This window comes from Methylocystis sp. Se48 (assembly GCF_056269425.1).
The window spans coordinates 2,665,474-2,723,144 of sequence record NZ_CM149850.1; the positions used below are offsets into that span (position 1 = coordinate 2,665,474).

Annotated in this window: 43 protein-coding genes, 2 pseudogenes and 1 riboswitch (1 of these 46 running past the window's edge); of the genes and pseudogenes, 29 read left to right on the forward strand and 16 right to left on the reverse strand. The window is 63.0% G+C overall.

All coding sequences use genetic code 11. From position 1 onward, the window contains the following. The first annotated feature begins 237 nt into the window (after positions 1–237). A complete protein-coding gene (locus ACV959_RS13075) occupies positions 238–1,587 on the forward strand; it encodes a tyrosine-type recombinase/integrase (protein ID WP_475737022.1) in 1,350 nt (449 codons plus the stop codon). Between the two features lie 91 nt (positions 1,588–1,678). On the opposite strand, the gene ACV959_RS13080 is transcribed toward ACV959_RS13075, so the two are convergent. Next, positions 1,679–2,074 (reverse strand): hypothetical protein, encoded by a 396-nt coding sequence (locus ACV959_RS13080; protein ID WP_475737023.1) that lies wholly within the window; start codon positions 2,072–2,074, stop codon positions 1,679–1,681. Then, positions 2,058–2,918, reverse strand: coding sequence for a BrxR family helix-turn-helix transcriptional regulator (locus ACV959_RS13085; RefSeq protein WP_475737024.1), 861 nt, complete (start codon positions 2,916–2,918; stop codon positions 2,058–2,060). The genes ACV959_RS13080 and ACV959_RS13085 overlap by 17 nt, the downstream gene beginning before the upstream one ends. Before the next feature lie 285 nt (positions 2,919–3,203). On the opposite strand from ACV959_RS13085, the gene ACV959_RS13090 reads away from it, so the two are divergent. The 5 genes from ACV959_RS13090 to ACV959_RS13110 are packed head-to-tail and all read left to right on the forward strand — an operon-like array spanning position 3,204 to position 15,330. Beyond that, positions 3,204–5,858, forward strand: a complete 2,655-nt coding sequence (locus ACV959_RS13090; protein ID WP_475737025.1) for a PD-(D/E)XK nuclease family protein — start codon at positions 3,204–3,206, stop codon at positions 5,856–5,858. Continuing rightward, positions 5,858–9,247: a UvrD-helicase domain-containing protein gene (locus ACV959_RS13095; protein WP_475737026.1), complete on the forward strand. Its 3,390-nt coding sequence runs from the start codon at positions 5,858–5,860 to the stop codon at positions 9,245–9,247. The genes ACV959_RS13090 and ACV959_RS13095 overlap by 1 nt, the downstream gene beginning before the upstream one ends. Positions 9,248–9,259: 12 nt before the next feature. Continuing rightward, positions 9,260–10,438: a DUF6361 family protein gene (locus ACV959_RS13100; RefSeq protein WP_475737027.1), complete on the forward strand. Its 1,179-nt coding sequence runs from the start codon at positions 9,260–9,262 to the stop codon at positions 10,436–10,438. Next, positions 10,428–12,284 carry a phospholipase D family protein gene (locus tag ACV959_RS13105; RefSeq protein WP_475737028.1) on the forward strand — a complete coding sequence of 619 codons (1,857 nt, stop codon included), beginning with the start codon at positions 10,428–10,430 and terminating at the stop codon, positions 12,282–12,284. The genes ACV959_RS13100 and ACV959_RS13105 overlap by 11 nt, the downstream gene beginning before the upstream one ends. Beyond that, positions 12,274–15,330 carry a helicase-related protein gene (locus tag ACV959_RS13110; protein ID WP_475737029.1) on the forward strand — a complete coding sequence of 1,019 codons (3,057 nt, stop codon included), beginning with the start codon at positions 12,274–12,276 and terminating at the stop codon, positions 15,328–15,330. Before ACV959_RS13105 ends, ACV959_RS13110 begins: the two co-directional genes overlap by 11 nt. A 22-nt stretch (positions 15,331–15,352) precedes the next feature. On the opposite strand, the gene ACV959_RS13115 is transcribed toward ACV959_RS13110, so the two are convergent. Further along, positions 15,353–16,435, reverse strand: coding sequence for an IS630 family transposase (locus ACV959_RS13115; protein ID WP_475737030.1), 1,083 nt, complete (start codon positions 16,433–16,435; stop codon positions 15,353–15,355). Positions 16,436–16,910: 475 nt separating this feature from the next. Here ACV959_RS13115 and ACV959_RS13120 point away from each other — a divergent pair, with 475 nt between their 5' ends. Continuing rightward, positions 16,911–18,095: a DUF932 domain-containing protein gene (locus ACV959_RS13120; RefSeq protein WP_475737031.1), complete on the forward strand. Its 1,185-nt coding sequence runs from the start codon at positions 16,911–16,913 to the stop codon at positions 18,093–18,095. A gap of 66 nt (positions 18,096–18,161) precedes the next feature. On the opposite strand, the gene ACV959_RS13125 is transcribed toward ACV959_RS13120, so the two are convergent. From ACV959_RS13125 to ACV959_RS13135, 3 genes are all read right to left on the reverse strand, one after another. Beyond that, on the reverse strand, positions 18,162–19,163 hold the full coding sequence (locus tag ACV959_RS13125) for a tyrosine-type recombinase/integrase (protein ID WP_475737032.1): 1,002 nt from the start codon (positions 19,161–19,163) through the stop codon (positions 18,162–18,164). 150 nt (positions 19,164–19,313) lie between these two features. Continuing rightward, complete coding sequence (locus tag ACV959_RS13130; protein ID WP_475737033.1) at positions 19,314–19,673, reverse strand: tyrosine-type recombinase/integrase; 360 nt, start codon at positions 19,671–19,673, stop codon at positions 19,314–19,316. A gap of 394 nt (positions 19,674–20,067) precedes the next feature. After that, positions 20,068–21,612, reverse strand: a complete 1,545-nt coding sequence (locus tag ACV959_RS13135) for a tyrosine-type recombinase/integrase (RefSeq protein ID WP_475737034.1) — start codon at positions 21,610–21,612, stop codon at positions 20,068–20,070. A 411-nt stretch (positions 21,613–22,023) separates the two neighbouring features. Between ACV959_RS13135 and ACV959_RS13140 the strand changes: the two are divergent. The 5 genes and pseudogenes from ACV959_RS13140 to ACV959_RS13160 all read left to right on the forward strand — a co-directional run bounded on the left by ACV959_RS13140 (position 22,024) and on the right by ACV959_RS13160 (position 28,013). Further along, positions 22,024–24,176, forward strand: a pseudogene (locus ACV959_RS13140) (ParB/RepB/Spo0J family partition protein). Between the two features lie 70 nt (positions 24,177–24,246). Further along, a complete protein-coding gene (locus ACV959_RS13145) occupies positions 24,247–25,290 on the forward strand; it encodes a DUF7146 domain-containing protein (RefSeq protein WP_475737035.1) in 1,044 nt (347 codons plus the stop codon). Positions 25,291–25,619: 329 nt separating this feature from the next. Next, complete coding sequence (locus ACV959_RS13150) at positions 25,620–26,558, forward strand: DUF2493 domain-containing protein (protein ID WP_475737036.1); 939 nt, start codon at positions 25,620–25,622, stop codon at positions 26,556–26,558. A gap of 123 nt (positions 26,559–26,681) precedes the next feature. Further along, positions 26,682–27,098, forward strand: a complete 417-nt coding sequence (locus ACV959_RS13155) for a hypothetical protein (protein ID WP_475737037.1) — start codon at positions 26,682–26,684, stop codon at positions 27,096–27,098. Positions 27,099–27,689: 591 nt separating this feature from the next. Continuing rightward, complete coding sequence (locus tag ACV959_RS13160; RefSeq protein ID WP_475737038.1) at positions 27,690–28,013, forward strand: DUF736 domain-containing protein; 324 nt, start codon at positions 27,690–27,692, stop codon at positions 28,011–28,013. Positions 28,014–28,065: 52 nt separating this feature from the next. On the opposite strand, the gene ACV959_RS13165 is transcribed toward ACV959_RS13160, so the two are convergent. Then, on the reverse strand, positions 28,066–28,482 hold the full coding sequence (locus ACV959_RS13165; RefSeq protein WP_475737039.1) for a helix-turn-helix domain-containing protein: 417 nt from the start codon (positions 28,480–28,482) through the stop codon (positions 28,066–28,068). 151 nt (positions 28,483–28,633) lie between these two features. On the opposite strand from ACV959_RS13165, the gene ACV959_RS13170 reads away from it, so the two are divergent. The 13 genes from ACV959_RS13170 to mgtA all read left to right on the forward strand — a co-directional run bounded on the left by ACV959_RS13170 (position 28,634) and on the right by mgtA (position 42,076). After that, a complete protein-coding gene (locus ACV959_RS13170; RefSeq protein WP_475737040.1) occupies positions 28,634–28,900 on the forward strand; it encodes a hypothetical protein in 267 nt (88 codons plus the stop codon). A 133-nt stretch (positions 28,901–29,033) separates the two neighbouring features. After that, positions 29,034–29,273 (forward strand): transcriptional regulator domain-containing protein, encoded by a 240-nt coding sequence (locus tag ACV959_RS13175; RefSeq protein WP_475737041.1) that lies wholly within the window; start codon positions 29,034–29,036, stop codon positions 29,271–29,273. After that, positions 29,224–29,817: a DUF2285 domain-containing protein gene (locus ACV959_RS13180; protein ID WP_475737042.1), complete on the forward strand. Its 594-nt coding sequence runs from the start codon at positions 29,224–29,226 to the stop codon at positions 29,815–29,817. Before ACV959_RS13175 ends, ACV959_RS13180 begins: the two co-directional genes overlap by 50 nt. Positions 29,818–29,971: 154 nt before the next feature. Further along, complete coding sequence (locus ACV959_RS13185; RefSeq protein ID WP_040579178.1) at positions 29,972–30,256, forward strand: helix-turn-helix transcriptional regulator; 285 nt, start codon at positions 29,972–29,974, stop codon at positions 30,254–30,256. A gap of 19 nt (positions 30,257–30,275) precedes the next feature. Next, positions 30,276–31,175, forward strand: a complete 900-nt coding sequence (locus ACV959_RS13190) for a replication initiator protein A (RefSeq protein WP_475737043.1) — start codon at positions 30,276–30,278, stop codon at positions 31,173–31,175. A gap of 373 nt (positions 31,176–31,548) precedes the next feature. Further along, a complete protein-coding gene (locus ACV959_RS13195; RefSeq protein WP_475737044.1) occupies positions 31,549–32,019 on the forward strand; it encodes a DUF2840 domain-containing protein in 471 nt (156 codons plus the stop codon). Beyond that, a complete protein-coding gene (locus ACV959_RS13200) occupies positions 32,016–32,516 on the forward strand; it encodes a S26 family signal peptidase (RefSeq protein WP_475737045.1) in 501 nt (166 codons plus the stop codon). Before ACV959_RS13195 ends, ACV959_RS13200 begins: the two co-directional genes overlap by 4 nt. Then, positions 32,516–33,364: a lytic transglycosylase domain-containing protein gene (locus ACV959_RS13205; RefSeq protein ID WP_475737046.1), complete on the forward strand. Its 849-nt coding sequence runs from the start codon at positions 32,516–32,518 to the stop codon at positions 33,362–33,364. The genes ACV959_RS13200 and ACV959_RS13205 overlap by 1 nt, the downstream gene beginning before the upstream one ends. A gap of 243 nt (positions 33,365–33,607) precedes the next feature. Further along, positions 33,608–35,344, forward strand: coding sequence for a relaxase/mobilization nuclease domain-containing protein (locus tag ACV959_RS13210; protein ID WP_475737047.1), 1,737 nt, complete (start codon positions 33,608–33,610; stop codon positions 35,342–35,344). A gap of 149 nt (positions 35,345–35,493) precedes the next feature. After that, a complete protein-coding gene (locus tag ACV959_RS13215) occupies positions 35,494–37,488 on the forward strand; it encodes a conjugal transfer protein TraG (RefSeq protein ID WP_475737048.1) in 1,995 nt (664 codons plus the stop codon). A gap of 9 nt (positions 37,489–37,497) precedes the next feature. Next, positions 37,498–37,935, forward strand: coding sequence for a ribbon-helix-helix protein, CopG family (locus tag ACV959_RS13220; protein WP_475737049.1), 438 nt, complete (start codon positions 37,498–37,500; stop codon positions 37,933–37,935). 140 nt (positions 37,936–38,075) lie between these two features. Then, a complete protein-coding gene (locus ACV959_RS13225) occupies positions 38,076–38,906 on the forward strand; it encodes a sulfite exporter TauE/SafE family protein (RefSeq protein WP_475739665.1) in 831 nt (276 codons plus the stop codon). 452 nt (positions 38,907–39,358) lie between these two features. Next, positions 39,359–42,076 carry a magnesium-translocating P-type ATPase gene (gene mgtA, locus ACV959_RS13230; RefSeq protein WP_475737050.1) on the forward strand — a complete coding sequence of 906 codons (2,718 nt, stop codon included), beginning with the start codon at positions 39,359–39,361 and terminating at the stop codon, positions 42,074–42,076. Positions 42,077–42,094: 18 nt separating this feature from the next. Here mgtA and ACV959_RS13235 read toward each other — a convergent pair whose 3' ends face one another. From ACV959_RS13235 to ACV959_RS13275, 9 genes and pseudogenes are all read right to left on the reverse strand, one after another. Next, complete coding sequence (locus ACV959_RS13235) at positions 42,095–43,720, reverse strand: formylmethanofuran dehydrogenase subunit A (RefSeq protein WP_475737051.1); 1,626 nt, start codon at positions 43,718–43,720, stop codon at positions 42,095–42,097. Between the two features lie 38 nt (positions 43,721–43,758). Beyond that, a pseudogene (eno, locus tag ACV959_RS13240) lies at positions 43,759–45,029 on the reverse strand (phosphopyruvate hydratase). A gap of 19 nt (positions 45,030–45,048) precedes the next feature. After that, positions 45,049–46,275 (reverse strand): cation:proton antiporter, encoded by a 1,227-nt coding sequence (locus tag ACV959_RS13245; protein ID WP_475737052.1) that lies wholly within the window; start codon positions 46,273–46,275, stop codon positions 45,049–45,051. A gap of 38 nt (positions 46,276–46,313) precedes the next feature. Continuing rightward, complete coding sequence (locus ACV959_RS13250) at positions 46,314–47,078, reverse strand: sulfite exporter TauE/SafE family protein (RefSeq protein ID WP_475737053.1); 765 nt, start codon at positions 47,076–47,078, stop codon at positions 46,314–46,316. Positions 47,079–47,084: 6 nt separating this feature from the next. Next, positions 47,085–47,522 carry an EamA family transporter gene (locus ACV959_RS13255; protein WP_475737054.1) on the reverse strand — a complete coding sequence of 146 codons (438 nt, stop codon included), beginning with the start codon at positions 47,520–47,522 and terminating at the stop codon, positions 47,085–47,087. A 36-nt stretch (positions 47,523–47,558) separates the two neighbouring features. Beyond that, entirely contained in the window at positions 47,559–48,638 is a 1,080-nt protein-coding gene (locus tag ACV959_RS13260; protein ID WP_475737055.1) for a bile acid:sodium symporter family protein, read from the reverse strand. A gap of 58 nt (positions 48,639–48,696) precedes the next feature. Next, entirely contained in the window at positions 48,697–49,920 is a 1,224-nt protein-coding gene (locus ACV959_RS13265; RefSeq protein WP_475739666.1) for an HlyD family secretion protein, read from the reverse strand. Positions 49,921–49,928: 8 nt separating this feature from the next. Continuing rightward, on the reverse strand, positions 49,929–51,512 hold the full coding sequence (locus tag ACV959_RS13270; RefSeq protein WP_475737056.1) for an efflux transporter outer membrane subunit: 1,584 nt from the start codon (positions 51,510–51,512) through the stop codon (positions 49,929–49,931). Beyond that, complete coding sequence (locus tag ACV959_RS13275; RefSeq protein ID WP_475737057.1) at positions 51,512–53,095, reverse strand: MFS transporter; 1,584 nt, start codon at positions 53,093–53,095, stop codon at positions 51,512–51,514. Before ACV959_RS13275 ends, ACV959_RS13270 begins: the two co-directional genes overlap by 1 nt. A 91-nt stretch (positions 53,096–53,186) precedes the next feature. Beyond that, a riboswitch (Fluoride riboswitch) is annotated at positions 53,187–53,249 on the reverse strand. A gap of 1,125 nt (positions 53,250–54,374) precedes the next feature. Between ACV959_RS13275 and trbB the strand changes: the two genes are divergently transcribed. The 4 genes in view from trbB to trbE are tightly spaced (at most 12 nt apart) and all read left to right on the forward strand, a layout consistent with a single transcriptional unit that may run on beyond the window. Then, positions 54,375–55,313 carry a P-type conjugative transfer ATPase TrbB gene (trbB, locus tag ACV959_RS13280; RefSeq protein WP_475739667.1) on the forward strand — a complete coding sequence of 313 codons (939 nt, stop codon included), beginning with the start codon at positions 54,375–54,377 and terminating at the stop codon, positions 55,311–55,313. Beyond that, on the forward strand, positions 55,306–55,644 hold the full coding sequence (locus ACV959_RS13285; RefSeq protein ID WP_475737058.1) for a TrbC/VirB2 family type IV secretion system protein: 339 nt from the start codon (positions 55,306–55,308) through the stop codon (positions 55,642–55,644). The genes trbB and ACV959_RS13285 overlap by 8 nt, the downstream gene beginning before the upstream one ends. Next, a complete protein-coding gene (locus tag ACV959_RS13290) occupies positions 55,644–55,928 on the forward strand; it encodes a VirB3 family type IV secretion system protein (RefSeq protein WP_475737059.1) in 285 nt (94 codons plus the stop codon). Before ACV959_RS13285 ends, ACV959_RS13290 begins: the two co-directional genes overlap by 1 nt. Before the next feature lie 12 nt (positions 55,929–55,940). Continuing rightward, a protein-coding gene (trbE, locus tag ACV959_RS13295; protein WP_475737060.1) for a conjugal transfer protein TrbE crosses the window boundary here: on the forward strand, positions 55,941–57,671 show its 5' portion. 705 nt of this gene lie beyond the right edge of the window; only the first 1,731 of its 2,436 coding nucleotides appear in the window; it begins with the start codon at positions 55,941–55,943; its stop codon lies off the right edge, out of view.

Consider the following 57,671-nt stretch of genomic DNA (forward strand, 5'->3'; position numbering starts at 1 on the left):
AGACGCTTGGCGCGCCCGGCACGATTCGAACGTGCGACCTTTGCCTTCGGAGTTATTTAACCTGGCCCTCGCTGCGGTATCCGGCGATACGAAAAACTCCTCTAACATACTACGAATGTTAGTTTTTCTTGAATTATACGATCGCCGAGAGCACGCTGCACCAACCGAGATTTTCCTTCCGCCCGCTTCCGTGGTGCTTCCGCGAAAACAGGGCATGAACCATTCCGGAAGCGCTTTATGGCCAAGCTAACCAAGAGAATCGTCGACGCCGCGGTTAGCCGCGACAGGGATTATTTCCTCTGGGACGACGAGCTTCCAGGTTTCGGCCTGCGCGTGTTCACTTCGGGCAAGCGTAGTTACCTTCTCCAGTATCGTGCCGGTGGCCGAACGCGTCGCTACACTATCGGCCTGCACGGGGTATGGACACCGGAAACGGCCCGCCAGGAAGCCAAGATTCAACTCGGCCACATCGCCAAAGGCGGCAACCCTGCGGAAGAGCGGCAGCTCGATCACAAGGCGATCACGGTCAAGGAGCTTTGCGCGTTGTATCTGCGCGATCTGGAAGCCGGATTGATCCTCGGCAAAGGCGGCCGCCCGAAGAAGCCGACTACGATCAGCACCGACACTGGCCGTATTCACCGACACATCATCCCGCTCATCGGCGCCCGGCGCGTCAAGGACCTCACAAAGGCCGACATCAACAAGGTTCTAAAGGACATCATGGCGGGACTGACGCGCGCTTCCGTCAAGACGAAGAAATTACGGGGCAAGGCGATCGTGCGGGGCGGCCCCGGCACTGCGACACGCACCGTCGGGCTGCTGGGCGGCATTCTCACCTATGCTGTCGAAGCCGGGATCATCGAGCGCAATCCAGCCCATGGCGTTCGAAAGCCGAAGGACAATGCGCGAACTCGCCGCCTCACGGAAGCCGAATATCGCATCCTTGGAGAAATGCTTCGGAACGCGTCCCGGAACGACAAATATGTAATCGCGGTCGAGATCATTCGTCTGATCGCCCTGACCGGCTGCCGCCGAAGCGAGATCATCGGTCTCAAGTGGAGTGAAGCCCATATCGATGGAAGCTGTTTGCGGCTTACTGACAGCAAGGAGGGGGACTCGATACGTCCCATCGGGCTCCCTGTGATTGAGGCCCTCGAAGCGCACAGGAAAAACCACGCAGAAACCTATGTTTTTCCCGGCTCCGGCGACGACAACGCCTTCGGCAGCTTCCCGAACCATTGGAAGCAGATTTTTCGGAAATCGCCGCTCGCGGATGTGACTCCGCACGCCCTGCGACACAGCTTCGCCAGCATCGCCAACGATCTCGGCTTCACCGAGGTGACGATCGCGGCGCTGGTTGGCCATTCGAAAGGCACGGTTACAAGCAAATACATCCATCCGCTCGACACAGCCCTGATCATGGCCGCGGACGCGATTGCCGGCTACATCCAGGGCCTTCTGGACGGCAAGGAGTTCAAGCAGACTGCCTACTCGCTCGATCGGGCTTCCAGGAAGGTTGCTCTGCACCGGTTCCTAGAAAAAGCCGCTGACGAGCGACCGCGCACGGAAGACGATATGGCTGCATAGACTAAGCACCGGGGACAAAGCGCTTCCAAGTCACGTCCTCTGCAGATCATACCTGACGACCATCAACATTATGCACTGATGGGCTGGCGGGCTAAGTGCGGGCACCACACGGCGCCTTAGTCTTATTCGACTTGAAGCGAGCCTTCTTTCGAATCCACTCCGCGCACTCGCGCGCGACGGCTCGCTGTGTCAGCTTGTTGCGGAGCTGAATCTCGAACTCGGTGCCGTAAAGCCCCCGCTCACGGGTCGTCTTCGGGATGAAGAACTCTCGGCGCTCCTTGCGTAGGCGGTCCGTCACATCCGTCGGGACGAAGGTCGGGGCTGTGAAAATGAACTGGAAGATTTCGACCTTCGACAACTCCGCCTTCAGGGCCTCGAACGCGTAGATCGAGAAGCAGGACGCTGCGATCTTGAGGCGAGCGCCACGTCCTAATGTCGCTTTCAGGTCGTCGCCCAAAAGCATTGAGGTGTTATCGATGATTTTCATCGACAGATCCCTCATGAAGAAGCACAATTTGCTGATCCTGCGGGCGCCTAGCCTCCCGCGGCGTATCAAGGCCCAATCTTCTCAGCGCGTAGTACCGTAGCGCCTTTCTAACCTGAATTTGGGCGCGCCCACCGCGCATGCCGTAGTCAAGGGCTATGATTCGTTTCTGGCTTTCGGAAAGGTCCGGGTGCGGCCCGATTTCCAGTGTGATGATTTCATTCCAATCGGCGTCATCTTCGAGTGAAGAGTCGCTAGGGCGAACCGATCTGGTCTCCATGATGCGTGACAGCAAAAAGTCCTTGAACGACCTGTCGACCGCACAAAAGGCGCGGATGTGCCACCGGAAGCCATCGAAACCGATCGCGTGCGGCGCGATCCATCGCCAGCGAGGATCGTCGCGGGATAGCGACTGATACATCACCTCGATCGCCTGGTTCTGGCGGATCACCGCGAGCACCTTACGCAACGTCTCGTTGTCGACGCCCCGGGCCGGTATAGGGGGCCCAGCATAGGGAGGGAAGTGAGCAATCCAAGATTCTCTTGAAGGAAGAATGCCTTCAGAAACAGACCTAACCTGGTTGAGGTACTGGGCGGCATCCGGCTTCATAAAGCAGGGCTGAAATTGGTTACTTGCAACATAGCGCTTTCCGCTCTTGTCATAGACAGCGTTGTGTGGCGCCCGCTCCTGATAGAGCGTCAAATCCTTCGAGGCTTGGGGCACGGACACGCCAAAGGCCTCGACAATATCCGATCGATTTACGCCGCCCTCCCAGTAAAGACGGAACTCGATGAACTCGAGCCGGCGCTCTACACCCCATTTTAGCATCGCCTCCCCTTCAGGCATTGCTTTCAGCCTCCGCGCGACGATAGGGATAAAAACTATATGGACATACCTACGATATCCATGTAGTTTCTATTCTCATCTTGGGCGCCCGTCAACGGCTCGACGCACAAGTTGAGGGCAAGAATGCGGAAAAGCGTTTCCGAAAGCGGAGCAACGAGCAAGCAGGCAACCACTGCCGGCGCCAATGTCTTGCGCGACCCCAAGAGCAGCAAGGCGTCGAAGCCTGCCGCTGCCTCGCTGCTCACGCAGCCTCCGAACAAGTAATTCCCGAGAAGGAGAGCGGTCATGGCCCGCGCAAATCGGTCCACTCTGGTCGTTCATGGCCGTCTCGCTATGCGGGAGGGCCGCCTCTCTGCTGCTCGAAGCCGCCGTCATGGTGTTCACGTCGTCTCCTTCGAGCAGGCGGCCGTCCGGCTGGCAGGCGGCTTCGTCCGGCCCATCGATGACGAGAGCCTGCGCGATGCCATTCAGGTGGTCCTGCCGACGACGCCAGTGGGTGAACTGGAGAGTATCAAGGCGCTCCCAGGTATGATCGATGCGGCCGCCGACACGCTCTACAAGGCTTGGCGCGCGGGTATCGACCTCGCAGGGCGAGCCGCCGACCATCCCCGCCTCGACGCCATCGCGCGACTTGAAGCAGCTGTCCTCGACAAGCTTCCACCCGGCATGATGCGCCCCGTCGACATCGTCGCAGCCGCAATCGACCGCATCGGTCATGCGCCAGCGGTCCTCGGCCCGGTCGAGATTGTCGGTCTCACTGAGCTCTCGCCCTGCTGGAGACCGCTGCTCCAAGCGCTCGTCGCGCATATACCAGTGCAATGGACAGCCGGCCCTAGGAGCGTTCCCGCGTGGTTGGAAGACACAGGTGTCAAGGTCTCCCGCTCACCGGTGCAAACATCAGAAATCAACGCCGTCAGCGCGGCGACGGCCTATCACGAGGCCATCGAGGCGATGCGCTGGGCGCGAAGCCTGCTCGCCTCGGGCGTCTCGCCCTCGGAGATCGCCATCGCGACCGCCTCGCCCGCCGACTATGACGATCATTTCCTGGCCCTGCGCGCCGACGCCAACATCGACCTGCACTTCGTCCACGGCGTCCGCACCGTCACTACCCGCGAGGGCCAAGCGGCCGCGGCGCTGGCCGACATCGTGGTCCGCGGCCTGTCGCAGTCGCGGCTGCGGCGCCTCGCGGCGCTCTGCCGGGACAGCGGGCCTTTCGAGACCCTACCCGAAGGCTGGCTGCAGGTCCTGCCGACCGATGCGCCGCTCTCAACGCTGGGCGCCTGGAACCGCCTGCTGGCCCGGTTGACGGCGGAAGACTGGCCCGACGGCACCGACCATGTTTCGGCGCTGCGAACAGCGGTCGAGACTCTGGCGAAAGGACCGGATGCCGCCGGCGAGATCGGAGAAGCCTTCCTCAAAGGCCGCGCGCTCGCGATCTGGCGTAAGGCGCTGCTCGCCGGCCCCGCCGCCTCGCTCGACGCGACGCTGGAAAACCTGAAGCAGGACGACGGACTGGAAGCCTGCGTCTGCGTCGCCTGGATGCCGGCCAGCGCGCTCGCCGCGTCGCCCCGCCGCTTCGTGCGGCTCCTCGGACTCAATTCCTCGCGCTGGCCGCGCGGGATCGCCGAGGACCGGCTGATCCCGGACCATATCATCCCGACCCCGGTGCTCGACCCGCTGCCGGTCAATCTCGCCGACCGCCGCGATTTCGAGACAATCCTCGCCACGACGGCCGATACCGTCATTCTCTCGCGCGCTCGGCGCGACAGCGATGGGCGTCTCCTGGGACGCAGTCCCTTGCTCGCCGGACTGGGCGGCGAAACCTATCTGCGCCGCAATGCGACGCCGGGGCATGCCTGCAGCGAGACCGACCGCCTCATGGCCCGGCCCCAGGAGTTCGCCGCCGATCCGCAAGCGGTCGGTGCGCAGGGCTGCTGGCGCGACTGGCGGAAGGCCGAGATCACGCCCCATGACGGGCTCGTGCGGGCGGATCATCCGCTCGTTCTCGCCATCCTCAGCCGCACCCAATCGGCCAGCTCTTTGCGCCGCCTGCTGCGCAATCCGCTCAGCTTCGTGTGGGTCTATGCGTTCGGATGGCGTAAACCGCAGAGCAGCGCCGAACCGCTCGTGCTCGACGCGCTCGGGATCGGCGATCTCGTCCACATGGTTCTCGACCGCGCTTTGCGCGAACTCGAAACCGGAGGCGGCCTTGTGTCCGCCGACATGGAGGCCATCGAAGCGGCGGTGGCGCAGGCCGCGCAGGCCGTCGCCGCCGATTGGGAAAGCGAGCGTCCGGTTCCGCCGGCCGTCATCTGGGGGCGCACCCTCGACGACGCTCGCGTGATGGCGGGCCGCGCCCTGTCCTATGGCGATGACCTTCTGCCGGGAGCACTCTCCTACGGAGAGGTACCTTTCGGCGGCTCGGAACCGAAATCCGACGCGAAAACGCCTTGGGATGCGACCACGCTGGTCACGATTCCCGACACGGGCTTCAACATCGCCGGCTATATCGACCGGCTCGACATCTCGGGCGACGGCAAGCGCGCGCTTGTGCGCGACTACAAGACCGGCCGCCCGCCGCGGGGCGATGTCCGGCTGAACGGCGGACGCGAGCTTCAGCGCTGCCTCTACGCCTTCGCGGTGAAGGCGCTCCTCGGCGACGACGTCGCCATCAGCGCCTCGCTCCTCTACCCGCGTGAGCCCGTCGATCTTCAGCTCGACGATCCCGAGGCCGTGCTGTCGGAGATCACGGGTTATCTGCGCGCGGCAAGGGCGAGTCTCGCCGGCGGTTCAGCCCTGCCTGGCCCGGATACCGGCGGCGATTACGACGACCTCGCCTTCGCCCTGCCGGCCAACGCCAGCGCCACCTATTGCAAACGCAAAATGCCAGCCGCGGCGGAGCGGCTTGGCGAAGTCGGTCAGGTCTGGGAGGCGGAATGATGAGCAGCGTGTCCAAGGTGCTGAAGGACGACGGCGCACGCCGCGATGCGATCAGCCTCCATGATCGTTCGATCCTGGTCGAGGCCGGCGCGGGTTCGGGCAAGACCGCCGTCATGGCCGGCCGCATCGCCGCCATGCTGGCCGAAGGCGTTGCGCCGCGCTCCATCGCCGCCGTCACTTTCACCGAACTCGCCGCGAGCGAGCTGCTGTCGCGTGTCCGCGAGTTCGTCGCGGACCTCTCGGCCGGCACGATCGCGACCGAACTGCGCGTGGCGCTCCCCGATGGGTTGACCCAGGCCCATCGCGACAATCTCGCCGCCGCCAGCGCGGCGATCGACGAAATCACCTGCTCGACCATCCACGGCTTCTGCCAGCGCCTCATCAAGCCCTATCCGGCGGAGGCCGACATCGATCCCGGCGCCGGTGTCATGGATCGCAACCAAGCCGATCTTACCTTCCTCGAGATTGTCGATGGCTGGCTGCGCGAACGCCTGTCCGGCGGCCAGGGCGGAATCCTGGCAGAGATGGTGCTGCACAGCCCCGGTGAGACCGTGGCGCTCATCCATAAGATCGCCGAGAATCTGCGCCGCCGCCCCACGCTCTCGGCCCCGCCCGTCTCTCCGCTGGTCGGCCACCTGACGGCGTTCCGGCAGGCCGCTGCGGATTTCGCAGGCTTCATGGATGGCGCGGCGGCGGCCGAGCCGGAAACGGTGACGATCGTCGAGCGGCTGGCCGAGATGGCGACCGCCTTGGCGAACGGTCCCGATCCCGCAACGCCTGCGGGCCTCGTCCACCTCCTGACCTCGCGTCCCCACCCGGATCTTTGCACCAAGGCGGGCGCCTTCGCCTCCTACCGCAGGAAGGGCAAATGGGCCGCCGCGGCCAAGCAGGCGGGTCTCTCCAAGGCCGACGGCGATCGGCTGAACGACGCCGCCGAGACCCACTACACCGCCTGCCGCGACGCCTGCGCCGCGCTTGCGCAGGCCGCCGCCGGCCATGCCCTGGCGGCGCTGATCGACGAAGCGCGTCCGATCCTGCAACGCTATCGCGACCACAAGCGCGCTAGCGCCCAGCTCGATTTCGACGATCTGATTTTCGCCGCGCGCGACTTGCTGCGCGACCATGATGCCGTGCGCCGGGCGCTGGGGCAGCGTTTCGTCCATGTCCTCGTCGACGAGTTCCAGGACACCGATCCCCAGCAAACCGAGATCTTCTGGCGGCTGTGCGGCGAGCCGGTCGATGGCGATGACGACTGGACACGGTTCCGCATCCGGCCGGGCGCGCTCTTCCTAGTCGGCGACCCCAAGCAGGCGATCTATCGCTTCCGCGGCGCCGATGTCGGCGCCTATGTGCAGGCGAGGGATGCCTTCCGCGCCCAAGCTCCCGGCAGCCTCCTGTCGATCTCCACCAATTTCCGTTCCCGCGCCTCTATCCTCACCTTCGTCAACGAGCGCTTCGAGGCCGTGCTCTCGGCCGATGGGCAGCCGGGCTTCACTGCGCTCGACCCGTTTCAAGACGACCGGGGCGGCCCGTGCGTGGCGGCCCTCGACATCGCCGTGGCCGACGAAAACGGCAAGGCCACCGCCGAACAGCAGCGCGACGCCGAAGCCGACGCTATCGCCAATCTTTGCGCACGGCTGATCGAAAGCCATCCCATCATCGACCGTCGCAGCGGCGCGGAGCGTCCCTGCCAACCGGGCGACATCGCCTTGCTGGCGCCGACCGGTGCGGAGCTGTGGCGCTATGAGGAGGCCCTGGAGCGCCGCGGCATTCCCGTGGCGACGCAGGCCGGCAAGGGGCTGTTCCGCCGCCAGGAAATTCAGGACCTGATCGCCCTGACCCGTGTTCTGGCCGATCGCCGCGACACGCTGGCGCTCGGCGCGCTGCTGCGGGGGCCTCTGGTCGGCCTCACCGAAGAAGAATTGCTGGACATCATCTGGGCGCTTCCGCGCTCGGAGGAAGAGCCGGACCGGATTCCGCGCCTGGATCTCAGCATCGACCCGGCCGTCATCGCGCACCCGCTCGCGCGCGAGATCATCGAGCGGCTGCGATCGCTCTCCCGGCGCGCCAACAGCACGACCCCGCACGCACTGCTCTCGCAGGCCGTGGACGTGATGCGCGTCCGTCCGCTCCTTCTTGAGCGCCATCGCGGCCAGGCCGAGCGAGCGCTCGCCAATGTCGATCTCTATCTCAGCCTGTCGACCGGCTACGCCGTGCGCGGACTGCGCGCCTTCGCCGAGGCGATGACAGCGGCGTGGTCCGACGAGGCGCGCGCCGTCGAGGGACGGCGCGACGCGCAAGAGGAAGCGGTCGCGCTCTTCACCATGCACGCGGCCAAGGGGCTGGAATGGCCGATCGTCATTCCGGTCAACACCATGACCGGCGTCATTGCGCCCGAAAGCGCCGTCATCGACCGCCAGACCGAGACGTTCTATTGCCCGGTTCTGGGCGTCACGCCGGAGGGCTATGAGACCGCCCGCCAGACGGAAAAGGAAGAGCTGGACCGCGAACGCATCCGGCTCTGGTATGTCGCGGCCACCCGCGCCCGCGAACTTCACGTCCTGCCCCGGCTCGACACCACACCGTCGAAATCGGCCTGGATCGGCCTCGTCGATCTGTCGCTCGCCGACCTGCCCGGCCTGGAAGTCTCCCACCTGCCGGTCGGCCTCACGGCCGCAAGAGCTGGTGAGGACAATACCCAGACGCGCGCGAGCTTCGCCGCCGAAGCCGAAACCATCGCCGCCGCACAGACGCGGCTGACCTGGCTTGCGCCCAGCCGCGACGAAAACGCCGCTGGGACCGTGCTGCGGGAAGAAGAAGCCGCGCTCTGGACGGGCTCGGCCGACGACCAGCCTCCCGAGCTGGAAGCCGCCGCCCTCGTGCAGGGCGGCCGGGAGCGCGGGCTGATTCTCCACAAGCTTATGGAAGAGGTGCTGACCGGCGAAGCCCCAGAGGCGGAAGCCGCCCTGATCGAACGGGCTGCCGACCTCATCCGCGCCCTCGGCCGGGCTCCGGTCGCCGACCCGGCGACTGGGCTGTCGGCTGAAGAACTGGCGGCCTGTGTCTTTCGGACCCTGGCCCTGCCCGAGATCGCAGCCCTGCGGCCGGGTCTTTTGGCCGAATTTCCCGTCTATGCCACACAGGTGTCCGATGGCGTGGAAATCGCAACGGCCGGGATCGCCGACGCCCTGACCTTGACGGCCGAGGGTCTCCCGGCTGTCGTTGTGGACTGGAAAAGCGATGTGACGCCGGCGCCAGGGACGCTCGATCACTATCGCGCGCAGGTTCGTGCCTATTTAGACATGACCGGCGCCGAGTGTGGACTGATCGTGCTGATGACCTCCGGCGCCGTCATCCCCGTCCTCCCGACGAAACCGACTGAGAAATAGGCGGCCTGACGCATGTCTTCTCTTGCCTGGATCGATTTCGATGAAGCCGAACGCCAGCGGGCGCAACGCATCATGGCGCTCTTTCAGGAGCGCGAAACCCGCGACGAGCTCGGGCTGGGCGCAATTCGGGATTCCATCGCCGATCACCTTTTCCCAGGCACGAGCACGATCCAGACACGCCTGCGCTACATGCTGTTCATACCCTGGCTCTATCGGGCGCTGGAGAAACGCCAAGTCCCCGAGGCGCAGCTCCGCGTCGAGGCGCGCGACGCCGAGATCCGGCTTGCCGACGCCTTGAAAGCCGGCGGCGAATCCAACGGCATCATCGGCCGCGATGCCGGACCGCGGCTCCAGCGGCTGCCCAGCTCCGTCTATTGGGCGGGGCTGGGCGCGTGGGGCATCCGGGTCTTTCCGGGCTCGCTCGACAGCCTGTTCGTCACCTTGCGCGGCCGCGGCCGTTCGCACGGCGCAGCCAGCGGCGAGGACGCCCTCGCCGGTCCCCAGGCGCCCGCCGTCTGGAACCCAGCCTTGCCGCCCATGCCAAGCGACCTGCTCGAGCGCGCCGTCTTCCGCCTGAGCACGGACGAGGCGCAGTTCCTCATCGACCGCCTGGTCGCCAGCCAACCGGCGGCGCTGCTCACGATGCTGGCGCGGGAAGGCATCGACGCGGACTGCGACTATATCTGGACCCATCCTCATCTGTCGGCCTTTCCGACCGCCGCGAGCCGCCTGGTCCACCACGGAGAAATATTCTCCCATGTGATGCACGGCGCGGCCCTGCTCTACAATCTTGCGCTCAGCGAGCTGCGCCAGCGCGACGACTGGATCGACGACTATCGTGAGCGGCTTGCGGCCTGGAGCGACGAACTCGATCCCAGCGCCGTCCGCGCATGGTCGCTCGATGATTTCTGGAACGTGGTCGAACACCCGGCGCACGCCGTGCGGCTAGCCGCCAAGCGCTTTGTGACCGAGTGGCGCGGGCTCGTTCTGGCCGGCACGGAGCAAGTGATCGCGTCGCCTGCGGCGCGGCGGCTTGTCGAGGAGCGCGAGCGCCGGCTGAAAACCAGCCAGTCCCGCTACGCCAATCACGCTGTGCGCGACCGCTGGACCGGCGCATCGGGCGCCGACCGCCTCACCTTCCGCTGGGCGCAGGCCAAATCGCACCTGCGGGATCTCGCCCATGCTAAATAGACGCAGTCTCGACCCCGAACAGCGAACCCTCTATGGCGCCAATCTTCAGCCGCCGGCGGGCTACGTCTTCGACGCGGCGGTCGCCACGACCTACTCGCTCGACTTCGAGACCGCGCTCGCCGTGCCGGTCAGTCTGGCGCTATTCGCCGCCGAGAATCGCGACAGCATCCTTTCTCATCCCCTGGCGCTCTTGGAAGGCGCTGAACGCATCGCCGGCCGCCTCGTCGTCTTCACCGACGCCGGACACATCCAGGCAAGCAGCCGTCCCCATTCCCGCCTTTGCTCGCTTCTCGAACGCATCGTGGTCGAGGTCGCCGCCCCTCACGGCGGAGCCTTCCATCCCAAGATGTGGGCGCTCCGTTTCACACCGTTGCGGCCCGAAGACCCGGCGCGCCTGCGCCTGCTCATCCTCTCCCGAAACCTGACGCGCGACCGCTCCTGGGATATTGCCGCAACCCTCGACGGAGTGATCTGCAAGCAGCCCAAAGCCATCAACCGCCCGGTCGCCGACTTCCTTCGCCAGCTCCCTGACCTAGCGACCGTCGGTGCTCCCGACGGAACGAACACCCTTGTCGATGAGCTGGCCGAAGACATACGGCGCGCCGAATGGGGCCTGCCCGAGCCATTCGAGAGTGTCTCCTTCGCGGTCAACGGCCTCGGCGGCAAGCTGTGGCGCCCGGAACCTTGCGTGCGGCTGGGCGTGGTCTCGCCCTTTTGCGACGACCAGACCTTGTCGCTGCTCGCCGGCCTGCCCAGTGCCGAAAAGCCGATCTTCATCGGACGCTCCGATGAAATCGCGCAGGTGTCCGGCGCCACGCTTGACGGTTTCGCGCGCGTGGCCGTACTCGACGAGATGGCGGCGACGGAAGATGGCGAGGAGGCCGACGCAACGGCCTTGCAAGGGCTCCACGCCAAGGCGTTCGTCGCAGAGCGCGGCTGGGACACCGCGATCACGGTAGGCTCAGGAAACGCCACGCGGCCGGCGCTGCTGACCGGCGACAATGTCGAGATCTTCGTGACCCTGACCGGCAAGCGGTCGCGGGTCGGCAGCGTCGAGGAAATCCTTGGCGAGAAGGGGTTCGGCCGGCTGACGCGGCCATTCGTCCGCGACGAGATGAACACCGCCGACGCCGCGCAACGCGCGGCCGAGGCGCGATTGGACCTAGCCCGGCGAGAGATTTGCCAAAGCGGCCTAAGGCTCCGTTGCGAGCGCGCCGAGCCCAACGCCGATCGCGCGCCCGCCTGGCGGGTTTGGCTGGGGCCGTCCAAGCCGCTGTCTCTCGCTGGGATCGGAGTCCTGCGGGTTTGGCCGATCACCCGGGGCGACGGTCATGCGCGCGATGTGTTGGAGCCTCTTCGGCAGGGACAGCGCGTCGACCTTGGCGCAATGCCGCTGGTCGATCTCACCCGGTTTCTCGCCTGCAACCTGACGGACGAGACAGAGAATGTCTCCATCCTATTCAGCACCGGGCTCATAATGGAGGGGCTGCCCACCGAGCGCCACGCCGCCATCCTGCGCTGGGTGATCGACAGCAAGGACGCCTTCTTCCGCTATCTCCGGCTGCTCCTCTCCGAATTAGGCGATCCCTTCGCCGCCGCGCTGGCGGCACAGGATGGGTCCAGTCCGGGCGCGTGGCGCGCGACTAACGACGACGCGCCGATCCTTGAAGAGATGGTTCGCGCCTTTTGCCGGGGCGGCGACCAGCTCCGCGCCATCGAACGGCTGATCTCACGCCTGGAAACCGGCGACGGCGCTGATACCGATGCGATTCCGGCCGAGTTCCTCGCGCTCTGGAACACTTTCCGGGTTGCGCTCGCCACGCAGGACGCCGCTCATGCCGAATGAACGGTTCCACACCGACGCGGCGCTCGCTCCTCTCAAGATTTTTCAGCGCCGCACCGTCGATTATGTTTTCGATCGGCTCTACGGCGAGGACGATCCTGTCCGCCAGTTCCTGGTCGCTGACGAAGTCGGCCTCGGCAAGACGATGGTGGCGCGCGGCGTCATCGCCCGCATGATCGAGCACCTGTGGGACAGCACCAAGCGGATCGACATCCTCTACATCTGCTCGAACCAGGCGATCGCCGCCCAGAACCTCAACAGGCTGAACGTCCTCGGGCGGCGCGAGCTGGCCCTGCCGACCCGCATGACCCTGGTTCCCCTGCAATTGCGCGACCAAGTGGGCCTCGACGCCAACAAGGTGAACTTCATCAGCCTGACGCCGGGCACGACCTTTGATCTGCGCTCCGCGACGGGCGTGACGCAGGAACGCGCCCTGTTGCACCATCTCCTGCACGACCTCGTTTCGCGCCCGCGGGGCCTGTACAATCTGTTGCAGGTCACGGCCGGCATCGACGGCTGGAACCGCGCGGTGGAGACGCTCACCCTTGGAGGCGTCGACAAGCGCATCATCGAGCGCTTCCGCCGCGACGTGCAGGCGGATCGCGACCTCTTCGAGGAACTCGAACGGGTCTGCGAACTCTTCCCGCGCCGCCGGGATGGCTATCCCCCGGAGATGACGCAGCCACGCAACAGCCTAGTTGCCCGGCTGCGCGCCAAGCTCTCCCATGCCTGCGTGGACGCGCTGCAACCCGACCTGATCATCATGGACGAGTTCCAGCGGTTTCGGGATCTGCTACACGGCGACAGCGACGCGGCGATTCTCGCACGCGAACTGTTAGACTACTCCGGAGGCGATGGGCACGCCGCCCGCACCCTGCTGCTCTCCGCCACGCCCTATCGGATGCTCACGCTCGCCGGAGACGAGCCCGACGAAGGCGACCACTATCAGGATTTCCTCGAAACCTTGAGCTTCCTCTATGGCCGCGAAAAAGGGCCGGAGGTGGCGGCCACGCTCGCACGCGAAATGCGCGCCTTCCGCGGCCTCCTGCACACCCTGCCGCAATCGCACGCTTCAGCGGTCGAGGCGCGCCAGGCCATCGAACAGCGCCTTCGCAAAGTGATCGCCCGAACCGAGCGGGTCGCGTCAACGATCGAACGCGACTCCATGATGAGCGAGCCCGCCATCACGGTCTCGGTCGCGCCCGCCGATCTCGCGCAGGCATCCGCCTTGTCGCAAGTGGCGCGCACACTCGATGCGCCGGAGATCATCGAGTACTGGAAATCGGCACCTTACCTGCTCAACTTCATGCGCCACTACAGCCTGAAGCAGCTTTTGACGGACGAGGCGGAGGCGCCCTCGGCGACGCTCCGTAGCGCCATCCAGGCCGCTCGGCCGACCATGCTCGATCACGACGCCATCGACGCGTATGCGCCGCTGGAGCCGGCCAATGGCCGCATGCGCGCGATCATGGACGACATCTTCGGCCAGCGCCTTGAACAGAATCTCTGGATACCCGCCGCCATGCCCTATTACGGCGACGCGCGTTCCGGTGCGCCGCTGACCAAGGCGCTGATATTTTCGTCCTGGTCCATGGTGCCCGACGCGATCGCGGCCCTGCTGTCCTACGAAGCCGAACGGCGCATGGGAGTCGGCGAATCCGGCCGACGTTATTTCGAGCAACATCGTCTACGCCCCCTGCAGTTCCGACAGGATCAGGGGCGGCTCGTGGGACTGCGCGCGCTGCTGCTGATCTATCCGTCGCCGGCTCTGGCCGAGCTCGCCGACCCGCTTGCGGTTTTCAGTGAAGCCGAGACCGCCTTGCCGCAGGAGGACATGCGCGCCGCCATCGGAGATCGCCTCAAGCCCGCCCTCGAGGCTCTGCAAAAGGGGGCGGTGTCGCGGCAGGACACCAACAGCGCCGAGTGGGCCGCTCCCGCCGTGATCGACGATCTGCTGGGCGCGCGGTCCCGCGCCTGGCTGGAAACGCCCTATGGCATGCGCGCCTTGGCGAGCGAAGACGCCTTTCAGGATCATGTCTCCGAACTGGCGGCAGCGGTGAAGACACACGACATTGGCGCTTCGTCCGCCGATCTTTCGGGCCTGATGGTTGACGTGGCGCTCGGCAGTCCAGCCGTCTGCGCGCTTCGAGCTCTCAGGCGCATCGCGTCCGAGCTGCCGTGGGACGACCCGCGCTTGCTCAGCGCCGCCGCGGAAGTCGCTTGGTCGTTCCGAGCGCTGTTCAATCAGCATGACGCGGTCGCCCTGCTGCGGCGGGACACCGATGATCGCTATTGGCGCCGCGTGCTGGTCCATTGCGCCGAACACAATCTACAGGCCGTCCTGGACGAATACGCCCACTACCTTGTCGATGCCGAAGGTCTCGGAGCCCTCCCAGCCGAGGAACGCGCCATCGGCGTCGCTCGCGTCATGGTCCAGGCTCTGGCAATCCGCCCGTCGCAGATCGACGTCGATGACGTGCATCTCGATGGCGATGTCCTCGACATCAGCAAATTCCAGATGCGCGGACGCTTCGCGATGCGGCTAGCCGACTACAAGGACGAGGACGGCGCCGTCGCTCGGCTCGGAGGCGTGCGCGATGCGTTCAACTCGCCGTTCCGGCCGTTCGTTCTCGCCACCACGTCGGTCGGCCAGGAAGGGCTGGATTTCCATCCCTATTGTTATCGCGTCTATCACTGGAACCTGCCGGGCAACCCGGTGGACCTCGAACAGCGCGAAGGCCGCGTCCACCGCTTCAAGGGCCACGCCGTGCGCCTCAATCTGGCCGAGCGCCAGGCCGGCGTCGTCAGGGGCCGTGGGCAGGCGCCTGACGATCCGTGGAAGCTGATGTTCGAGCGCGCGCGATCCGAGGCGGCGGTCGATACAGATATTGTCCCGTACTGGATCTACGAGGGCTCCGTCCGGGTTGAACGACGCGTGCCGATGCTGCCTTTCAGCCGAGAGGTGACACGACTTGCTTGGCTCAAACGCAGCCTCACCGTCTATCGCTTGGCCTTCGGCCAGCCGCGGCAGGACGACCTAGTGTGCTGACTCTCAATTGGCGCCCAAAAACTCAAGCGGCGTGGGCTTTGCCGAGCGTCGCGCGGGCCCGATGGATTTTTTCGAGGATAGCCTCGCCTTTCGCCTTCCATTTATAGGGACGCGGATTGGCGTTGCGCTCGTCGAGATAAGCATTGATGTCCTCGACCAGTTCTTGAACCGATGCGAAGCTGCCCGAGCGGATCACGTCCTCGGTGAGATCGCGAAAGAACCGCTCGACCAAATTGAGCCATGAGGATGATGTTGGGGTGAAATGCATCTTGAAACGCGGGCGCTTTGCGAGCCACGCCTTGACCCTCGGATGCTTGTGGGTGGCGTAATTGTCGGCGATGAGGTGGATATCGAGGCCCTTCGGCGTCTCCCGCTCGATCTGCTTCAAGAAGCGCAACCATTCGACATGCGTGTGGCGCGCTTCGGTGCGGGCGATCAGCTTTCCTTCAAGATAATCGAGCGCTGCGAATAGCGTCGTCGTCCCATGACGCTTGTAGTCGTGCGTCATCGTGCGCGGATGCCGCGGGCCAAGCGGCAGGCTGGGTTGCGAGCGTTCCAGCGCTTGGCATTGGCTCTTCTCGTCGCAGCACAACACCAGCGCCCTCTCGGGCGGATCGAGATAGAGTCCGATCACGTCCCAAAACTTCTCTTCGAACCTTGGATCGTTCGACAGCTTGAACGTCTCGACGACATGCGGCTTCAAGTCGTTCTTTGACCAGATGCGTTGCACGCTGCTCGGCGAGACGCCGGCGTGGCGCGCCATGCTGCGCACGCTCCAACGCTTTCTGCCTTTCGGCGGCCGGGTGACCTCGGCCACGACGCTTTCGATCTTTTTCACGGGCAACGAAGGCTTGCGGCCACGTCCCGCCGCTTCTTCGAGGCCGGCAAGCCCGCGCGTCTCAAAACGCTTCGACCAAGTCGAGACGCGCTTCGCCGTCGTTTTCAATCGCGCCGCTATTTCGGCTACGCCAATGCCTTCCAGTCTCAAAAGAATGATCTCAGCGCGCTCGCGCTCACGCACCAAGCAGGTTCTCGAACGCAACCGACGTCGTAACTCTTCTGTTACCGCTGGCTCCGTCTCAAGCCGCTTGATTGGCCGCGCCATTGCAGCCCTCCATCCTGCAAATCGAGTGCAAATCAATTATAGTCGATATTTGAGAGACAGCACACTAGTGGAATACCTGCAAACTCTCGCCGGCGCGGGTATGGACACCAGCCTGTTTGGCGATCTGCAGATCCACCTCGAACCCCGAGCCCTCAATGACTCAAAACTGTAGTCACATCGAGACCGCTTATCGCTATAATAGTTATCTATACGCGAACCCATCGGTGGCAAGAGCTCGCGCGACGCGGGAAGTCTCGCCGGTGAGTGCTTTCGAAGCCGCAATTCTTGACTACGCCGAAAATGCAGGTGTGCCACCGCCTGTGATCCCGTGTCCTGATCGACAAGTCCGAAGGCGGATAAACGCCGTGCGCGTGTCACGGAACGAGGAACTGGGAAAGTTAGAGTTCTGACTCGTTTGCCGTGACGGGTTGAGGACCGAGAGAGAGGCTCCCGGCGCCCGTCATGGAGAAGACCCATGACCCAGGTTGAAATTCTTGAACCCGCGCGCAGCGCCGAGGCCGGCTACAAGGTGGATGCGAGCCGCGGCGCGCGGATCGGCCGCGTATCATCGGAGTGGTTTTCACGGCCGGCGGATGAGCGCTACCTTTCCCTGTCGGAGCTGTTTGCAGCCGTGCGCGCCCGCACCGCACGCAGCCGAACACGGACTGTCGAGAGCGCCGCGATCCGTGTGGAGGCAAGCCGCAACGATTCCGAGCGGCTCGCGCTCATGCTCCCAGGCTCGGACGCCCCCGTCGCGCCGACGCATTGGAGCTTCGGCCAGCTCGCAAGCCTCGTCGGCGCGCCGGCGACCTATCTTCGTCAGCTGCCAGCGCCGCTCGCCGGCATCAATCTGCAATATGGCCTGACCTCGCACCGCGCCGAGCAAGTCAAGACGCTGGAGATCGAAGACGGGCGCGTCGAGCTGCGCGCCGTAACCGGTCCCGATTACGGCCGGATTTACGATCACGAACTTGTATCCGCTGTGCAGCGCATTGCAGGCAACGGCGCGGGCGATACGCGCTGGAAAGTGCCGGGCGTGCTCGACTGGTCGACCGGAATTTACCACCCCCATGTCGACATCACGCAAGACACGACGACGCTCTACGCCTCGGACCGCGACGTCTTCCTCTTTCTCGTCGACGATCTGAACCCCATCGAAGCTGGCCGGTTGCCGGATGGCTCGCCCGATCTGTTCTTTCGAGGGTTCTACTGCTGGAACTCCGAGGTCGGCGCCAAGACGCTCGGCATCGCCAGCTTTTATCTTCGCGCGGTCTGTCAGAACCGCAATCTCTGGGGCGTGGAGGATTTCGAGGAAATCACGATTCGTCATTCCAAATATGCGGCGTCGCGCTTCGCGCATGAGGCGGCGCCGGCGTTGACGCGTTTCGCCAATTCGTCGCCTCTGCCCTTCATCAACGGCGTCAAGGCGGCTCGCGAGCGCATCGTCGCGCGCTGCGACGACGACCGCACGGAATTCCTGCGCAAACGCGGTTTCTCAAAGGCTGAGACTGCCAAGATCATCGACACCGTGCTGACCGAGGAAGGGCGCAAGCCCGAGAGCGTCTTATGCCGATATCGGCATAAGACGCTTTATGCCGACTTCGGGATTATGCCGAGTAGCGCCCCCGATCCGCCGGTTTTGCTTGAAGCTGCAGCCTGATTTACTCGGCATAATTATGGTCCCTCGGGTTGTTGCGACCCGAGGGACCGGTTCATCGATCAACCGCTATTTTGCGCGCTGGATGTCAGCAAGGCTCGCCAGCAGCCTGTCGGGTGGGCGAAATCTACCTTGCTGGATCGTTGGCGGCGCGTGCGCAGCGAGCACAGCAAGCTTTTCCGCAGGGTCGACGCGGAGATAGGCTTCTGTGCTTTGCAGGCTTGCGTGGCCGAGCCAGAGGGACACCTTGCGGATGTCGCCGGTGGCAGCGAGCGTGTGCATGGCGCAGCTGTGCCGCAGCACGTGCGGCGTTACCCGCTTTCGCAACAGCGAAGGCTGCTTTTGGGCGGCACTGTCGACGTGCAGCGCCAATCGATGCGCAAAACCGTCACGGCTCATGCGCTTGCCATCTCGATTGAGAAACAGCTCAGGAGCCGAGGCTTCCGGGCGCACCGCAATCCACGCCCGCACAACCGCCTGCGTCTCGCGCCATAGCGGTAACACGCGCTCGCGCCGCCCTTTTCCAAGAATGCGTATTGTCGCGAGCGAGTGATCCGGGAAGTCTGCGATGCGCAACGAAAGCAGTTCGGAGACACGTAATCCGGCGGCATAGGTCAAGTGCAGCATGGCCCTATCCCTTGCGCCGCCTGGTGTCCGCGCATTGGGAGCGGCCAGCAAAGCCTGTATCTCCTCCCGCGTCAGATGGTCGATCAACGCCTTGTCGGTCCGCTTCATCGGCAACGCCCGGATTCGCATCGCTTGTTCAAGGCAGACCGGGACCTTGTACTCGACATAGCGGAAGAACGATCTGATTGCGGCAAAGCGGGCGTTGCGCGATCTGGCGACGTTGCGCCGCTCGCCTTCTATGTGGTCGAGAAACTTCAGCACAAGTTCTGGGTCGATATCTTCGATAGCGAGATCGCTCGGCCGCCGCTTGAGACGGTCGGCGGCGAAGCGCGCCAGCAGGGCGAAGGCATGGGCGTAGCTCGCGACGGTATGTGGGCTGGCGTTGCGCTCTCGCGGGAGGTGCTCACGCAAGAAAGCCGTCAGATGGAGAGCAAGGGCTGTCATGCCGCGTCCTCCCTAAACAACCGCTCGCTGGCCACGGCGATGCTGCGCATTAGGACCGGGGTCGCCTCCAGATACCAGTAGGTGTGCGCGATGTCCGCATGACCGAGGTATGTGCTGAGCGCCACCATATGATTGGCGACGATCTGCCGATCATGCGCGCAAGACTTCAAGCGAGCGTACAGCAAAGCTGTGCCGCAAGTCGTGCAGACGCGGCCCCGATGTCCCTGTTGGCCCGCGCAGTCCGAGGCGACGCGCGATCTGGACGAACACGACGTGCGCCCTGACCTTGCTTGGCGCGCGCCCGGTTTTTATGATGAACAGATCAGCGCCATCGCCTCCCATTCTGTTCCGGATGGCGATGTAATTGGTCAGCGCCTGTCGCGTCGTCGCGTGGATCGGCAACAACCGGCTCTTGTCGAACTTGCCGTTCCGAACGACCAGGCCATCCTCGGTGAGATCATCGCATTGCAGCGCCAGGGCTTCCGAGATGCGGAGCCCTGTCGCCGCCAACAGGCCGAAGAGATGGTGGTAGGTAATCGGACTGATCGAGCCACTGGGAGGAAGATCAACGCCGCATCCATAATGGCGCGAATTTGGTCAGGCTCCAGAAGATGGGGGGCCGGACGCGGTCGCTTGCCTCGCCCGAAGGCGCCGGCGGGAGGGACCTCGTGCTGCGGGTCTTCGGCGTTGAGGAACGCGCAAAAACGCCGGACGGTGTCGAAGCGCGATCTCGCCCGAACAGGGGAGGACGCCATTGAGCACCAGTCGTGGACGCGGCTGATGCGCGTGTGCCGGTCTCCGTGCGCCTCAGCGTAGTCGGCAAACAAGCGGAGCGTCCGGCTTTGTTCGCTGAAATTGAGCCCGAGCCGGCGATAAAGGGCGACGTAGCGCGTCGCATCCTCACTCAGCATGACGCCTCTCCCGGCCAGGGCTGCGCGACCCGCATGAGCATCGGCACATCGACCTTAGCATAGATGGCGGTCGTGCCGGGCGATCGATGTCGCAGGACGGCGCCGACCGACTCCAGGCTGGCTCCGGTCCGCAGCATTGAGGTCGCCAATGAATGTCGGAACAGATGCGCCCCAGTGGGAACGCCTTCGATTCCGCCTCGCGCCAGAATGCGGGAGACGATGCCGGCGATCTCTGAGGATGACGCGAGCGGGGTGAATGGCGCCTGGACGCGCAAAAATAGATGCTCCTCCGTAACCAGCGGACGGCCGCGCTCGATATAGGCGAGCATTGCGTCGCCCACATCCTGCGGCAGCGGCAGGCTGACGGAGCGACGTCCCTTTCCATGCACGGTCAGCAGCGCGTTCGTCCAATCGACGTCGCTGATCCGCAGCCGGCGGATGTCGCCGGCCCGCAAGCCGAGCCGCGCCAAAAGAAGGACAATTGCCCGATCGCGAAGGCCGACTGGCGTCGCGGTTCCGCACGACGCAATGATCCGCTCTATCGTCGAGGGGCTGGCGTATCTTGGAAGGGAAGCCAAGCGCCGCCGTGCAACCGACGGCACCGCCAGGCAAAGCTCGGGACGGCACTCGCTCCTTGCGGCAAGGAAACGGAGGTAGCTTCGCAGCACGGTTGCCGTCATCCGTACCGACGAGCGGGAACGGGACGGCGCTTGGCTCAGGACCACGTTCCGGATTGCCGCCGCGTCATACACGGTCGGATCGGCGCCCAGGCCATGAATCCACCGCGACGTTTCGTGGAGATAACGATCGATCGTCTGATCGGTTGCTCCGCAGTGCTGCTTGAGCCAGAAGCGAAACTCGGCAAGCCGAGGGTCTTCTACCGGCATAGCCGCTGCGCCGGTCGACGCGATGACGCCTTGGTCCTTCAGGAATGCGAGAAACCGACGCGCCCCTCGCCGCCGCTTCTTCTCGCCGGATTCCTCCAGCTTGGCGCCCTTGCGCCCGATCGAGCAGCGGCAGTCATGCTGCACAAAGCGTTCGACGACGGCTTCGTCGACATCGCGCCATCGAAGCCGCGAAATACGGACCCAGACGGCGAAATGTTCAGCTGCCGAAAAAATTACCCGCCGCGCCCAACAGCTGTATCCCAAAGCCGTGAGCCGATCCGCGTAAGACGACAGATGTGCGGCGATGTCTTCTACATCGTCGGTGCGGGGAACATCGCCGCGATCCTCCAGGAAACGAACAAACCGCCCGACCCGGCTGATGTAGGCCGGATTGATCAACTGCTTCGGGCTATAGCGAGGGCAGCGGCATCTGTGCTTCGCAAAGCGATGAACGACAGCCATGTCCACGCTGCTGATGGCAATGCGGTTGCGATTGAGCCAGAACAAAAAGTGGCGGGCGGCGCTTCCGCAGCTCACGAAGGAGGACGTTCCTCGCATCGGTTCAAGAAACTCCGCCAACGCATCCGTTGAATCACGGGTGGCGCGATCAGTCTGCGGGTGACCGGATAAATCGCCAGCATCGAATGTCATGTTCGTCCCTTCGGGTTGTTGCGACCCGAGGGACCATAATTATGCCGAGTAAATCAGGCTGCAGCTTCAAGCGAATCCGGTGGATCGGGGGCGCTACTCGGCATAATCCCGAACTCGGCATAAAGCGTCTTCGACTTCGTCCAAGGGATTACGGCAATTGCGCGCGACAAGACGCATCAGGACGCACGGCTCGATCTTGAGGCGCGGGCGAAGAAGCTCTTCGAGCGGGCAGCGTAGGTTCAGGCCCACTGGCGCAGTGGGGACCGCTGTTCGGCAGATGGTCGTCGTCGCCTCGTCTTATCCGCATACTCACCCGGCGTCGCCCTCAAAGTAAGAGGGCGGCGCTGCGCTTCGTGACGGGTTCGAGGTCGAGAGATAGTCTCCCGGCCACCCGTCGCGGAGTTGATCCCCATGACCAGGTCGGTTCAGAAAATCCAGCTCAGCGCCTCCCGCGACATTCCCTTCAACAAGCTCGTCCTGTCGCAGGCGAATGTCCGCCGCATCAAGGCGGGCGTCTCGATCGAAGAGCTCGCGGAGGACATCGCGCGCCGCACGCTTCTGCAAAGCATCACCGTCCGCCCAGTCGTCGACGAGCACGGCGCCGAGACCGGCATGTTCGAAATCCCTGCGGGCGGGCGGCGCTACCGCGCGCTGGAGCTTCTGGTGAAGCAGAAGCGCCTGGCGCGCAACGCCCCCATCCCCTGCGTCGTTCGTTTGGAGGGAACGGCCGAAGAAGACAGTCTCGCCGAGAACGTGCAGCGAGCGCCCTTGCATCCGCTCGATCAATTCCGCGCCTTCTTGACCCTTCGCGAAAAGGGTCAGAGCGAGGAGGAGATCGCCGCCGCCTTCTTCGTCAGCGTCGCCGTCGTCAAACAGCGCCTGCGGCTCGCTTCCGTGTCGCCGGCGCTTCTCGACGTCTATGCCGAGGACGGCATGACGCTCGACCAGTTGATGGCCTTCACCGTCAATCAGGACCATGAGCGCCAGGAGCAGGTCTGGGAGGCGATCCAGCGCTCCTACAACAAGGAAGCCTATCAGATCCGTCGCCTTCTCACCGAGGGCGCGGTGCGAGCCTCGGACAAGCGGGCGCAATATGTCGGCGAAGATTATCTCGCCGCCGGCGGTCCCATCATGCGGGACCTCTTCCAGAGCGACGACGGCGGCTGGCTGCAGGACGTCGCCTTGCTCGAACGGCTCGTGGCCGAGAAGCTCACGCGCGACGCCGAGCCGATTGTGGCCGAGGGCTGGAAATGGGTCGAGACGGGGATCGACTTTCCTTACGGCCACACCTACGGGCTCCGCCACCTTCAGGGCGAGCGCCAGCCTCTGAGCGATCAGGAAACCACAACCCGAGAGTCGCTTCGTCTCGAAGCCGAACAGCTCGAAGCCGCCTATTCGGATGCCGACGAGATTCCCGAGGGCGTCGATGCGCGCCTGGCCGAGATCGAGACCGCGCTCGAAGCGATGGAGGACCGTCCGGTGATTTACGCGCCGGAGGACATCGCCCGCGCCGGCGTCTTCGTCAGCATCGACGGATCGGGGCGACTGCGGATCGAGCGCGGCTATGTCCGCCCCGAGGACGAAGCGCCGATCGAGGAGCCTGAAGCACTGATCGACGAAGCCGAAGAGGGTAACGTCGGTAGCTCGCCTTCGAGCACGGCCGCCCATGCTCAGGGCGCGGCGCCGGACAGGGACGATATGGTCCGGTCTGGCGCGGGGAGGATGAGGAAGACGAAGGCCTTCGCCCCCTGCCCGACAAATTGCTCACTGAGCTCACCGCCTATCGCACGCTGGCGCTGCGCGAGGTGCTCGGCCATGACCCAGACATGGCCTTCCTCGCCGCGCTTCACGCCATCTGCCTGCGGCTGTTCTATCGTTACGGCTCCGACACCTGCCTGGAGATCGAAGCGAAGACTGTTTCCTTCGGCGCACAGGCGCCGGGCCTCTCCGACACGCCGCTCGCGGCCAAGGTCGACGCCCGTCATCTCGACTGGTCGCAGCAGCTGCCAGTGGAGCCGCAAGACCTTTGGGACGTTCTCACGACCTTCGACGTGGAAGCGCGCCAGCGTCTCTTCGCTCATTGCGTCTCCCTGACGGTCAACGCCGTGCAGGAGCCCTGGAGCCGGCGACCGAGCGCGATCGCCCATGCTGATCGTCTGGCGACCTCACTGTCCCTCGACATCGCGGCGACGGGCTGGTGGCCGACCGCCGATAATTTTCTCGGGCGCGTGACCAAGGCGCGGATCGTCCAGGCGGTGAGCCAAGCAAAGGGCGCGGATATCGCCCGGCGCATCGAGGCATTGAAGAAGGGCGACATGGTCCAAGAGGCCGAACGGCTCCTTTCCGGCACGCACTGGCTGCCCGAGCCGCTTCGCACGCCCGGACGCGCCCTGCATCTGCATGCCTCCGAAGGAAGGCCCTCCGAGCAGCCCGCCGAGGAACACGCCATGCCGGTCGAAGAAACGGCGGTGATCGCGAGCGAAACGGCCATCGACGAAACGGCTTCCGAGGAAGATGCTGATGAGGCGTCGGTCGACGAGCCCCAGGGCGTCGCCGCCGAATAGACCTCCCCGAGGCCGACAGCGTGGGGCTCGCCAGCAATGGCGGGCCCCTTTTCTTTTGGAGGGTGGAGCCGTGCCCAGTTCAGCCGCCTCCGAGCTGGCGCGCCGCCTCGCGCAGGACGCCGAGGCGGTATGCCGCCGATATTTGTCGAATGGCCGTCGCGAAGGCCGCTACTGGCTTGTCGGCGATGTGCGCAATACGCCCGGCCGCAGCCTGTTCGTCCGACTGACCGGACCAGAGAGCGGCAAGGGCGCCGCCGGCAAATGGACCGACGCCGCCACGGGGGAACATGGCGATCTTCTCGACATCATCCGCGAGGCCGCCCGCTGCGCCGACTTTGTCGAGGCCATTGATGAAGCGCACCGCTTTCTCAGTCTGCCGAGGGATGACCCGCCGACCGAACGAGGGACATCGCATATCCAGGGGCCGAAAGCTTCTTCGGATGCCGCACGACGTCTCTTCCATATGTCGAGACCGATCATAGGCACGTTGGCCGAGCGCTATCTGCGCCATCGCGGCATGACGACGCTGCACGATCTCGACAGCCTGCGCTTTCACCACCGTTGCTACTACCGGCCAGAGAAATCCTCCGCTGTCGAAACCTGGCCCGCCATGATCGCCGCGGTGACCGATCTCAACGGCAAGATCACCGGCGCGCATCGTGCCTGGCTCGATCGATCGGGGCGCGACAAGGCGCCGATCGCCACTCCTCGCCGGGCGATGGGCGATCTTTGTGGCAATGGCGTGCGCTTTGGAGCGCCGCTCGACGTCATGGCGGCCGGCGAAGGCATCGAAACCGTGCTGTCGGTTCGATGTCTGGTTCCAGCCATGCCGATGATCGCTGCGCTCTCATCCACGCATCTCACCGCGCTGTTCTTGCCGCCGACCCTGCGCCGTCTTTACGTTCTTCGCGACAATGACGCCGCCGGCAAGAAGGCTTCCGCGATCCTCGTCGACCGCGCCACCGCCGAGGGCATCGAGGCGCTCGTCCTTGTTCCCAGGCTTGGGGACTTCAACGACGATCTGCGCCGCCTTGGCGAAGATGCGCTGCGCGCGGCGATCCGGACGCAGCTCGCGCCGCAGGACGTCGAGCGCTTCTTGACGCTCTCGGCGTAAGTTCGCAGGTCGAGCATGTTCGCCGCTGACCTCTCGCCGCCGCCTTCCTCGCCAATCGGCTCCCACCCGCCAGATCGAGCCGCAGTCCCGGCCTTCTGAGAGGGCGACCTTTGCGTCGTACGCGCCCGCCAGGCAATGGCTGCGGCCGGCTATTTTCCGTCGCGCCCTTCGGGCGCTTTACAGCGCGAAACAAAATAGCCGGCGCTTCGCCATCCTCCGCGGCGCTTCGGCCGGTCGCTTCGCTCCCGGTGCCAGCCGGACTCGTCCGCCGCCTTTTGTCGCCACGAAGGCCGCGAGGGTCGCGGCCCGTCCGACGAAGGAGAGCGCCAATGACGACCGATCGCGACGACCGAGACTTTGAGACCGCGCAAGCCGCCTCGACAACCGACCGGGGTCTCGGAGAACTCCAACTCTATGGCTACCGCCCCTTTCACGACGAACCCGATCCCCGGCCGCTGCCCGAGCCCAGCACGATCACCGGCGCCGTCGCCGACATCTTCGACGCGCTTGTCGCGACCCTCAGCGACAGCCGCCTCGAGCCCGACCTCGAAGACCTGCTCTGGTCGACGGTCAATCTCTTCCACCGCGCCATCGCCCGCATCGAGCGCGAACTCGACGACAATGAGCAGGCGCAGAAGCGCAGCCAGAAGGAGCAGGACGGTTCTGAAATCCGTTCGGTCGAGCTCGAGCGGCTGATCTGCGAGGGGCAGACTCTCATCGAGCGCCGGGACAGCATGGAGCTCTTCCGCGACCAGGCCGCCGACGCCTTCGAACTGCACACCGGCTCGTCCTGGCGTCCCCGCGCCGGCTCCAAGGTCAACCATCGTTCGCTGACGGCGTCGCTCATCGACAGCCGCGACTTCCTCGCCGCCAAGCGCCGCGCCGAAACCGAGCTTCTCCTACCCGCCGGGCCGAGGATCGCCTTCACCGGCGGACTCGACTTCAACGATCATCGCGCGATCTGGGACCGGCTCGACAAGGCGCTGGCGAAACATCGCGGCATGGTGCTGCTGCATGGCGGCTCGCCGAAGGGCGCCGAGCGCATCGCTTCCTGCTGGGCCGACAACCGCAAGGTGACGCAAATCGCCTTCAAGCCCGACTGGGCGCGTCACGCCAAGGCGGCCCCCTTCAAGCGCAACGACCGGATGCTCGAAACGCTCCCCATTGGCGTCATCGTCTTCCCGGGCTCCGGCATTTCGGCGAATCTGGCCGACAAGGCGCAGGTCCTCGGAATCCCGGTCTGGAAATACGAGAGCAGCGGCGCATAGGCGCCGCCAATGGTCAATGACGCGCCGTCGCCAAGGATTCTACATACTCCTCTGACGACGATGTGCGTTGCGCCATGGCGGAGGTGGGGGCGCAGCCTCGACTCACGCCATGGAGCAGCAAAGATGTTGTTCGCCATCCTTTTCAATTTCGCAGGCCTGGGGCTCTTCTGCTGGCTCCTTTATGCGCTCGCGGTCGACGCGCTCGCATTCTTCGCAGCACTCTCCATTGCATTCGCCGCGTTCAACGCTGGCGCCGGCGTCATCGGCGCCGTCGCTCTGGGGCTAATCACGGGCGTCGGCGTCCTGACCCTCATGCGCATCGGCGTCGCCGCGACGCGCTCTTGGCCCCTCCGGCTCGCAATCACGCTGATCTACGTCACCCCCGCGGGCGTCGCCGGCTATCAGCTTTCGGGCGCCTTCGCCGGCCTTGGCGGCGCAAGCGGGTTCTGGCGAGACTCCATGGCGTTTCTTGGAGCGCTCGCAGTCGCCGCAGCGGCGCGGGCGCGATTGGAAGCGCCGCCTCCTGATCCCGCGAGATGACGCGCCACGGACGGCGTCGTTGCCCTTCTGGCGCCTAGGCGAGCTGGGACGGATCTTTCCCCGTCGTCGCATCCGAGTTCGGACGGCTGAACGTCACATCTTCACAAGACGAGAGCCTGCGGCATCGTTTGACGCGGAGGCTGCGGCGCGGACACCGCTGCGATGAAGAAGCGCGCTGCGGTTCCTTTCGTCGCGATGGTCGCTCCGGTCTGAGGTCACGTCACCCAAACGCCGCCGACGCTTTCTTTTCCTTCGCCTCGTCGCTCGCTGGACTTGTGCTGCAACCAATGTTCCGCGCCAACTCTCCCCATTGATCGCAATCCAGCCCGGCGCCAACGCTGGCCTCTCTCTTGGCTGCATCTGGACGAAGGACGGCTGCGCCTCGATCGCCTGAGGCGCAACAGCGGGTCAGCAACTTTCTTCCCCTGACGCCTGAGGCGTCATTCCTCGCGAGGCAAGAAAGCCGCTTCTCCGCTGTCCTGCGCTTTGCTGCGGCCCTGCGGGTGCGTCGGCGGATCGCCTCCGTCTCTCGAAGCGCCATCGAGGCCGCGATGGTCGCGGGCTCGAAAACGAGATCAACAGGAGATTATCATGGCGAACATCGGCTCCTTCAAAAAGTCCGGCAACGAGTATCAGGGCGAAATCGTCACCCTCAGCGTCCAGGCGCGCGGTGTCCGCATCGTCCCAGAAACCAACCGCGCCAATGACAACGCCCCCAGCCACCGCGTCTTCGTCGGCCGCGCCGAGATCGGCGCCGCCTGGCCGAAGCGCTCCAACGAGGGCCGCGACTATCTTTCGCTCAAACTCGACGATCCGAGCTTCACCTCGCCGATCTACGCCAACCTCTTCGACGACGAGGAAGGCGACGGCTACAGCCTGATCTGGTCACGCGGCCGCAAGGCCAACGGCGATTGATCGCCAGCGCCCCGCCCGAGCAATCGGGCGGGGGTTCTTTTTCCCTCACGCGTCAGCTCGACTTTGGTTCGAGCTCGCCCTTTTCGTGCGTCATTGGCGAGCCCTGCGCGCCTGAAGCCGACTGTTGTGGGCCATGATTTCGACGACGAGCCTTCCCGGCTTGGGCGTCAATTTGACTTGCCGAGGACAGCCGCTCTTTGCGCGCTTTCTGCGGTGCTTTTCGAACCGGCATTGCGCCGCTCTCTCCCGACTTCCGAGCGCCTGTCGATCTGAGAAGCTCGTTCGCCTCAATTTCAAGCGACGTCGCAAAGCGTTCCAGAACATCGACGCTCGCTGCATAGAGCCGGCGCTCGATTGCACTGATATAGGTTCGATCGATTTCCGCGCGATGCGCAAGCTCCTCTTGCGACCAGCCACGGGCTCGTCGCAATTTCCGGAGGTTCAGCGCCAGCACATCTCGCAAGTTCATCTGCGAGATGACGCCGCCTTGTCGAGTATTTCACCACGGAGTATACTCTACAAAACGCGTCGAGACAGCAGGCTGCGCTCCTGTAGCCATTCGGGGGAAATTCCCGTTAAATGCCGTTGATGCGGCAGGCCACCTTAGGAGACGCGACGTCATGAGCCGTCCCGACCCCATGCCCGTCGCAGATCTTGCGCCCAGCGAAACGTCCGTTACTGATTACGACCTCGCCCATGCGCCGACATATTTGCGACTGCTGGACGCGGCCGCTGAAGGCGCTTCGTGGGAAGAAGCCTGCCGGATTGTGCTCGGCATTGATCCCGATCGAGAACCGGAACGCGCGGCAAGCGCGCATCGATCCCATCTCGAACGGGCGAGATGGCTTACCCAGCACGGCTATCGCGAGTTGCTCAAAGGCAGCTGAACCGTAGCTTCAGCAAACATCCAATTCGACTCCATCGCTGTCGTTTCCCCATTGCAGTCGGATTCCGACACGATTCTTGACACGTTCTTCCCACAACCTTTGCAGGCAATATTCATTTGTCGCGAGAACTCCCATGTCGGATCAGGACTGGCGCTCGCCAAAAGCATACGATTATTTGCAGAACTTGAGCGCTCCGGGTCTCGCCTGGGAGTTTCTCAGACGCAACGCGGATTATCGCGCCGACTTCGCAAACCCAGACATTCGAGCTGCGCTCGACGCCGGCGCCGCCGGTTCGACGCGGCGCTGGGGGTTGCGATTTCGCGGTGGATCCCGAGCTGCGCGCCGACGAAGCAGAGATCTTCTGGCTGCCTGAGCTGCGGGCGTCGAGCGTCATCCTCGTCGCGTCGCCGATTGCACCCGCTTCCGACGAGGAACCGCCGGCGCCATCTTCAATCGCTCCTTCCGCCCCTGATTTGCTCAGCCATCCCGCGTTAGTAGCGCGCCGAACCGGAGACGATGGCCAACATCTCCTGTTGCGATCAACGCGCGACGATCACCAGCTTTGGCTCCCCGGTCGGCAGGCAGGCGACGGACCACTCGCCGCAGTGATCCTCCTCGACGAACTTGCGCCGCACCGAGCCGAAGCCGCGTTGAGATTCTGGCGGTTACTGCGCGACAAGCCGCCGCATTGCGCCGAACATCCTCCTGATCTGCGCCGCGTCTTCTCCCTTCTTCGCGCCCTCGACGGCCATCTCGGCGGCGCTTCCTATCGCAAGATTGCCGAGCGCCTTTTCGGTAAGGCCCGCGTCGCCGCCGATCCCTGGAAAACAGCCTCCCTTCGCGACGCCACGATCCGCCTCGTTCGCGGCGGCGTCACGCTGATGCGCGGCGGCTATCGCAAGTTCCTCAAAAAGTAGCAGCGCTCCCCCAAGCTCACTCCGATGCTGTCGCCGGGTGGCGATTTCCGTCGCCCTTATCTTCACCATCCCTCCCGCCCGTTTCCCTCCGCCATGGTGATCGAGCCAAGCCGCCGATAGCCGGTGGCGCGCCACAATCTGCCGAGGCTCATCCATGTCCGCACAAACAGCGCCCCTGCCGCCGCGTTACCTTCGCACGCCCGAAGCCGCGCGATTTCTTGGCCTTTCCGGCCGCACGCTGGAAAAGCATCGCACTTACGGAACGGGCCCGCGCTACTCGAAGCTCGGCGGTCGGGTCGTCTACCGCGTCGAAGACCTGCAGGCCTGGGCCGATCGCGGCGCCAAGGCGTCAACTTCCGACCCCGGCGTCGGAACCGTCCTCCCCGCACGGCGGCACGCCGACGGCCTTGCGCAGCGCGCCGCTCAACCGCGCGGCTGACCTTTCGGGAGAGATGAGAATGATGCCCCGAGACCGACACGCGCGCAGTTGCGGCCACGAACGGGAGCAGCTCGAACTCTTTCGAGCGCTGCCCGGCGAGCTCGCGCCGCGCGATGCGCAGGACCTCATGGCCTATCCCTTCTTCAGCCTCGCCAAGTCAAAGCGAACGGCGCCCATCGACTTCAGGACGGCTCAAATCGCGATCAAGGTAGAAGCGACCGCCGAGCATGGCATGGCCACCATCTGGGATGCCGACGTGTTGATCTGGGCGGCGTCCCAAATCGTCCAGGCGCGCGATAGAGGCCTCAAGACCTCGCGCCTGATGGCGACGACGCCCTATGAGATTCTCACCTTCATCGGCCGCGCCACGGGCGCGCGCGACTATCAGCGCCTGCGCGCCGCCTTCGACCGGCTGCAGTCAACCAGCGTCGTCACGTCGATCCGTCAAACGACTGAAAGACGCCGGCGGCGCTTCTCCTGGATCAACGAATGGAAGGAGACCGCTGATCCGAGCGGCCGGCCTCTCGGCGTCGAACTGATCGTGCCGGACTGGTTCTATGAAGGCGTCCTCAACGAAGCCTTGGTGCTCACAATCGACCGGGCATATTTCTCGCTGACGGGCGGTCTTGAGCGCTGGCTGTATCGCCTCGTTCGCAAACACGCCGGCAATCAGCAGGGCGGCTGGAGCTTCGATTTCGCGCATCTCCACGCCAAGTCCGGCGCGCTCTCGCCGCTCAAGCATTTTGCGTTCGATCTGCGCGGCATCGTTCGGCGCCAGCCCATTCCTAATTACCGGCTCGACATCCGCCGAGGCCCGTTCGGCCGCGAACTTCTCATCTTCACGCCGCTCACTGCCGATCCGCTCGAGCGCGCCGTTCAGCGCCTCGATCGTCGTCTCGCCGCTGTGGAAAAGCTGTGAATAGCCTCGTGCTATCAGGGACCGAATCTATCGTGCTATCGGGGACCAAATCCTCGTGCTATCGGGGACCAAAATGGCGCCCAAGCCATTGTCGTCGAAGCCTTCACGGCGCTCGTAACTTACTAACTTCGGAATCCTTCGGATTCCTTCTAACGGCGGGCGCCTCCCGCTCGACTGCCGCCCCACGAGCAAAAAGCCAGCCGGGAAGAGAAGAAGGCGCGCCCGCATCGCGACATCCGCGACGCGCGCGCAGAGCCGGCCATTCGGGCGACAGTGACACCCCTTCGGCACAGCGAGCCATCGCGCTCCGGCGAGCGGACCAAAATCGGCGCGCATTTCCTCCGTTCGACCATGACGTGACCGGAGGCCAACCATGAACGCGCCGACCGAAGTCGAACTCTATTTCGTCAAAGGCAAAATCGAACGCTGGCTGCGCTTCGGCAAACCGATCAACGAGCGAACGCTTGATCGACGGCGGCGCGTCGCGACATTCGCGCCGGGCGCCATCTTCGCCTTCGTCCGCTGGGCGTCGAATGCGCATGGCACGCTCGTCTCGCGCATCGACATCCTGCGCGCCTGCGACGACGGCGAGCCCTGCTCCACCATTCCGGGCGTAAAGCCCGGCGCGGAGATTTTGCTACGGACGGTCGGCTGGGAGAAGGTGCAGCGCGTCCTGCGCGCCATCGACGCCGTCGAAGCGCTTGGCTTTCTTCCGCAGGAAATCTGTCCCGACCATTGGCGGCACGTCCACAACCGGCTCGCCGCCGGGCTGGTGCCGCGCGCCTATTCGCGTGATCGCCATCGCGCCTGGCTGCTGCGTGCTGGATTGGAGCGACGCCCATGAGGACGCTCGCTCTCGCTTTCGTCGCCGTCTGCGCAATCGCGTCGACCTTCGCTGGCGGCCGCGAGCCGCTGTTCGTCTGGAACGCCTCCGCCAGCGCGCCCATCGGACTCTACGCCGTCCGCCCGATCGGGGTGCTCGCTATCACTGATCTCATTGTCGCGCGGCCGCCCGAACCCCTCGCCGAGTGGCTCGCGGCCCGCGGATATCTGCCCGAAGGGGCGCTGCTCATCAAGCGAGTGGCGGCGCTCCCGGGGCAGAAGATCTGCCGGGAGGATCGCAGCATCATTGTCGATGGAAGCGTCGTCGCCGAGGCTAATGCGCGCGACCACGCGGGCCGTGATCTGCCGCGCTGGAGTGGCTGCTTCGTGCTCAGATACGGCGAAGTCTTCCTGCTCAATTGGGATCATCCCGCCTCGCTCGACGGACGCTATTTTGGGGCGCTTCCGGTTGAAGCTGTCGTGGGTCGCGCGCTGCCGATCTGGACGGAGGAGGAGTGATGGTCGATCCATCCCTCTGCAGGGAAGTAACTTGCTGCGGCGCTTTCATCCGCCGTGGTTCGACGAGATTTCAAACCAGTGCGCTCGCCCTGCTCTGCGTCTTGTCGGCGCTTCCCGCTTTTGCAGAGCCCACACGCGGCGATGCTATAGCAAATGAAAAATCGCGCCGTCTCGCCATCGCAAGCGCACTCACCGAGGCGTCCAATCGCTTCCGTCTCCCGGTCCATTGGCTGCGCGCCGTCATGCGCGCCGAGAGCGGCGGCGACGTCAAATCCATCTCCAGGAAGGGCGCGATCGGGCTCATGCAACTCATGCCCGCGACCTACGCCGACTTGCGCACGCGCTACGGTCTTGGCGCCGATCCTTTCGATCCTCACGACAATATTCAGGCTGGAGCCGCCTACCTTCGCGAGTTGCTCGACCAATATGGCGAGCGCGGCTTTCTGGCGGCGTATAACGCCGGCCCGGGGCGCTATGAGGACTACCTTCACGGTCGCTCCTTGCCAGCCGAAACGACGGAATATGTCCGAAGGATTGCGCCTTCACTTTCACTCGGCGGAATTTCCGCAGCCCCTTATTCCGCCTCCTCTGGCAACGCTTCCTCTTCAATCTTTGTCGCGATCACCGCACAGGAAAAGCACGACGATCAGCCGCCGAGACACAGCGCCGATGCCGCTCTCGGAGCCGAAGGATCGATACTTCGCTCTCTCATTCCGGCGCGGCAAGAGGTCAGATTATTTGCAGTAGATTTGCACGCAGCGAGCAGCTCCAACGATTCGTCGCCTGCTGCTCTTTCACGCGCCTCCGACCTTTTCGTCGTTCGTCGGCCTTCAGGTGCATCCCGATGACGGCAGTCTGCTATTTTCGCAGATTGGCGTATGTCCTCGCGCCTTTATGCGCGAGCCCCGCCGAGGGAGCGCAAGCGACCGAGTTATCGCAAGATAAAAGGGACAGCCTGCGGCTTTGTCCGGCGGTCGGTTTTTCGTTGCCCTGCAATGTATTCACACAGGCTGCGATTGCGATGCGGAGCCTCTCGCTCGTAGCAAGCCTCTGTAACAACGCGTCAATTTCCACCTCGTCTACGCTTCGCCATGTCGCGTGACGACGACATTCGCATCCGGCCCGGTCGCATCCGCTCGACGAAGCCGGGAAGAACGAGGAGCTTCGTATCGCGCGTGCTGGCCGCGACGCAGAAGGCCGGCGGCCTGCATCGTTCGGGCGCGCGCGGAAATGGGCGCGCCGCCTTCGGCCGCGGCCGGGCGGCGAGCCTCTCGGCGCTACGCGGCCTGACCTCCCATTCACGCGGCGTTGTGATTAAGGCGCGCGTCGTTCGACATGGTCCGAAGTCGGCGCCCCTCACCGCGCATCTTTCCTATCTGCAACGCGAAGGCGTCACCCGCGACGGCGCGACCGGGCGAATGTTTGATGCCGCTGGCAACGAGGCGGATGCCCGCAGCTTCGCGGGGCGATGTCAGGGCGACCGTCATCATTTTCGGTTTATCGTCTCGCCAGATGACGCCCAGGATCTTTCCGACCTTCGCGCCTTCACCCGTGACCTCATGAGCGAGATGGCGCGTGATCTAGGGACCAGACTCGACTGGGCGGCAATCGACCACTGGAACACCGAGCATCCCCACATCCACGTCCTGGTGCGCGGCCGAGGCGATGACGGCGGCGATCTCGTCATCAGCCGCGACTACATCAGCAGGGGTCTTCGCGCCCGCGCCGAGCAGCTTGTCACCCTGGAGCTCGGGCCCCGCAGCGAGCAGGAGATCCATCAGGCGCTCGAGCGGCAGGTCGACGCCGACCGCTGGACCCCGCTCGATCAGGCGCTGGCGCTGGAAGCACGCAAGCAGGATGGCCTCGTCGACTTTCGGCCGAACACCGGTCAGGAGCACGATGTCGAACGCTCAACGCTGATCGCTCGCGCGCGCAAGCTCGAAAAACTTGGGCTCGCCGCGCCGCTCGGCCCCGGCCAGTGGATGATCGGCGAGGACGCCGAGAGCGTCCTGCGCGCGCTCGGTGAACGCGGCGACATCATCAAGCGCATCCATCGCGGCCTGAGGGAGCGGGGCGTCGAGCGGGCGACCGCCGACTTCGTCTGGGATAGCGACGCGCGCAGCGAGCCAATTATCGGCCGCCTCATCTCGCGGGGTCTCGACGACGAACTGAAGGGCTCGGCCTTTGCGATTATCGACGGCGTCGATGGCCGCGCGCATCACATTCGGCTCAAAGATCTCGACGCGACCAGCGACGCCGCCCCCGGCGCCATCGTGGAGGTCAGGCGACTTCCTCCTCGCGACGGCGGGACGCCCCTTCTCGTCCTCGCCGTTCGATCCGATCTTTCGATCGAGGAGCAAATCAACGCGACGGGCGCGACCTGGCTCGATCGACGCCTCGTCGCGAAGGAACCTATGCCACTATCGGAATCGGGATTCGGCCGCGAGGTCCGGGACGCCATGGAAGTGCGCACCGACCATCTTGCCGCCGAAGGGCTGGTCCGCCGCCAGGGCCAGCGCCTTGTGTTCGGCCGCGATCTTCTCGACACACTTCGCTCGCGCGAGCTGAATGAAGCTTCCACCCGGCTCGCGGCACAGACAGGCCTTCCACGCCATGACGCCGCCGAAGGCGAGACCGTCGCCGGCGTCTATCGACAGCGCGTGACTCTTGCTTCGGGTCGTTTCGCCATGATCGACGACGGACTTGGCTTCAGTCTCGTCCCGTGGTCCCCGTCGCTGGAAAAGGAACTCGGCCGGCAGGTGTCGGGCGCAATGACGCCTGGGGGCGTGGATTGGAGCTTTGGCCGGAAGAAAGGGATCGGCCTGTAGCCGGAGGGACGTTGAGGCGTGCTGCCTGGATTTCCGAGCTCTCGCAGTCCTTGAGGTCTCCCGGTATTTGCGCGCGGTAGCGCGACAGGCTGCGACCCCTGATCAATTGGTCTTGCGGGCGCGAGCGACGCCCCCACAAGCTGGCGCCCATGTACGCAACCCGCATCCTCTGGGGTCAGATCCTCGTCGTCTGCGCCATCGTGCTCGCGACCACATGGGGCGCAACCCAGTGGACCGCGTGGCGGCTGGCGCATCAGCCGGAACTGGGTCCGCCCTGGATCATGCTCGGAGACTGGCGTCTCTATCCGCCTCCGGCCTTCTTCGGGTGGTGGTATCACTTCGACGCCTATGCGCCGGATGTGTTCGTCGAGGGCGCGGTCATCGCCGCCTCGGGCGGCTTCGCCTCCATCGCCGCCGCCATCGCCATGTCCGTGCATCGCGCCCGCGAAGCGAAAAATGTCGTCACCTATGGCTCGGCGCGCTGGGCGACGCAGGAAGAAGCCGAAGCGGCGGAGCTGCTCGGACCCGACGGCGTGGTGCTGGGAAGGTTGGAGGACTGTTATCTGCGCCATGATGGCCCAGAACATGTTCTCTGCTTCGCGCCCACCCGCTCCGGCAAGGGCGTCGGCCTTGTCGTTCCGACGCTGCTTACCTGGCCAGGCGCTGTCATCGTCCATGACATCAAAGGCGAGAACTGGTCCCTCACCGCCGGCTGGCGGTCGCGTTTTGGCCGCGTGCTGCTCTTCGATCCGACCAACACCGCGTCCTCCGCCTATAACCCCTTGCTTGAGGTCCGGCGCGGGCCCGCCGAGGTACGGGACGTCCAGAACGTCGCCGACATTCTCGTCGATCCAGAAGGCGCGCTGGAACGGCGCAATCATTGGGAGAAGACCAGCCACTCGCTCCTCGTTGGCGCCATTCTCCATGTCCTCTACGCCGAAGCCGACAAGACGCTCGCCGGCGTCGCCAACTTCCTCTCCGACCCCAGGCGCCCGATCGAGACGACGCTCCGCGTCATGATGACGACGAAACATCTTGGCGACGCCGGCCCGCATCCCGTAGTGGCGTCGACCGCGCGCGAGCTTCTCAACAAATCCGAGAACGAGCGCTCCGGCGTTCTCTCGACCGCCATGTCCTTCCTTGGCCTTTATCGAGACCCTGTCGTCGCGAAGGTGACGCGCCAATGCGACTGGCGCATCGCCGATCTTGTCTCGGCCGAGAAGCCGGCGACGCTCTATCTCGTGGTGCCGCCATCCGATATCTCCCGAACCAAGCCGCTCGTGCGCCTGATCCTGAACCAGATCGGGCGGCGGCTGACCGAGGAGCTGAAGTCGAAGGAGCAGCGCCGCCGCCTGCTGCTCATACTCGACGAGTTCCCGGCGCTGGGCCGGCTCGACTTCTTCGAGTCGGCGCTCGCCTTCATGGCCGGCTACGGCCTCAAAAGCTTCCTCATCTCCCAGTCGCTCAACCAAATCGAGAAGGCCTATGGCCCGAACAACGCCATCCTCGACAATTGCCATGTCAGGGTGTGCTTTGCGACCAATGACGAACGCACGGCGAAGCGCGTCTCCGACGCCCTCGGCACGGCAACAGAAATGCGGGCAATGAAGAACTATGCTGGCCATCGGTTGAGCCCCTGGCTCGGCCACCTGATGGTCTCGCGCCAGGAAACCGCGCGGGCGCTGCTGACGCCCGGCGAAGTGATGCAGCTGCCGCCGACCGACGAAATCATCCTCGTCTCCGGCCTGCCGCCGATCCGCGCCAGGAAGGCGCGCTATTACGAAGACCGCCAGTTGCAGGCGCGGATATTGCCGCCGCCGGAGGGCCAAGTAGTCGACGATGGCCTATCGGCTGTGAACCCTGCCCGCGCCAGCGAGACCGACGATTGGTCTGGCTTGCCGCTACCCAAACGCGAAGGTGGATCCGACGAAGATCCCGCCAATGGCGGCATCCGCCGCGAGCCAGAACTCCCCGAGCACGAGGACATCGCGCCGATCGAATCCACCCTGGCCCCACCGATCGAAGCTCTCACCGCCGACGAGTCGGATGACGAAGAAGCGATCAAGGCCCGGCTTCTCCTCCGTCAGGGCCGTTCGCTCGCTCGCCAGGCCGCTCTCGACCCGGACGACGGCATAGCGTTGTAAGGCAAAGCCATGGCGGCTAAACAGCGTCTCTCGGTCTATCTCGACGCCGACATGATGGCGCGGCTGGAAAATCTCGCCGCGAAGGAGCGCGCGCCGAAATCGTCGATCGCCGAGGCGGCGATCATTTCCTTTCTGACAGCCGATGACGCTGATCGCTGGGAAGCCGCGCTGACGCGGCGGCTGGACAAACTCACTCGCTCAGTGGACCGCGTTGAGCGCGACCTCGAATTCTCGGTCGAAGCGCTGGCGCTCTATATCCGCGCCTGGCTCACCGCGACCCCGCCCTTTGCCGAGGGCGCGCAAGCGGCTGCGCAGGCCAAAGGGCGAGAGCGATACGAGAGCTTCATCGAGGCTTTGGGACGGAGGCTGGCTAGGGGGCAACGACTGGCGAAGGAGGTCTCGGAGGAGGTCCAGTCAACCGTTATCGACGAGAACTCGGATGGATGAACTTGCGACGGCCCTCTCGTGCAAAACCAACCAAGATTAAAAGTTCCTAATGCTCCGCATGCCTCTTTGCCTAACACCCAACCATATTTGGCATGACTTGGCCCAGGCTTTGCTCGTGGCGACATAGTCTGATTGCCATGATGACAGGAGCGCCGGTGCACGGCCCCGACAACCAAACCGAAAAGTCAAAAGCGGCGAGCCTAGCAATGGCCTTTGGCGGCGGCGCCGTCATTGGCGCACTCGGCGGTCTGATCGGTCTCGGAGGAGCTGAATTCCGACTGCCGCTGCTCATCGGCCTTTTCGCCTTTCCCGGCCTCGAGGCCGTGATCCTCAACAAGGCCATGAGCCTCATCGTCGTGGCTTTCGCACTGCCTTTTAGAGCCGGTTCTGTCCCCTTTGGCGTAGTTGCAGAGAACTGGCCTGCAATTGTCAATCTGCTCGCCGGTAGCCTTCTTGGCGCATGGTTCGGGGCCGGCTGGGCAACCCGACTCAGCCACAAGGAGCTCTATCGCATCATAGCAATCCTACTCCTTGTGATTGCCATCGCTTTGGTGTTCGGTCACCATGCGGCCGATGCGACCCCCGCATTAACGGGTGTCGCGCAGATGATTACAGGTGTTGTCGCTGGCTTCGCGATCGGCATCGTCGCGTCGCTTCTGGGGGTAGCCGGCGGCGAGCTTCTCATCCCGACGCTGGTTCTGCTTTTCGGCGCCGACATCAAGCTCGCTGGCAGCCTCTCTCTTGCCGTGAGTTTGCCGACAATGGTCGTTGGCTTCACGCGCTACAGCGGCGACAGAAGCTTTGCCGTTCTTGGAAAAAACCGCCAGTTCGTCCTCGCCATGGCGGCGGGATCCGTCGCCGGGAGCTTTATCGGGGGGCAGATGCTGGGCTTCTTCCCGAGCTCCATGCTCTTGCCGTTGTTGGCGACCATTCTCGTTGTTTCCGCAATGAAGGTCTGGCGGCACCAATAGCTCGGATTGCGCCAGCGAGCCGGTCCATCTCTTTCAGCAAATCCAGACCCATTGACCGTACCACCATCGCCAGCAGGCGCCGCCGTGCCCACCCGGCCATCCGTAAGGCGGAACGTAGTAACCGCTGCCCCGCCAGCCGTAGCCGCCATCCCAAGCTCTGCGCCCACCCCAAACGCCACCCCTCCAATCGCAACAGCGATATCCGTCCCCGGCGAGCGTCGGGGCCGGGAGCAGCGTCGCGCCGGCTAATAGCAGGGCAAAGCAAATCCTCTTCATCTCGGCTTTCCTCAATCGGTTAATCGGGACTCGGGCTTGGCATCCGTCGACAAACACGCTTTCTTAGCCGACGGTTGCTCGGAGCGGTCAGGCAAAGCTTCTATTGGCGACCACGTCGCGATCGGCACTACGTCCACTCAGTAACCCACATGCGCATAGGCTCCTTCTTTCGCCCCATGTCCTTCAAGCATCTTCAATGGGCGCCCACGATACTGTCCGCGCCCAAAAGTGAAGCTCCCCTCCAAGCGGAGGGGATCTTGATCGCGAGCCGGCTCGATCATGACGCCCTCCTCGCCTCGCTGCAAACCTCGCGGAACGGATTAGACCGCGCCGAGGCAGAGAAGCGTTTGTTCTCAGCCGGACCAAACGCCGTAGCGCGGGAGGGAATTCCCAGTGTGTTGGAGGAGGTGTGGTCTCGCGCCAAAGGCCCCTTAAACGCTCTGCTCTTATCGCTTGCGGCGACGTCATACCTGTTGGGTGACATGCATTCGTCGGTTGTGATCACAATCATCGTTGCGCTCGCCATCGGCATGGCGTTCATCCAAGAGCATCGCTCGAACGAAGCAGCGGCCAAGCTTCGCGGCGCCGTTAAGACCATGGCAAGCGTTCGGCGCCGCGAGCTCCAGACCGAAGAGGCGTCTCAACCGAACGGTTTCCAAGAGATCCCCCTGGAAGAATTGGCGCCCGGCGACATTGTGCGACTCTCGGCGGGCGACATCATCCCGGCGGATCTGTGTCTTCTCGAAGCAAAGGATCTCTTCGTTGATCAGGCTGCTCTGTCCGGGGAATCCATCCCCGTCGAAAAATCCGCGCAAGTGGATGCGGCGGCTAACCGCGAGCTATTGAGCATCTCGAACATTTGTCTGATGGGCGGCAGCGTGGTGAGCGGCTTTGCCACAGCCGTGGTCGTGAATACGGGCGCAAAGACCTATTTCGGCCAGCTTGCAAGCCGTGTGGTATCGAAGCGGCAGCTGACAAGCTTCGAAAGAGGCGTCAATCGCTTCATCCGGCTCATGCTTTATTTCATGCTGGCGCTGGCGCCGGCTGTGTTTCTGATCAATGGATTGACAAAGGGGGATTGGGACGAGGCCCTTCTCTTCGCGCTCGCGATCGCCGTCGGGCTGACGCCCGAACTCTTGCCGATGATCGTCACGGTCAATCTGGCGAAGGGCGCGGTCGCCATGGCGGAAAAGCGCGTCATTGTGAAGCGTCTCAACGCCATTCAGAATTTCGGGGCCATGGATGTTCTTTGCACGGACAAGACCGGGACGCTCACGCAAAACCATGTTTCCCTGAGTCTCCATCTCGATGTCGAGGGGAAGACTGACGAAAGGGTGCTTGAATATGCCTATCTCAACAGCCATTACCAATCCGGCCTGAAGAGCCTCCTCGACGTCGCGGTCCTCGAGCATGTCGAGCTGGGTAAGAATGTCCATTTGAGGCATGATTATCAGGTCGTCGACGAGATTCCCTTCGATTTCTCCCGCAAGCGCCTATCGGTTGTGCTGTCTCGTGGCCAGGGAGAGGGCAACGGAAACGGCGTCACCCGGCTCTTTAAAAGGGTCTGGGGCTTTCTTTCGAGCGCAGGCGCGCATTTACTCGTCTGCAAGGGCGCCGTCGAAGAGACGCTTTCTTGTTGCGCTTTCTACGACCAAAACGGCAAGGCTATCAAACTCGACGCAAGGCGACGCAACCAAATTCTCGAGCGAACGCGCGAACTCAACGAAGACGGACTTCGCGTCGTCGCCGTCGCATATACGGGTGTTTTATACGCTCCAAAAAATTACTCGGTCCGCGACGAGACCAACCTCACTCTCCTGGGGTTTATCGCATTCCTGGATCCGGCAAAGGAAAGCACGGGTGCTGCACTATCGGCTCTGAAGGCGTCAGGGGTGAAGATCAAAATCCTCACTGGCGATAATGAGGTTATCACCCGGAAGATTTGCCGTGACGTTGGCCTGGAAGCGGATCGTATTGCGCTTGGCTCGGAAATCGACAAGCTGTCGGATGAGGGCCTCGCCGAACTTCTCGAAGGCGTGACGATCTTTGCCAAGCTTTCTCCCGATCAGAAGGCGCGCATTGTCAGAGCGCTTCACCAAAAGGGCCACGTCGTCGGCTTTCTAGGTGACGGGATTAATGACAGCCTGGCGCTCAAGGCCGCAGATGTGGGAATTTCCGTCGATACGGCCGTCGATATCGCAAAAGAATCCGCCGACATCATCTTGCTGGAAAAGAGCCTGCTCGTCCTGCAGCAGGGCGTCATCGAGGGGCGCAAGATTTTCGGCAACATCGTCAAATATATCAAGATGGGCGCCAGCTCGAACTTCGGTAGCATGTTCAGTGTCCTGGGCGCGAGCTTGCTCGTGCCGTTCCTGCCCATGTTGCCGATCCAGGTCCTGACCAACAATCTTCTCTATGATTTTTCTCAGACCGCGATTCCAACCGACGATGTCGATGAGGAATACCTCGCGGCGCCGCGGAGATGGGAGATTGGCAACCTCTTCAAATTCATGATTTTCATCGGGCCTATCAGCTCGATTTTTGACTACTCGACCTTTTTTGTGATGCTTTACGTCTTCGACGCCTGGAGTAACGCCGCCTTGTTCCAGACAGGCTGGTTTGTCGAATCGCTCCTGTCACAGACCCTGATCATCCATATCATTCGTACCGCCAAAATCCCCTTCGTCGAAAGCCGCGCAAGCAACGCCCTTATCGCAACTTCATTGATCATCAGCGCAATTGGCGTCGCGTTACCCTACACGCCGATCGGGGAAGCGCTGAAATTCACGCCGCTGCCGCCCCTTTACTGGCCGATCCTTGCCGGCACGCTGGCGGTGTACGCGGCTTTAACCCAGTCGGTGAAAGTCTGGTTCGTAAGGCGCTGGGGCCTTTGAAGCACGTCCGGCGGCCGATCAAGGCGGCGTTTGCATGATCGTTCCCTCCGGAAGCGCGTCTTCAGGCACACAAAACATGGCGCGCGCCAAGCCGTATGAGCGCTGGTAATGAGCATCCAACCGCTCGTCCATTTCAGGGTCGTAATCGGGATTGACGCAGAGCGTCTTGCCCCGAGGGTAACTCAGCGCCTTGCCATCCCGGACAACAAGATGGCCGTCTTTGAAAAGATACGCAGCATTTCGGAACATCGCCGCCTTATCCCCTTGCATCTTGTAGACAGAGATATCCGCGACGGCGCCTGCGGCAAGCTCCCCTCGATCATTGAGGCCGTAAAGCTTTCGCGGCGCAGCCCGCGTCATTGTCGCGATCTCAAAGAGCGTATATTCCCGCTTGATGGAGGGGAGCGTCGTCATCTCCAAGACCTCGGGAGGCAATCTCGACATCCATTGGGCACGCCGATCCGCGCTCATCAATAGGGCGAAAACCTCCGGATAAGTCGTGAAAGGCGCGCCATTTGGATGATCGGTTGTAAAAAACACCTGCATCGGATCGGTTGTCAGCAAGAAGAGCTCTAGTCCCGCAGCCCACTGAAGGGCGTTGTAAAAATCCGAGATTCGATAGGCATAGGGAACCACGCCGAGACCATTGGCGTCGCCATCGAAAATCACCCCCTTCTTCGGCCTTCCGCTCGGCAGGCTGTTGAGTTGCTTCATGACATCCGTGGAAATTGTGACGGTTTCCGCGAACATCACCTGACCGACGTCGATCGTAACGTTCCTATTCTGATTGACCTTTTCGGCCAGCAAGGCCGCCGCGGAGGAGAAGCCATTTTTTCCCTCCTTCCCATATGCATAGAACTGGGCGTGAGCGAGATGCAAAGGAACGCCCTCCGCGGCGTCAATAGTCTCGAGCGCCGTCGCAATGTTCCCGGCAAGCCCGAGATTGCTCATATGCAGATGTAGCGGATGAGGTATGCCTGTCTCCGCCACGCCGCGCTGCAATCGAGCAAAAATCTCGCGCGCGGTAACCCCATATTCCGGGACTTCGTCATCCAGAGAGAACGATCTTAGATTTTGCTTGCAGGCGCAGACGCCACCGGGATTGGCGCATTTGATCCCAATGGCGCGGGTAGCGGCGAGCGTCGCGCCGACGTAATCCCCGATCGCGCGATCGCTCTCACGAGCACGCAGGGCGTCGAGCAGAAAGTCGTCATTACCGAGAAGGGTCAGGAAGCCCTTATCGATGATCGGAATGTCCGCGAGCTCTAAATGCGCGTGCAAAGCGTGATGCGGCAAGATTGCCGGTTCAATCACAGTTGTGTAACCGAGCTGAGCATACAGGCGCCCGGTCTCGAAAGCGGTCCACCCGGCATTAGAGAGCGGCGTTCCAAGGGGCCGGCGCGCGTGTGCGGCATGGGCTTCCGGCAGCAATAGCCTCGCTGTGCTCACCCCGCTGCCCGCGATATGCGAATGCGGGTCGATGCCGCCCGCCATAACGACATGACCGGAAACGTCGAACACCTGCTCAGCCTGATCGTGAAGCGGCTTCTCGACGATCCGGCCGCCATCAAACCAGATGTCGCCTACGCCGTCGATACCGTTGACCGGGTCGATGACGTGGCCTCCACGCAAGCATGTGAGCATCACGATCTCCTATAGCGGCGGCCCTAATAGCCAGGCCCCTAGCCGAATGGCGATTTGAATGTGGAGCAAGCCCCGAGTTCAACCTCGATCTCGAGCAGACGATTATATTTGGCGATGCGCTCGCTGCGACAGGCCGATCCTGTCTTAATCTGTCCGCCCCCCATGGCGACGGCGAAGTCTGCGATGAAGGCATCTTCCGTCTCGCCGGAGCGGTGAGAAATGACGAAACCCCAGCCGGCTTCGCGGCACAACGCGATGGCTTCAATGGTCTCGGTAACGGTGCCGATCTGATTGAGCTTGATCAGCACCGCATTGGCCGCGCCTTCGCCTATCCCCCGCGCGATGAAGGCAGGGTTAGTCACGAATACGTCGTCGCCAACAATCTGGATGCGGTCCCCTTGGGATTCTGTCTGTCGCGCGAACCCCGCCCAGTCATTTTCGTCGAGCCCGTCCTCGATCGAGACGATAGGATAGGAGTCAATCCAGGTCTGGTAGAGCCCGATCATCTCCTCCGTGGTTTTCCGCCCCAGTCCTGATTTAGATAGGTCGTAAGCTTTCCCGTCCCAGAATGAACTCGCGGCCGGATCGAGCGCGATCGCAATGTCTTTTCCTGGCTCGTAGCCCGCGGCGTGAATAGCTTCGACGATCACCTCACATGCTTGCTCATTGCTTTCGAGGTTCGGCGCAAATCCACCTTCGTCACCAACCGCGCTGTTGAATAGCCCTTCGAGGCCAGAATTTGTGCGAGAGCGTGAAATGTCTCGGTTCCGAAACGAAGCGCTTCAGAGAAACTCGGCGCGCCAATCGGCATGACCATGAATTCTTGGAAGTCCACCGAGTTGTGGGCGTGCTTGCCGCCATTAATGATATTCATCATGGGGACCGGAAGACGTCTCGCGCCGGCTCCGCCGAGGTAGGCATATAGCGGCAAGGCTGACGCTTGGGCGGCGGCGCGGGCGACTGCCATCGAAACGCCGAGGATCGCATTCGCGCCCAGTTTCGCCTTGTTGGGCGTTCCATCGAGCTGCAACATCCGTGAGTCGATTTCGGCCTGGTGGGTCGGATCCAGCTCCTTGATCTCGGGAGCGATCGTCTCATTGACGTTTTTTACGGCTTTCATCACCCCCTTGCCGCCGTAGCGTGCTTCGCCGTCCCTGAGTTCGACCGCTTCATGTTCGCCTGTCGAAGCGCCCGACGGCACCGAGGCTGTCGCAACGACCCCGTTGTCCAGGGTCACGCTCACCCTGACTGTGGGATTGCCTCGCGAGTCGAGGATCTCTAGCGCACGCACCGCTTCAATTTTTGCCATCAGACTGGCTCCTTCTCGGTTACGACCGCACTTCAGAATCTTCCAGGGCCTTGTCGACCTCCGCCTCATGAGCAGGCGTGTGCAAGATCGCTTCGTCCTTGGGAAGAAGATGGCGCGGCAGGTAGAACTTGTTGGCGATGAGCGTCGGAAGCACTGCTGTACCAATGATCGCGGCGACAAGGGTCGAATATTGCGCGTCATCGATGATCTTGTTGGAAAGCCCGAAAAGCGCAGATATGGTTCCGAAGGTGAGGCCCGACGCCATGAGCAAGGTTGTATACATGGCGTCCTTGTGTGGCGCGTTGAACGCCCTCGCCACCGGGTAGACGCTGACGATCTTCGTGATCATCTCGACAAGAATAAACGCGGCGACGCCAAAGGGAGCCATAAGCACCGTCGGGATCGACACGAAATAGCCGGCGCGAATGAAGTAAAACGGCGTCAGCAGTCCAATCGTGATAGCGCGTAGGCGCTTGACCAGAGCGGCATCCCGTCCCACGCTCCCGGCAAGCGCCATCCCAATCAGATAGGCTGGGAGGACAGCCTCACTGCCGGCCCAGACGGCGAGCGCGCCAAGGCCCATCAGGCAGAAGAGCAGGAATTTGGACTCGAATTCAGAAGGCTTGCCGCCGAAAATCGCGTAAGCGCGCGGCGTGATTTTTGGGAGGCCAACAAAGGCGCCGGCAAGGGTTACCGCGAAAAGCAGCGTCTTCCAGGTAAAGGGCGCGAAGACAAGGCCGAGCGTAATCACGGTTCCAAGGTCGGTGATGAAACAAGCCGCGAGGATCGTCTTACCGAACTCAACCCGGTTGAAGCCGTATTCCATCATCACCGTGTAAACGACGGCGACAGACGTCGCGGCCAGGGCAATGCCCGCCAGAAGCGCGGCCGAGCTGTCCCAGCCAAGGAGATAGTGGGCGGCAGCCCAACACCCTACAGCTGGCAGCAGAAAGCTCGCAACTCCGATAGCCGCCGCCTCCTTCCACTTCATTCTAAACACGTCGGGGTCGAGTTCCGCGCCGGCAAGGAACGTCAGGAATATCGCTCCGATCCCTGCGAAAGCCTTCACCCAGGGCTCTTGCACGCCAAAGACCGAATATTCGCCTAATGTCGCCAGCAATGAGCCGGCGACCATTCCGACGATGATCTCCACCAAAGCGGTTGAGAGCCGGTATCGATGCGCGATCACGCTGGCGATAAGCGCCAGCGCGAATACAAATGCTACTTGTCCCCAAATTCCCGCCATTTTGCTTCCCTCCCTAGGTTATTTGACATGTCAGCACATCACCCGAGCAACATCAGCATGCCGGCCACAACGAGCATGGATTCGATAAGAGTGCGAAACGTCTTCGCGTCGATGCGATTGACGATCTTTTTGCCGAGATACGACCCGCACAGGAGCCCTGCGCCGACAGCAATCCCCGAAGTCAGAGACGTTGGTTCGATCGCGGCAAAGCGCCCGTAGACCAGTGACTTGGTCAAATGGACCAACACGGCGCCCATTGCTTCCGTGGCGAGATAAGCCCCACGTACGAGGCCGTATGCGACAAAAAAAGGCGCGTTGACAGGACCAACGGTCCCGACCACCCCCGACAATAGACCCATTGCCGCACCAATAGGGAGCAGATGCCAGAGTTTAACTTTCATCCCCGCGCTGGCAAGAAAACGCGATGCTGGGATCGTCATCAGGATGAAGAGGCCGAGCGCGCGAGTGACCCAGGAAGCGTTGATTGAAACAAATATCATCGAGCCCAGAACCGCACAGGGAACCGCACCCGAGGCGTATACCGCCACGGCGCGCCAATCTGTTTCACGCCACGAAAACAAGACACGGGAGAGGTTGCCGATAAGCGCGGCGATCGTCAGTATCGGCACTGTTTGGGCGGCGCCAACCGCGAAAGACAGGACCGGCGCCAGAATCACGGCGCTCCCGAAACCAATGGTGCCGCCGACCGTCCCTGCAAAGACAGAGACCGACGAGATCGCGAGCCATCGCAAGACATTATCTGGTTCACCGATGTATTGTGCGATGGAGTCGATCGGCGGCATCGCGCTTCAGCCTTGGTAAGCGACAAAAATCGCACCGACTGCGATGAGAGCAACGCCAAACCAGTGACGAGGCGTCAAATGTTCTCCCAGTACGACGGCGCCGAATATCGCGACTAGAACGACGCTCAACTTGTCGATCGGGGCGACCTGCCCGACGTTACCCAGTTTCAATGCTCGGAAGTAACAAACCCAAGACCCGCCGGTCGCCAACCCTGACAGGAAAAGGAAGAGATAGGTGCGTCGAGAGATCGAATGAGGGGCCTGCCACTGCTCCGTCGCAGTCAGAAACGCTGCAAGCGCGCACAGAATCACGATCGTGCGGACAAACGTCGCGAAGTCTGAATTGACGTTCTCGACGCCGATTTTTGCGAAGATCGCAGTGAGTGCAGCAAATACTGCGGACAAAAGCGCCCAGAATTGCCACGAACCGAGATAAAGACCCATGTGCTCTTCCTGCGTTCTAGAAGGCCCCGTGCGGTGTCATTCCCTGACTTCCGCATGGCGGTGTCGCATAATGCGGGGCAAGCTGAGATCGACTACTGAAGCGAAGAGGTGCTGCACGAGATTATAAAAAATAATCGGCAGCATTACCTGAGGATGATCCGCTAGTGAAACAGAGGCAAGGACGAGGCCGGAACCGTTGTTGTTCATCCCCAAGCCAAACATCAAGGACGCAGCATCGGAACGGTTCGTCTTGAGAAAGCGCGAGAGGATAAGTCCGCTCCCGAACCCTGCAATGCAAAGCAAGCCGACGATAAGGGCCACGATGACGAGGAAATCGGCGTCCGGCGCCGCAACCACGTCTGGCAGCACTAATGTCGCATTGGAATAATTTAGCAGGAAGAGGACAAAGAAATTGACGAGCTTCAGATACGGAAGGATCAGAGAAAATCGCTGGTCGCCTATGAGTTCGCGCTGCGCTATGCCTAACAGCGAGGGCGTAATCACCCAAACTCCGAGAAAAGAAGCGGCTTCACCAGATGCCAGCTCGTGCAAATCTTCCGAATAATCGCCCGTCGTGAGGAAGCCAACGGCGTGAAGGATGATCGGCGTGGTCAGTGGGCTGAGCGCTGTCGTCAGGAGAACCAATCCTAGACTGATGACGAGATCGCCACTTGCGTTTTGAGCCCACGCTGTGGAGGCGCCGGCAATCGGCATTGCCGCGACGAGCGCAAGACCAACCAACAACTGCTGGACCTCCTCGGGGTTATGCCACATCGTCATCGTCGCGCTAATCGCGAGGATCATGGACAAAGGGGCCGCAAGGTTTCCGAAAAGCCCTGCAAAAATTATCCGAGCCTTTGGCTTGGCGTTCCGAAGCTGCTTTAGAGAGACGCCGAGGCCAGCGTTGAACAAGAGCGCGGCGAGCAAAATCGGCGGGAAATTTAGTTTAACGTCCCCGAGTGGTGTCGACATACTCCCCAAATCCACTCGACGCAGCCAGAGTCCGAAATGGGGCGTGATCGCCGCTGCGAAATAGGAAAAGACGATAATCCAGATGAAATATTTGTGGAGGAAGTGCACCGCCGCACTCGCCCAGTTGCCGTTTCCCATTGTCATTTCGGGGACCCTTTCAGAGAAGCATGCTATTCACTGCCGCGGCCAGAATGTTCGTCACTCAACGCGCGCTCACTTCGTGGCCCAACGCACAACTTTGATCCAGTTCCCCGGGAACGCGGACAATGTTCTTCTTGACGATTTCGTCGGCTCGCGCCATTGCCTCTACGAGGTCCTTGTCAAAAACCCCAGTCGAATATTCGCCCGCCGATGTTTTGACGACGGAGGCGTTCATCGGCTTTCCTTCGGCGCTGACATTTATGGACGTAACCGTCGAGAGACCCGGGCGTAGGGGCGTCCTTTTGAGTTCTTCCGGGTCGATGGCGATACGCACTGGTACGCGCTGCACTATGCGGATGAAATTGCCGGTGGCGTTATCTGGCGGCAAGGTGGCGAAGACGCTGCCCGAGCCTGGCACGAGGCCTTCCACCGTTCCACTGAAAGTTACGCTTGATCCGTAGAGATCAACTTTTATGATCGCCGGCTGGCCGGGTCTTATCCGAGCCATGCGGTTCTCCCACAAATTAGCCTCGACCCAGAGATGGTCGAGGGGCACGATATTCATGATCTGGTCGCCAGGCCGCACGCGCTGTCCGACCTGGACGCGCCGCTTCGCGACATAGCCAGTGGCTGGCGCGCGAATGCTTTGTCGCAAGAATTCGATATAAGCGTCGTCGAAGCGCGCCTTTGCGAATTCGACATCCGGGTGCGTTGTTGGCGTCACGCCGCCAAGTCGTGACTCCATCGCCTGATATTCTGCACGGGCTTCCCGGAGATCGGCCTCCTGCGCAGCTAGCGTATCTTCGGCATTCTGTAGCATCTGGCCGGAGGCCGCGCCGCTTGTCGCCGCCTTTTTGTAGCGCGCAAGATCATGGATCGTTCGTTCGCGAACGGCGGCGCGAGCCGTTATTTTCTGGCAGATCTGCCGTCGGTTGGCGAAGAGCGCGCCAACGTTTCGCACCGCGCGGGCGAGTTCTGCCTCAGCTTGGCCGAGCGCGGCCCGGGCGCGCTGTTCGTCAAGTTCGACGAGCACCTCGCCTTTTTTAACGAGCTGGGTTTCTTCGGCAAGAACCTTTGCGACGACGCCCGTCGCATCCGCCTGCACCGGAATAATATTGCCGCTGACAAACGCATTGTCCGTGGTCACCCAGTCGCGATCATAGGTCAGATAGCGGAAGGCGGCCGCCAACACGCCGACAGCGACGCCCACGGCCAAAGCCTTGAGCAGGAAATTTCGGCGAGCGCGAATCTTCTTTCGGGCGAGCGGCACGCTCGTCTGTTCCACGGTCAAAATCAGCCTCCCCCCAGTGATTGAACAACGTCAACCACCGCCGTAATCGGATCGGTCTCGGGCGCCGGTCTCGGCTCATAAGCTTGGGGGCCTGCGTCGTAACCGCCACCCAGAGCCTGCATGAGATCTACCGTTGCTATCAGTCTGTCGCCTTCAATGCCGCGCTGGATGAAGACAGCGTCCAGCGTGTCGGCGTATAGCTGTGCGAATTCCCGCCGATCTTGCAGGCCGCCCTGAAGCCGGATGCGGGCAAGCTGAACAGCAGCGCGGCGCGCCTTGATGAAGCGCCCTTGCGACTCGTACTCCGCCTTGGCCCGCTTCAGGGTGGCGAGTGCGTCCGCGACCTGCTGCGCGGCGGTGAGCAGCGTCTCATTGTAAGTATCGACCGCCTGGTCGTAATCAGCGCGCTGGGTTTCGAGATTGCCGGTGAGCTTGCCACCCTGAAAGATCGGCAGATGCAACCCCGGCGTGACGCTGTAGACCATGGCGCCGGGGTTGAAGAGGTAGCCGCCGAGCTTGGCGAATTGGGTGGAGCTGACGGAAGCCTCAAGCCCCGCCGAGACCGAAAGGTCAATCGAGGGCAGGAATAGGGCCTTGGCGGCATGAATGCGATCCGCCCAGGCTTCGGCGCGGCGCAGCGACGCCATGAGGTCCGGACGGTGGGCGAGCAATTCGATCGGGAGTTCCCTTGGAAGAGCGGGCGGCGCCGGCGCGACGCTTTGCCTTCTGGCGAAGAGGCCACGCGCCACGTCGGGCCCCTCGCCCATCAGGCGCGCGAGCGCGTTTTCCTGAATCTCGATCGCCGCCGTCAGCGAGGCCTCGCGGCGAACCGCCGCCTCTTCGTTGCTCCGCGCGATTTGGACGACGTCAAGGATTTCGATGCCGGTTTGGTAGCGCGTTTCGGCGAGCTGGCGCAGCTCGCGGCGCATGCCCGTCAACTCTTTGGCGAGCTTGAGTTGCTCCGCCAGGATATAGCCGCGCAGATAGGCGCGCGCGACGCTCGTCGTCAGCAATAAGCGAGTTTGTTCGAGTTCGCCCGCCTGCGCCAGCGCGTCGCCGATGGCGGCGTCGAGCAAGGCGCGGTTCTTGCCCCAGAAGTCCAGCTCCCATTTGGCGGAAATCGGATTGAGGAAGGCGGTGGATTTTTGTTTTCCTCCCTGCAGCGGATTGAGTCCCGCGGCGACGCCATGCTCGGCGTAGCGATACTGCTTGTAGGAGAGATCGGCCTCGACATAGGGCGTCAGGCGCGAGCCTGCGATGTCGACCGCCGCCTCGGCGTCTTTCAGGGTGTCGGCGGCTTTTCTCAAGCCTTGATTGTCCCGCAGGCATTTCTCCATGATGCGGTCGAGGTCAGCGCTACGGAAGGATTTCCACCATTGCACCGTCGGCCAGCCGTTTTCGGAGCTAACGCTCTTCACGCCCGACGCCGCGATCGTTCGCTTCATCGGCGGCGGCTCCATGAATTCGGCGCGTTGTTCCTGCGCCGTGGGCATGCAGCCGCCCAACGACGCGACCGCCGCTGCTACAGGGATGGACCTGTGTAAGCGGCGGATCATGCTTTGCCCATTTGCGTTGCGACAGAGCATCAGGGCTCTTCCATCAGTTCTTCAGCGCGGAGAAGCTTTAAGCTTGGTTTCGGCGACGGCGCCTTGGGTTTTGCCAACCAAACCAAAATCGCAAGGCCAGAGAAGGCTAGCGCCCCGGTGAGGAAAGCGTCGTTGAGTCCCATAAGCAGCGCTTGCTGGCGGATCAGGCGAGAAACCTGCGCCCGCGCGACGGATTCGCTCATGCCCAACGCTTGCAGCTTGTCCAAAAGCTGCGGGAGAAGGTCGAGCGACGGGAAACGCCTGCCGCCGAGTTGATCAGCGAGGTCCAGTTGGTGGAAAGGCGTTCGGCGGAACTGCATGACCCCTTGCAGGGTGATGCCATAGGCGCCGGCGGCTGTGCGCAACATCGCAAGCTCCTCTGCGGCGCGGATCAGTTGCGAGCCCGCAAGACCTTGGACCGCGATGGCCGCTGGGGGTGCGAAGAACGTCGCCAGGAAGAAGCCGAAGAAAGTCATCGGCACAGTGATCTGGTCGAACGACGCCGGCTTATCGAACAGGCCCAGCCAAGTCATGGTCACCGAGAAGCCGAGGAAATTCAGGCTGGCGAAGAGGCGTAAATCAATGTGGCGGACGAGCAAGTGCACTACGGAGACGAGAGGCACGGCGAGCAGGGCCATGGTAAGATAGACGACCCCAGCGCCTGACGAAGTGTAGCCGAGCAGCAACTGAAGCTGTCCGACAAAGACCGACAGCATGCCCTGAATGAAGAGGAAGCCGACGACGGAGCAAAAAGTCGCGACGGCGTAGTTGCGATGAGCGAAGAGGCGAATGTCCAGAACGGGGCGCCGCTCACCCAACTCCCAGATGATGAATGTCGGGAGAGTGATGACGACGGCGATCAGGACGATTGTCAGAAATGTTGACCCGAGCCAGTCGAAGTCGTTGCCCTGATTAAAGATAGTTTGGATCCCGACCAGGGTGACGGCGATCAACAGCACGCCGACGGTGTCGAAACGCGTGATGCGCCGGCTGTAAGGGCGGCCATAAAGCAGAGCGCCAATAACTCCGGCAATGAGCAAGCCAAAAATCACATTTGAATAAAACAGCATCCGCCAGTTGAAATACTCCGCCCAGAAGCCACCCATGAAGACGCCAAGGGTGAAAGGGGCCATGCTGAGCACGCCCCACCAGGCGACCCCGTAGGTGCGGTATTTCTCGGGGAGTTCATTTAGGACGAGGCCCTGGCCGATGGGGAGAAGCACCCCGCCCGCCAGTCCCAGCAGGAAGCGCGCCGGCACGAAGAACCAGATGGTTTCGCTCCAGGCGCAAGCCAGGGAAAAAATCGCATAGGCGATGAAGGCGGCGACATAAACCCGGTAGTCGCCATACCGCGCCGACAGCCAGCGGGCGAAAGGCAGGCCGAGCACAATCCCCATCATGTGGTCGGTCGTCGCCCAGGTGCCGAAACTGGGCGTGACGCCTTGGAGGCTGCCGGCCGCGTAAGGGGCCAGGACCGTATAGCCGGGCACATTCGAGAGGGCGATCACGTTGCCGCCAGCGAGCGCGGCATTGAAGAGGACGAATCGCCAGCCGGTCAGCCGGTCTTGCTCAACGGCCGTCATGTTCCCGCCCAATCTGAGCGAGAGTAGCGCCATTTCAGGCGTAATCGGAGGGGAAACAGGGGCTTATTCAGAGCGGACTCCTAGCGTGCATGCGCAAGCAGGAGTCATCAGCCCCAAGGGCGGTTACAAGGCGAACTCCATCGCCTTTCCATTTTATAAGCCGCAGGGAAGTATCCTTGTCAATCATCTTGACTGGCGAATCTCCGCGCCGCTCCGTAGTCAGACTACTGATCGGGACGCGGGCGTCGTCGAGATTGAGGACTCGGAAACAAACTAGACCGTTGTCCCGAGCAAAAAGGCGTCACGGTTAAGATCTAGATAACCCCTCCAGTTTGCCCGAGCACAGCGCATTAAGCAGGCCCGGCAACGCTTATCTGCCGATCAACGGCGGCACTCGCGCTTATTAGCGACTTGCACGTCAGCGCACTTAGCCCCGCCAGCATCTAAATTCGAGATAGGTGTGTCGACGGTCTGAATGCCTCCAGCAAGAAGAGTTGAATGCTTGCTCAGGTATCAGCGGCCGAATATGGCTCGGCGCGAGAGAAGCGGTACTGGCGGCTATGAGGAGCTAGACCTCGTCGGATGAGACAAAGCAGGCGTTTGAAGACCCCCGAGTAACAACGCCAAACTTGGCGACCTCATCGCCGATCTCCGGGCTAGATTTGGCTCAGATCGGAGGCAGGCATTTCCGCGAAGGTCTGTACCGTCGCTGAAGCATCGGAAGCGTCCCACACTGAGATTAAGCACGATCGGCGTTCCCTGAACAGGAAGGTCCCGCAGACGCCGACAATCCCAATCACGCCGAGACGCAGAAAAATGTTGCGGCCTGAGCAATTCCAGGACGCTCATTTTCCCATCAGTCGAAGATATCTTCTTCCGCGTTGTTGGCGTCAATCAAAGAGCTACTTCAATTGTCGCTCAAACTACGTGGATCTCTATCATGCGCGCCTCATCCTCAGAACACCCAGCGTCTGGCAGTTTCCCAAAGGCGCCAACGCGCCGCGCGCGGACGGGTTGTCGAAACCGCGATCGAACCAAGCGTCGGCAGGATTCTTTTTGGGACGTCCCCCTTTTTGTGAGAGGCATAGCGGTAAGCCCCCTGCCAATCCCCTGTCATTGCACGCCAAAGCCCTACGCCTTCGACTGACTTGTTGCACTGCGTCGATTCCGGCCTTTTTTAATCAACCCCGACTCTGAACCACCTTCGGTTCGGCGGAGACTGGGGACTGATGTGCGCTCTCAAAACGACAACGCTGAAGCGCTATCGCGCAGCGCACGCATGTTGCGCACGGCGCTCGGCGCAGAGATTGCGAGCTGGCTCGACGATGCGAGCGTCGTCGAGATCATGCTCAATCCCGACGGACGGCTTTGGCTCGATCGTCTGACGAGCGGGCTCGAGGATACGGGCGTGCGACTTTCGGCGGAAGACGGCGAGAGGATCATCCGGCTCGTCGCGCACCATGTCGGCGCCGAGGTGCATGCCGGCGCGCCGCGCGTCTCGGCGGAGCTGCCGGAAACCGGCGAGCGCTTTGAAGGGGTCCTGCCGCCGGTCGTTTATGCTCCAGCCTTCGCCATCCGCAAGCCCGCGGTCGCGGTGTTCTCGATCGACGATTACGTCGCGGCTGGCGTCATGACGAAAGATCAGGCGGCTATTCTTCGCGCCTCGGTCGCTGAACGCAGGAACATCCTCGTCGCCGGCGGCACATCCACCGGCAAGACAACACTTGCCAACGCCTTGCTCGCCGAGATCGCGAAGACCTCCGACCGCATCGTCCTGATCGAAGACACGCGCGAACTGCAATGCGCCGCGCCGAATCTTGTCTCGCTGCGCACCAAGGACGGCGTCGCCTCGCTCTCGGATCTGGTTCGTTCGTCACTCCGTCTTCGACCCGATCGCATCCCCATCGGCGAAGTGCGCGGTGCCGAGGCGCTCGATCTACTCAAAGCCTGGGGAACCGGACATCCGGGCGGCGTCGGCACCGTTCACGCTGGATCAGCGATTGGCGCGCTGCGCCGTCTCGAACAGCTCATCCAGGAAGCCGTCGTCACTGTCCCGCGCGCGCTGATCGCCGAGACGATCCAGATCATCGTGGTCCTCGCCGGCCGCGGAACGGAGCGGCGGCTGATCGAACTCGCCGCCGTCCAGGGCCTCGACGCATATGGCGACTATGCGCTCGCCGACCTCACCGGCATCACACTTGGAGACACACATGAATAGGTTTCCGATCCGCAATCGATTGCGCGCTCGTATTTGCCTTCGACTTCCGCTCGGTGTTTCGGCCGCCGCGCTTTCGACGCCTGCCCTCGCCGCCGGCTCCAACATGCCCTGGGAGCAGCCGCTCCAGCAGATCCTGCAATCGATCGAGGGCCCGGTCGCCAAGATCATCGCGGTGATCATCATCATCACGACCGGCCTGACGCTGGCCTTCGGCGACACGGCGGGCGGCTTTCGGCGGCTGGTGCAGATCGTCTTCGGCCTGTCGATCGCCTTCGCCGCCTCGAGCTTCTTTCTGTCCTTCTTCTCTTTCGGCGGCGGGGCGCTGATCTGATGGAGAACGAGACTCTTGCCATCGACGGCGCCGTCGCGGGCTTCCGCGTTCCCGTCCGCCGGGCGCTCACCGAACCGATCTTCCTCGGCGGGGCGCCGCGCTCGATCGCCATCCTGAACGGCACGCTGGCCGCGGCGCTCGGCCTTGGCCTGCGTCTCTGGCTCGCCGGCCTGGCCTTCTGGGTCGTCGCGCAGTTCGCGGCGGTCTGGGCAGCCAAGCGCGACCCCGACTTCGTTGAAGTCGTCCGCCGGCATTTGCGCTACCCGGCGCATTTCGGGGTGTGAGGGGAAGCGAAAATGCTGAACCTCGCCGAATATCGCAAGATGCCGCAAAGCCTCGCCGACTTCCTGCCCTGGGCAGCGCTCGTCGCGCCGGGCGTCGTCCTCAACAAAGATGGCTCGTTGCAGCGAAGCGCGCGCTTTCGCGGTCCCGATCTCGAAAGCGCCACCCAAGCCGAACTCGTCGGCGTCACGGCGCGGCTCAACAATGCGCTCCGGCGCCTGGGGTCCGGCTGGGCGATCTTCTTCGAGGCGCAGCGCAATCTCGCCCAAGACTATCCAGCAGGCGCATTCCCCGATCCCGTCTCCGCCCTCATCGACGAAGAGCGCCGCGCCCAGTTCGAAGAGGAAGGGGCGCATTTCGAGAGCGGGTATTTTCTCACCCTCGTTTACCTGCCGCCCGAGGACGAGGCGGCAGGCGCCGAGAGCTGGCTCTATGAGGGCCGCTCTCAGGAGGGCGCGCCCACCGCCGTGCTTACTGGCTTCATCGACCGCACCGACCGGCTGTTACAGCTTATCGATGGCTTCGCGCCGGAGGCCGAATGGCTCTCGGATGGCGAGACGCTGACCTATCTCCACTCCTGCGTCTCGACAAAGCGCCACAAGGTTCGCGTGCCCGAGACACCCATGCATCTCGACGCGATCCTCGCCGACGAGGCGCTCACCGGCGGCCTCGAGCCCCGGCTCGGAGGCAAGCATCTGCGCATCCTCACTGTTATGGGCTTTCCGTCGACGACCCATCCGGGAATCCTCGACGAGCTCAATCGCCTCGCCTTCCCCTATCGCTGGTCGACAAGGGCGATCACGCTCGACAAGACGGACGCCACAAAGGTCGTCACCCGCATCCGCCGGCAATGGTTTGCCAAGCGCAAATCGATCCTGGCGATCCTGAAGGAGGTGATGACGAACGAGTCCTCGGTCCTTCTCGACACCGACGCCCATAACAAGGCGCTCGACGCCGACGCCGCGCTACAGGATCTGGGCTCCGATCTCATCGGCGAAGCCTATGTGACGGCGACGATCACGGTCTGGGACGAGGATCCGCGCCTCGCCGACGAGAAGCTGCGTCTTGCGGAAAAAGTCTTCCAGGGCCGCGATTTCACGTCGATGGTCGAGACGGTCAACGCCGTCGAAGCCTGGCTCGGCTCGCTTCCGGGTCATGTCTACGCCAATGTCCGCCAGCCGCCGATCTCGACGATCAATCTCGCCCATATGATTCCGCTTTCGGCGGTCTGGGCCGGGCCGCTGATGGACGCGCATTTCGACGCGCCGCCCCTGTTCTTTGCGCGGACGGAAGGCTCGACGCCGTTTCGCTTTTCCCTTCATGTGGGCGATGTCGGCCATACGCTCGTCATCGGGCCGACCGGCGCCGGCAAGAGCGTGCTGCTGGCTCTCATGGCGCTACAGTTCCGCCGCTACGAAGGCTCCCGGATTTTTGTCTTCGACTTTGGGGGATCAGCGCGGGCGGCGACGCTCGCCATGGGCGGGAGCTGGCATGATCTCGGTGGGGCGCTTTCGATCGACAACGTCGATCCCGTCGCCTTGCAGCCCCTCGCCTCGGTGGACGATACCGCCGAGCGCGCCTGGGCTGCCGATTGGATCGCCTCCATCCTCGCCCGTGAGAATGTCGCCGTCACGCCGGAGGTGAAGGAGCATCTCTGGTCGGCGCTCTCGTCGCTCGCTTCCGCGCCGATCGAGGAGCGCACTCTCACCGGCCTCTCGGCGCTCCTTCAATCCAATCCGCTCAAG

What these genes read in the sequence shown, in the direction of transcription:
- ACV959_RS13105 (WP_475737028.1), top strand. Translation starts at nt 10,428, where the DNA reads ATGCTAAATAGACGCAGTCTCGACCCCGAACAGCGAACCCTCTATGGC.
- ACV959_RS13100 (WP_475737027.1), top strand. Translation starts at nt 9,260, where the DNA reads ATGTCTTCTCTTGCCTGGATCGATTTCGATGAAGCCGAACGCCAGCGG.
- ACV959_RS13245 (WP_475737052.1), bottom strand. Translation starts at nt 46,275, where the DNA reads ATGGCGGGAATTTGGGGACAAGTAGCATTTGTATTCGCGCTGGCGCTT.
- ACV959_RS13255 (WP_475737054.1), bottom strand. Translation starts at nt 47,522, where the DNA reads ATGGGTCTTTATCTCGGTTCGTGGCAATTCTGGGCGCTTTTGTCCGCA.
- ACV959_RS13290 (WP_475737059.1), top strand. Translation starts at nt 55,644, where the DNA reads ATGGAGAACGAGACTCTTGCCATCGACGGCGCCGTCGCGGGCTTCCGC.
- ACV959_RS13270 (WP_475737056.1), bottom strand. Translation starts at nt 51,512, where the DNA reads ATGCTCTGTCGCAACGCAAATGGGCAAAGCATGATCCGCCGCTTACAC.
- ACV959_RS13260 (WP_475737055.1), bottom strand. Translation starts at nt 48,638, where the DNA reads ATGACAATGGGAAACGGCAACTGGGCGAGTGCGGCGGTGCACTTCCTC.
- ACV959_RS13080 (WP_475737023.1), bottom strand. Translation starts at nt 2,074, where the DNA reads ATGAAAATCATCGATAACACCTCAATGCTTTTGGGCGACGACCTGAAA.
- ACV959_RS13125 (WP_475737032.1), bottom strand. Translation starts at nt 19,163, where the DNA reads ATGACAGCCCTTGCTCTCCATCTGACGGCTTTCTTGCGTGAGCACCTC.
- ACV959_RS13085 (WP_475737024.1), bottom strand. Translation starts at nt 2,918, where the DNA reads ATGCCTGAAGGGGAGGCGATGCTAAAATGGGGTGTAGAGCGCCGGCTC.
- ACV959_RS13090 (WP_475737025.1), top strand. Translation starts at nt 3,204, where the DNA reads ATGGCCCGCGCAAATCGGTCCACTCTGGTCGTTCATGGCCGTCTCGCT.
- ACV959_RS13120 (WP_475737031.1), top strand. Translation starts at nt 16,911, where the DNA reads ATGACCCAGGTTGAAATTCTTGAACCCGCGCGCAGCGCCGAGGCCGGC.
- ACV959_RS13115 (WP_475737030.1), bottom strand. Translation starts at nt 16,435, where the DNA reads ATGGCGCGGCCAATCAAGCGGCTTGAGACGGAGCCAGCGGTAACAGAA.
- ACV959_RS13235 (WP_475737051.1), bottom strand. Translation starts at nt 43,720, where the DNA reads ATGCTCACATGCTTGCGTGGAGGCCACGTCATCGACCCGGTCAACGGT.
- ACV959_RS13250 (WP_475737053.1), bottom strand. Translation starts at nt 47,078, where the DNA reads ATGCCGCCGATCGACTCCATCGCACAATACATCGGTGAACCAGATAAT.
- ACV959_RS13275 (WP_475737057.1), bottom strand. Translation starts at nt 53,095, where the DNA reads ATGACGGCCGTTGAGCAAGACCGGCTGACCGGCTGGCGATTCGTCCTC.
- ACV959_RS13110 (WP_475737029.1), top strand. Translation starts at nt 12,274, where the DNA reads ATGCCGAATGAACGGTTCCACACCGACGCGGCGCTCGCTCCTCTCAAG.
- ACV959_RS13165 (WP_475737039.1), bottom strand. Translation starts at nt 28,482, where the DNA reads ATGAACTTGCGAGATGTGCTGGCGCTGAACCTCCGGAAATTGCGACGA.
- ACV959_RS13185 (WP_040579178.1), top strand. Translation starts at nt 29,972, where the DNA reads ATGTCCGCACAAACAGCGCCCCTGCCGCCGCGTTACCTTCGCACGCCC.
- ACV959_RS13175 (WP_475737041.1), top strand. Translation starts at nt 29,034, where the DNA reads ATGTCGGATCAGGACTGGCGCTCGCCAAAAGCATACGATTATTTGCAG.
- ACV959_RS13285 (WP_475737058.1), top strand. Translation starts at nt 55,306, where the DNA reads ATGAATAGGTTTCCGATCCGCAATCGATTGCGCGCTCGTATTTGCCTT.
- ACV959_RS13150 (WP_475737036.1), top strand. Translation starts at nt 25,620, where the DNA reads ATGACGACCGATCGCGACGACCGAGACTTTGAGACCGCGCAAGCCGCC.
- ACV959_RS13160 (WP_475737038.1), top strand. Translation starts at nt 27,690, where the DNA reads ATGGCGAACATCGGCTCCTTCAAAAAGTCCGGCAACGAGTATCAGGGC.
- trbB (WP_475739667.1), top strand. Translation starts at nt 54,375, where the DNA reads ATGTTGCGCACGGCGCTCGGCGCAGAGATTGCGAGCTGGCTCGACGAT.
- ACV959_RS13095 (WP_475737026.1), top strand. Translation starts at nt 5,858, where the DNA reads ATGAGCAGCGTGTCCAAGGTGCTGAAGGACGACGGCGCACGCCGCGAT.
- ACV959_RS13210 (WP_475737047.1), top strand. Translation starts at nt 33,608, where the DNA reads ATGTCGCGTGACGACGACATTCGCATCCGGCCCGGTCGCATCCGCTCG.
- mgtA (WP_475737050.1), top strand. Translation starts at nt 39,359, where the DNA reads ATGTCCTTCAAGCATCTTCAATGGGCGCCCACGATACTGTCCGCGCCC.
- ACV959_RS13135 (WP_475737034.1), bottom strand. Translation starts at nt 21,612, where the DNA reads ATGACATTCGATGCTGGCGATTTATCCGGTCACCCGCAGACTGATCGC.
- ACV959_RS13190 (WP_475737043.1), top strand. Translation starts at nt 30,276, where the DNA reads ATGATGCCCCGAGACCGACACGCGCGCAGTTGCGGCCACGAACGGGAG.
- ACV959_RS13215 (WP_475737048.1), top strand. Translation starts at nt 35,494, where the DNA reads ATGTACGCAACCCGCATCCTCTGGGGTCAGATCCTCGTCGTCTGCGCC.
- ACV959_RS13200 (WP_475737045.1), top strand. Translation starts at nt 32,016, where the DNA reads ATGAGGACGCTCGCTCTCGCTTTCGTCGCCGTCTGCGCAATCGCGTCG.
- ACV959_RS13195 (WP_475737044.1), top strand. Translation starts at nt 31,549, where the DNA reads ATGAACGCGCCGACCGAAGTCGAACTCTATTTCGTCAAAGGCAAAATC.
- ACV959_RS13225 (WP_475739665.1), top strand. Translation starts at nt 38,076, where the DNA reads ATGACAGGAGCGCCGGTGCACGGCCCCGACAACCAAACCGAAAAGTCA.
- ACV959_RS13075 (WP_475737022.1), top strand. Translation starts at nt 238, where the DNA reads ATGGCCAAGCTAACCAAGAGAATCGTCGACGCCGCGGTTAGCCGCGAC.
- ACV959_RS13205 (WP_475737046.1), top strand. Translation starts at nt 32,516, where the DNA reads ATGGTCGATCCATCCCTCTGCAGGGAAGTAACTTGCTGCGGCGCTTTC.
- ACV959_RS13220 (WP_475737049.1), top strand. Translation starts at nt 37,498, where the DNA reads ATGGCGGCTAAACAGCGTCTCTCGGTCTATCTCGACGCCGACATGATG.
- ACV959_RS13170 (WP_475737040.1), top strand. Translation starts at nt 28,634, where the DNA reads ATGAGCCGTCCCGACCCCATGCCCGTCGCAGATCTTGCGCCCAGCGAA.
- ACV959_RS13155 (WP_475737037.1), top strand. Translation starts at nt 26,682, where the DNA reads ATGTTGTTCGCCATCCTTTTCAATTTCGCAGGCCTGGGGCTCTTCTGC.